Below are 55,331 nucleotides of genomic sequence, written 5' to 3' on the forward strand. Positions count from 1 at the left end.
GTGATGTACCACGTCACCGACAACTGGACCGCCTTCGCCAATGCGGGCGTTTCGTTTGGGCCCGTCCAGTACTTCCAGATCAACCGCACCACTAACGGTCTGACGCCCGAGAAGGCCAAGACTTACGAAATCGGCACGCACTTTAACGACGTGCACGGCTGGGGCGGTGAGCTGACGCTATTCAACATCAACTTCGATGACGAACTGCAGCTGCGTGCCGGCCGGAACGGCTCGCAGGATGCATGGACGAACCTTGGGGCGACGAAGCACCGCGGTATCGAATCGGGGCTGCGCTTCGACTTCGGTTCGCTGACGAAAACGCTGGCCGGCCTGACCGCCTACGCCACGTACACGTTCACGGACGCCACCTACCAGCAAGGCGCGTTCGCTGGCCGCGACCTGCCCTTCTATTCGCGCCACGTGGCGACGCTGGGAATGCGCTACGCGCGTGACCGGTGGTCCATCAACGTCGATGGCTACGCGCAGTCGAAGCAACACTCGCCAGGCGATCCGGCCGGCGACAACCCCGTGTACCAGACGCAGCAATCGGCGGATGGCTCGCTTGGCGACATTCCCGGCTATGCGCTACTGAACATGCGCATGGGCTACGACTTCGGCAAGGCCGCGCAGAACCTGAAGCTGGCAGTCGGCATCAAGAATCTGTTCGATCGCCGCTACTTCACGCGTTCCACCGACAACAACCGTGGCATGTACGTCGGCATGCCACGCACGTTCTATATCCAGGCATCGCTGGCGTACTGACAGGTCACGCCTCACGCACCAACGGAAACGGCCCGCAGATGCGGGCCGTTTCCGTTATCGAACTGCGCTGGGGATCAGGCGATCTCGCGCGTTTCCAGGAACCTGATGTTCGGGAAGCGCTCCTGCGTCAGGCGCAGGTTGACCATGCTCGGGGCCAGGTAGACATGGTCGCCCGCACCGTCGAGCGCGACGTTGTGCCCGGCCTTGTCGATCAGCTTCTCGATTTCGGCCGGATCGCCCTTCAGCCAGCGTGCCGTGGCGCATTCGTGCGATTCGAAGATCGCGTCCACACCGTACTCATGCTCCAGGCGGTGCGCCACCACATCGAACTGCAGCATGCCGACCGCACCCAACACCAGATCGTTCGAAGCCAGCGGACGGAACATCTGCGTCGCGCCTTCTTCGGCAAGCTGCTGCAAACCCTTCTGCAGCTGCTTGACCTTGAGCGGGTTGTTCAGTCGCGCGCGGCGGAAGAACTCGGGCGCGAACGACGGGATGCCCGTGAAGCGCAGCGGCTCGCCTTCCGTGAACACGTCGCCGAGACGGATCGTGCCGTGGTTCGGCACGCCGATGATGTCGCCTGCGAAGGCCTCCTCAGTCGTGTTACGGTCCTGCGCCATGAAGGTGATGGCGTTGTTGATCGCGACAGTCTTGCCCTGCGACACGTGCAGCAGCTTCATGCCGCGATCGAAGCGGCCCGAGCAGACGCGCACGAACGCAATGCGGTCGCGGTGACGCGGGTCCATGTTCGCCTGGATCTTGAACACGAAGCCAGTGAACTTGGCCTCCTCGGGCTCCACGGTGCGGCTTTCGGTCTGGCGCGCCAACGGCGGGGGCGACAGCTCGCACAGCGCGTCGAGCAGCGACTGCACACCGAAGTTGTTGATGGCCGAGCCGAAGTAGACCGGCGACTGCTTGCCGGCCAGGAACGCTTCCTTGTCGAACGTGTGCGACGCGCCGCGCACCAGTTCCACCTCGATGCGAAGCTCCTCGGCCTGCGAGCCGAGGAGACGGTCGAGTTCCGGGTTGTCGATGCCGTCGATGATTGCCGCCGTGCCCTTCTCGCCCTTCGGGTCGAACAGTTGCACCTTGTCGTCGATCAGGTGATACACGCCACGGAATGCCTTGCCCATGCCGATCGGCCAGGTCATCGGCGCGCACTGAATCTGGAGCACGTCCTCGATTTCATCGAGCAGTTCGATCGGCGAGCGGCCTTCTCGGTCCAGCTTGTTGATGAACGTGAGAATCGGCGTGGCGCGCAAACGGCAGACGTTGAGCAGCTTGATCGTCTGCGCTTCCACGCCGTTGACCGAGTCGATCACCATCACGGCCGAATCCACAGCGGTCAGCGTGCGGTACGTGTCTTCGGAGAAGTCCTCGTGGCCCGGGGTGTCGAGCAGGTTCACGATGTTCTCGGGCAACTCCGGACGCGCCTGATACGGGAACTGCATCACCGACGACGTCACCGAGATGCCGCGCTGCTTTTCCAGCTCCATCCAGTCCGAGGTGGCGTGGCGGTCGGCCTTGCGCGCGCGCACCTCGCCCGCCACCTGAATCGCGCCGCCGAACCAGAGCAGCTTCTCGGTCAGTGTGGTCTTACCCGCGTCCGGGTGGGAGATGATGGCAAATGTGCGCCGACGCGCAATTTCGGAAACGAGCGAACTCACGGCTGGGGGAACCTGGCAGGTGATATCTGGTGATGGCAAAGGCCCGAATGGCGCAGCGGCGCCGGGGCGCGGCTGGCCCGAGGGCGGACAGGGGCGCTATTTTACCGTTTCGCGCTCCTGCGCGGGATCATGACCGCGCAGACTACCGAATTGCAGTGCGTATTGGCGCGTCAGCTCGGCACCGAAGAAGAAGATTTGTGCCGAATAATAGATCCAGAGCATCAGCGCCACGACCGATCCGGCTGCCCCGTACGACGATGCCACCGCACTGTTGCCCAGGTACAGGCCGATCAGGCGCTTGCCCACGGCAAACAACAGGGCCGTGATGACGGAGCCCATCATCACGTCGCGCCACGCGATGCGCGCATTCGGCAGCATCTTGAAGATCACCGCGAACAGCGCGGTAACGACGGCGAACGAAAACAGCGTCGAGATGCCTTCAGCCACCGGCGCGAACCATGTGGCCGTCCAGAGCTGCCCCCAGAAACGGTCGATCACGGCCAGCGCGGCGTTCACGATCAGCGACACCAGCAGCATGAAAGCCAGTACCAGAACGATGCTGAACGACAGCAGCCGGGCCCGCAGCAGCTTCTGCCAGCCAGCGCCGGCCGGCGGCGGCGCATGCCAGATGTCGTCCAGGCTGCTCTTGAGCTCTGCAAACGCGCTGGTGGCGCCGACGAACAGGATGCCGGTGGCAATGACTGCCGCCACACCGCTGCCGCCCGCGCGATGCGTGGCGGCCAGAATGCCCTCGATCGCGGCGGCGCCCTTGGCACCGACCAGATCCTGAATCTGCGCGAAGATCTCACCGCGCGCCGCCTCGGCGCCGAAAAACAGTCCGGCGATGGAAATGACCAGCACCAGGATAGGCGCCAGCGAGAACAGCATGTAGAAGGACAACGCCGCGCCCTTGCTGGCGGCGCGATGGTCCAGCCACGAATTGATTGAGGCCGACACCACGCGCACGGTGCGCCCGCCGGTGTGCCGGTCTGGAAGCCAGCGCCTGGGCGCCCGTTGCGAGGAAGCCTGCTCCGGGTTGTTTGGGGCGTGTTCAGGGGGCATGGCGTTCATCCTTGGGTAACTTCGCCAAGCATAAGTGGAGAGATCGGCACCGTCAAAGTCGTGCGGCCGCGCCACGATGAATACGACCGCCGTCATCAGCATCCGGGCGTGAGTTCATCATAGTGCGCGCGGTCAAGCACCGCGCGGACACGCCTGCTAGAGTAGATCAAGGCACAATAACCGGCCGGGTCATCCACTCGCCGGGATATCAGGAGGCAATCGTGATTCGCACCATGCTTGGCCGGTCCCATGTTGTGCGCGGCATCGGGCTGACGCTCTGCCTGACGTTCTGCCTGGGCGCGCTGGCAGGATGCGATCGGAATCAGGCGCCGGGGCCGGGCCCCAAACCCATCTCCAGTAACGGATCGCAAGCCGCAGGCACCAGCGCGTCGTCCCCGGCCGGCACGCCTCGCTAGAACACGGCACCGAGCGCCGTGCGGTCTGGTTCGGCAAGCATCGAGCGTACCCATTTCTGCGGCAGCGGATCGCCTGACCGCCTGTTTCAGCGTTGCAACAAGGTGCACAGGCATCGTTGTCTGCCACGCCGGACATGCCATGTGGACGCCGAACCGCTCACCTCGTGGCCTGGACTCGCATGGCCGCCCTTCCAGTGGATGCGCAGGCCGTTAATCCACCGCTCATCTTCCGTTTCCCCCCGAATCCGGCCCGCGCTGCCGACCAGGCCGGCCCGCTGACGCGCCCACGGTTTGCCGGCTTGTTGCGCGCGTGCACGCGCTTGCAGCCGACATTCACGCCTTCGGTTACAGCCGCGAAACCGAATGGCATCGAAGCATGCCATCCCGCCGGGAACGCTTGGCACGTCAACGGCCTGCAGGCCTTGCGGCACAAGAGAAAGCATGACATTGGCACGCTTGTCGCTCTGGAGAGTCAGTGCCAGAAGAACACGAGCCAGTGACAACAATACGAAAGTAACCCCGGGAGAGGAAACAGCCATGCGTCATCCACCAGCGCGCATGACGGCGCGCAGACGCGCCTATCGACTTGCGGGCCCCGCGCCAAGCGTCCAGGATCTGCTGTCGCCGCCCCTGCTTCCGTCGCCGCGAGCGCCCAGACGACCCGCCACGTCCTATTGCGCGGCCGCCGGCTGTGGCGTGGCTGCCTGCGCCAGCCGATCCCGCAGCGGGCCGCCCAGTTACTGACGGGCCGCTTTCTCGCGCGGGCGGGTGATTGGTCGTTGCTTTTTGTCGCGCGCGGATCTACACCGGTTTACGTGCTCCGTCCCCCGGCGGGCACCTTTTTTAGTGAGGGAGGGAGCCACCCATGCACGCTAGAGTCCTTGCCGCCCTCGCGCTGGCCTTGCTCTCGAGCATTGCGACGCCGGCCCTGGCAGGCAACTACGCATACTTCGACCGGCCCGACGACGTGAACTTGAACAGCCATGCGGCCGTCAGCAACGACACCTATGTCCGTACCTTCGGCTGGGCATGGGGAGACGTGCGCTTCAAGCCGGACCAGCCGGCAAAATCCGATGAGCGGCAGGCTCGCGATAGCGCGATCGATCCGCACGAGGCGCTGCCCGATCACAACCACGATGGCACCACGCCGCCGCGCGGACGGCGCGGCAAGATCAGCATGAGCTGATCACTCCGGGAGGAGGAATCGTTCGGCATTGCGCGGGCCAAGCCGCGCTAGCCTGCCACCGCTGTCCGGGCGGCAGGACAAAGGAGACTTGGCGAGCGGACGTCGCCAGGTCTCCCTTGGCACTTACTGCACGTGCTGTTTCAGAATTTTCTGCATCGAAGTCGCTACTCCGCCGACGCGCCGGGCTGCGTGTCGATGCGGATGTTGTGCTTGTGCATCAACCGGTATAGCGTCACGCGCGACACGTTGAGCTCGCGCGCCGCCGGCACCACGTGAAAGCCATGGCTGGCCATGACGGAGCGAATCGCCTCACGTTCCGCCTCCTCGCGAATTGCGTCCAGCGTCTTGCGTGGCACCTCCACCCCACCGTGCAATTGCAGATCCTCCGCCGTGATTTTCCGGTTGTCGGTCATCACGATGGCGCGACGCACGCGGTTGATCAGTTCGCGCACATTGCCCGGCCACATGTACTGCATCATGGCCTGCGTCGCGCAGGTGGAGAAGCCACGAATACGCCGGTGCGCCTCGTGGCCGTGTTCGGCCAGCACCGTATTCGCGAGCAGCAGGATGTCCTCGCCACGCTCGCGCAGCGGCGGAATGGTCAGTGTCAGCACGCAGAGCCGGTGGAACAGATCGGAGCGGAACCGGCCGTCGCTCTGTGCCGCCACCAGGTCTACGTGCGTGGCGGAGATGATGCGCAGGTCGAGCGGAATCGACTGGTGCCCGCCCAGGCGCGTGATCATGCCTTGCTGCAGGAATCGCAGCAGGGCAACCTGGCTTTCCAGCGGCAGGTCACCAATCTCGTCGAGGAACAGCGTGCCGCCCTGGGCCTGTTCGATCCAGCCAATCTTGCGCTGGTTCGCGCCGGTGAACGCGCCCTTCTCGTAGCCGAACAGTTCCGATTGCACGAGGTGCGATGGAATCGCGCCGCAGTTGATCGCCACGAACGGCCCCTTGCGGCGGCTCGACGCTTCGTGGATGGCCTGGGCCGCGAGTTCCTTGCCCGTGCCCGATTCGCCGGAGATAAACACCGGCGCGTCGTTGTGCGCGACCTTCGCCAGCGAGCGGAACATGTTGCGCATGGGCGCGCATTCTCCGATCATCGGCCCGCGCGCCACCAGTTCGGGCGAACGAGCGCCATGCAGACATGCCATGCCATGCGCGTGCTTGAGCGTGTAAAGCAACTCGTCGAACGAGAATGGCGTGCGCACGTAGTCGACGCAATAGTCCCGGATCAGACGACGGATGCGCTCGTCCTCCAGCATTGCCGTGGATGTAATGGCGACCCACATCACATGCAGGTGCTGTAGCGCCTGTTCGAGCTGGCTCAGCTCGGCATCGGTGTAAGGCGTCTGCAGGTCGAGCACGCCAGCCATGGGCGAACTCGCACGCACCAGGCGCTCGAGGTCGCGAACCTGCTGCACCCGGCGGATTTCCCATCCGGAGCCAAACTGGTTCGCGTTAAATCCAAAATCTTCATAGCGCGACACGAGCACGATCTGTGCGGTCCGTGTCGGCGCCTTGCACAGTCGGTCCATGACGTTCTCCCGGACGTTGAACTTCTTGTTAGTGGCGGAACCCAAGCCCGCAGGTGTGGCGGCGAGCCGCATGGCCCGTTCGGGGTCCGCTGGCTGCGCGGTCGGTGCCGCGCGCAACGTGGGAATCACGGTCTGGACAAACTGTGTGGGGGTTCTTCCGCGACGCTGACCTGGTCGCGTCCTGCGCTCAGCTGGTCGCGGATTCGTCGGCGCACCATGTCCTTTTCGAGCATCAGTTCGATGTTCGGTGCGTCGGGCGACTGGCCGGAGTACTGGAAGTACAGCGTCTTGTAGGTCTGCTGGCTGAGAATCCATTCCTGGAGCAGCTTGCGCTGTCGCGAAAGCTCTTCGGCCAGCAGGCGGTGCCGGTGCAGTAGTCCTTCTACCGCGGCGCGGGTGCGCGGCGATACGTCTTGGTCATCGGCAAGCACGGCGGCGACTTCGGCAATGGCGTAATCCTCGTGCCAGTCTGACAGCGCGATGCCGTTCGACGATTCACCCAGGACAGTCCACGCACGGTGGGCGGACGGCTTGGCGGATTCGCTGATGGGCCCGATGGCGGGACGCCGGATTTCTCCTGCGGTCATGATCTGTTCCCCGTTGAACAACATCCCCCGGCACTACACGTTCGCTTGTTACCACTATCTCTGTTCTGGATTGGATCTGTCTTTATATGACGCGTATCTGGTTCACGCGCTCTTTATTTCGTGGTGGCGAAGCCGTTGGCGCGAAAGCGAACGGTCTCATTGTCGGCCGGTCCTTGTATCGGCTGAAGCTTGCCGGACCTGGCGCTTTGTTGGAAACGCTTGCCGGTTATCGCCGGCGTCCTCCGAATCCCGGAGTCAAGAAAGGGCGCTTCTTGCGCCCTCAAATTTTTGCCACGCCTATAGTTCAGTGCATTTGGCCTCTTTTGTCCAGCCCGGCGTAGTCCCCTTCCTCCTACTCTCATACTTTTGTATGAGGCGTGTACGCGGCTTTATGCGGAGGCTGCAAGGTAAATAAGCACTCACATTCCTCGCAGAAACGGGTACGGTGGGCGTCCCGATCCCGCGTTTCATACGCAGAAATAGGTACGCACTGCAGCATTTCCATCCGCCGAATGTCATCGTTTTCATTTTGACGATGGCATAACAACGCTCGCAGAAAGAAAAAGGACGGCCGAAGCCGCCCTGTTTTTACTGCATATGCTCTAGCCGCCGTGCTCAGTGCCCCGGCAGGTAGTAGAACTTGAACAGGAAGACGGCAGCGATGACCCACGCCATCACCGGCACCTCGCGTGCGCGGCCGGTCAGGAGCTTGAGGCCGGCATAGGCGATGAAACCGAACGCCACGCCGTTGGCCACCGAGTACGTGAACGGCATGCCAAGCGCCGTCAGCACCGCGGGCACGACCTCGGTTGCGTCGCTCCAGTCCACATCGACCAACTCGCGCAGCATCAGGCAGGAGACATAGAGCAGCGCGGGCGCCGTTGCGTAGGCGGGAACGGTACCAGCCAGCGGCGCGATGAACAGGCACGCCAGGAACAATACCGCCACGGTCACCGCCGTCAGGCCCGTGCGGCCGCCGGCCTGCACGCCCGAAGCGCTTTCGATATAGGCCGTGGTGGACGACGTGCCGAGCAACGAGCCGGCCATGATCGCGGTGCTGTCCGCCATCAACGCCTTGTTCAGACGGTCCATCCGGCCCGCCTTCAGTAGCCCGGCGCGATTGGCCACGCCCATCAGCGTGCCCGTGGCATCGAACAACTCCACCAGGAAGAACACCAGCACGACGTTGACGATGCCGATCGACAGCGCAGCGGAAATATCAAGCTTGAACAGCGTGGGGGCGATGGATGGCGGCGCGGAAAATACGCCGTGGAACGTGTTCCCACCGAAAACGAAACTCAGGATCGTGGTGCCGAGAATGCCGATCAGGATGGCGCCTTTCACCTTGAGATGATCCAGCGCGACGATGGCGAAGAAGCCAATCACCGCCAGGATCGCGGACGTCTGATGCAGGTCGCCGATGGTGACAAGCGTGGCCGGGCTGGCTGTGATGATGCCTGCATTCTTAAGCGCGACGATCGCGAGGAACAGGCCAATGCCCGCGGTGATTGCCACGCGCAGCGCGTGCGGAATCCCGTTGACGATCATCTCGCGCACACGGAACAGCGTCACCAGCAAGAAGAGACAGCCTGAAATGAAAACCGCGCCAAGCGCGGCTTCCCACGGCAAGCCCATGCCCTTGACGACCGTGTAGGCGAAATAAGCGTTCAGCCCCATGCCAGGCGCCATCGCGATCGGATAGTTCGCGTAGAACCCCATGATCAACGTGCCGATGGCGGCGGCCAGGCAGGTGGCCACGAACACTGCATCTTTCGGCACACCGGCATCGCCAAGGATGCTCGGGTTGACGAAAATGATGTACGCCATGGTAAGAAATGTGGTCACGCCCGCGAGAATTTCGGTGCGGGCGTCGGTCTTGTGTTCACCGAGCTTGAAGAGGCGCTCGAGCACACCGGTCGATGGCTGTGCGAGGGTGGATTCGCTGCCTGGCCGTGGCCTCTGGTCCGACGTGGACATCACTGGTCTCCTGACTGTTGACGAAGTGCTCATTGCGGCGCCAGCGCTGTCTGCCAGCGGGCACTTCATCGACAATATGCAAAAAGGCGAGATGATCCCATATGCTGGGTTTGTTGATCCAGCTTAGGTTCGGGTAATCCCCTGCCTTGACGGGAGCCTCAATCCCCCGTATAAATCTCCGCCAGATTCAAGCGACGAGGCAACAGTTCATTCGTTAGCCACCGTCTTGGTACTTCGGTTGTCCATGGTGTCCTTTCCTTGAGTTCGCTGTACGGTGGTGTGTGCACCATCGGTTTCTTTTATATTTTTTTTGGAAAGTAATACCATGCAAACCGGTATCGTAAAGTGGTTCAACGACGCCAAGGGCTTTGGCTTCATCAAGCCGGACGCTGGCGGTGACGATCTGTTCGCTCACTTCTCGGAAGTCCGTGCCGACGGCTTCAAGTCGCTGCAGGAAAACCAACGCGTGTCGTTCGAAGTCAAGAACGGCCCGAAGGGTCTGCAAGCTGCGAACATCACCCCGCTGTAAGCGTTGTGATTTCGAGTGCACCTTGACGGTGCGCTTGATCGCGAAAAACCCGCCTTTATGGCGGGTTTTTTACGCCCATTGCTTTCATAGCGCCCCAAGCCAAGCATCACCCCAGCATCCCCCTGGCAGCCCCTACCCACTCCTGGCCCTCTCGCAGAATCGGGTACGCTTTTGTCCTCCGTCTAAGCTGGCCTGCACCGTCCCCTCGTCCTGGCCCATTCATTTGGGCACGCAGAAATAGGTACGCTTTTCGCGTGGATCCGACGGACACCTCCAATTGCTCCGCAGAAATGGGTACGCCTGGTGGGTAAGCAGGTCTATCTTCATGTCGCGCCGATCCAACGAGCCTGAGCGCCCAGCGTCACGGACGCTGGGCGACTTTTCCTGCCTATCAAAGAGGCAATCGGGTTATCCACGCAGAAACGGGTACAGCGCACTCGCCACCACGGCGCAGAGGTCCCATCCCGAAGGGTTCTCGCAGAAACGGGTACGCTGTTTGCCAACGTTCGTACGCAGAAACGGGTACGGAGTCGTTGTTCCCCACCAGCCTTGTCGGTCTTTAACCTCACATGTATACGGAGGTGCGTCGCAGAAACAGGTACGCAAGGCAAGAAGTCACCCTGGACGTATACGTGCTAAGTGTGCACTAGCTTTTGGGGAAATCCGACGTATACGTACCGCATGTCCGCGGAGCTGATCGTATACGTCGCCTCGGCTCGCAGAAGTAGGTACGCCAGCGTCCTTACGTATGGCATTCGCGTACGCAGAAATGGGTACGTGACGGGCTTATACGGGTGATTTCGGCCCCACTCGCAGAATTGGGTACGCCGCAGAAATAGGTACGCTTTGGTGTTTTTGCGTGTCGATTGGGGTTCAGCGCAGAAACGGGTTCGTTATCGGCCGATACGGACGCAGAATCGGGTACGCCTGGGGCAGGTTCGCGATGCTGACAAGCCGTTTGCGTACCCGATTCTGCGTGGACAACACCCTTTCTGATGCAGGAGTGCGTGTCATATCGACGCCCCCCGAGGCTTCCGCGCAGAAACGGGTACGCTTTTGTGCTTTCCTGCTGTGGAAAACCCTGTGGGATCAGTGACTTATCCACGCAGAATCCGGTTCGGCGATTGCGCTGAAATGGGTTCGGTTTGTCGCAGATTCGGGTTCGACCGTTCGCAGAATCAGGTACGTTTACTCGCAGAAACGGGTACAAGTAGGGTCAAATTCTCTTTTGTAATCAGGGATCGAGTCACTCCGTATACGGTTTACGAGTAGTTAACCCGTATCGGTATCGTTTACTTGTAGTGGATGAGCAGGCAACCGTGGACAACCCTTCGGGATTGCCCACCGTCGACCTGCCATCTCGCCACTAGCCGGATACCCGGCACCTGAAACCCGTTAGCCAGCACGAAGGCATGGGAAATACGTATACGTACCCGTTTCTGCGTGACAACGTTTACGTGATCGCGTACAAAGGCGGGTAATTCGAAGCCCGTCAATATGCCGATCAAACGCTCAATGGCCATCGCCGAGGATCGCTCCGTCCTGGTAGGGGACAACGAGCCATCCCGTATCATCGTTCCCGGAAACGAGAACGGCCTTGTCCCATCCGAAAAATTCCAGCGCCTGTTCGACGAGGCTCAGGCCATGGAACGCGAGGACGCATGGCAAAGCGGTGAAGTAGGCTTTCTGAGCCGTGCCAGCGTCCAGGTAACGTTGCCCTATCGCGCCCCAAAGGGCGCGCCGCCGGTGTGGACGCGCACCAGTGGCAACATCTCGCTGATGATCCAGCCTGGCTATTTCACGCAGCAGCGCTCCGAGCGGGCTACGAACGGCCGGCAGAAGCTTGTCTCGGAAACGGTGTCGCTTGGCTACCCTTATGGCTCCTATCCGCGCCTGATGCTGGCATGGATCGGCAAGGAGATCATGGCCAAGAAGAAGCGGGGCGAGTTCACAGGAACCGTCGAGGATCGACGTATTTCCCTTGGCAACTCGCTGTCCGAGTTCATGTACAACCTCGGCATCCCGATGGCTACCGGGGGCAAGCGTGGAACGATGACGCTGGTGCGCCAGCAGATGATCCGGTTGTTCTCAGCGACGATTGCGATCGTGCAGAACAAGTCGATGCCTGTGCCGAATCAGGCGCCGAATCATGAACCACTATCGATCGATCGCGTTGGGTACTTGCTGGCGGATCAGCTGTCGACATGGTGGGATCCGATGCAGCCAGGGCAAGGCTCGATGTTCGAGAGCTTCGTGGTGTTGTCCGAACCGTTTTTCAACGAGCTGGTCAACCGCCCTGTACCCGTGGATATGCGTGCGCTCAAGGCACTCAAGCAGTCGCCTTTCGCGTTGGACGTGTATTCGTGGCTAACGTATCGCTTCTTCACGATTCAGCGGCGCACCGAGATTCCCTGGGAAGCCTTGCAGATGCAGTTCGGTACGGAAACGGAAAGCGAGCGCAAATTCCGGGCGCTATTCCGTAAGGCGCTCAAGGATGTGCTCGTGGTCTATCCCGGGGCGAAGGTGGATGCAGACTCTTCGAAGGCGCTGATCCTGCAGCCATCTCGAACGAGCGTCCGCAAGCTTTCCTGAGCCCCCTGGTCGGGCAAAACAAAAAAGGCAAGCGTTACGCTTGCCTTTTTTGCTGCCGGACGAGTCACTGACGCGATACGCCGGCGCTGGTGGTGGTCCAGCTTACGCAGGCTTGATTGCAGATGCCTGCAGACCCTTCGGGCCCTGCTTCACTTCGAACGTCACGCGTTGACCGTCCTTCAGCGTCTTGAAGCCGCTGCCCTGGATTTCCGAGAAGTGAGCAAACAGATCTGCACCACCGTCATCCGGAGTAATGAAGCCGAAACCCTTGGTCTCGTTGAACCACTTGACCGTACCGGTTGCCATAAGAATTTCCTTTCGAAGCAAGTTCGTTACACAGCGCAAACAACCGCTCAAGCATGTTGAATTCTCGTAGAAACCGAACGGAAGCCGACGAGGTTGACACGACTTGACTCGACTGTAGCAGGCATCATAACCACAATGTGTTGCGGTGTCATGTGCGCCGTAGAGCGCACTACCCCTACTTTAGGCGGATTCCGTACCGCTTTTCAAGAAGAAGCGATCTGCGCAGGCAATTCAAGCGGATTTCCGTTGCTTGGCAGGCTATCACTCGCATTCTTTTGCGCTGCAACGTCCTTACGCTCTCGATCGGATTTCAAAATTTCAATTTTTGAAAAACGGGTTGTAGCGGAATGTCTATTTGGCTAAAGTGACGCCTTAACTGAATACCATCATTCGCGCTTTCAGCGCTGAAAGTGAGGCCGTAGTGGCAGCAAAGATCATCACCGTTTTCAACCAAAAGGGCGGCTGCGGCAAGACCACAGTCAGTATGCATATCGCTGGCACGCTTGGACTCCGCGGTGCCCGCTCGCTGTTGGTGGATATGGATGAGCAAGGCACTGCTACGCGCTGGGCTGCGCAAGCCAGCGACGAACGCCCATTTCCGGCCTCAGTGATCGGATTGGCTCCTTCGGGAGGCGCCATGCACCGGGAAGTGCGCAAGTTCGTCAACGATTACGACTACATCCTTGTCGATTGCCCGCCTGCCGTCCATTCGGCAGCCCCATCGAGCGCCTTGCTGATCTCCGATCTCGCGATCATCCCCGTTGTGCCGTCGCCGCCAGACCTCTGGGCAGCCGTTGCCGCCAAAACGTTGGCGCAGCACGCCCAGGTACAGAACGAAACGCTTCAGATCCGTGTGATGGCGAACATGGTCCAGCGCCGCGTGTCTATTGCACGTCAGGCCATCGAGATCCTCGGTGATGACGGCGATGTGCCGCTGTTGAACGCAATGGTCGGTTCGCGTTCGGCCTTTCGAGAGTGCCAAGCCATTGGCTGCACGGTGCATGGCGTGCCGGGCGCACGAGAGGCCGTGCAGGAAGTCGACATGATGGTGGACGAAATCTTGTCCCTGATTGAGTAATACCTATGGCAACGAAATTGAAGAGTCTCAAGGCGGGGATGCTCGCCGGCATGGCCGCAGAAAAGACCCGCAGCGACGCGATCGACCGGTTCGCGCGTGCGGAGGCGGCCATTTCCCAGCACCCAAATGGGCTGTTGCAGTCGGCGCGCGCAATGCCGCCGCAATCGACTTTCAGCGCTGAAAGTGATGAGAGCGTGATCGAAGGGCGGACGCTGATAAAGATTCCCATCGCCCAGCTGCATGACAACCCCTTCAATGCCCGCCGCATCTACGATCCGGCGGTTGTGCAGGAGCGCGCGGCGTCGATCGCCACGCATGGTCAAAAGACGCCGGGTCTGGCTGCGTCCGACCCGACCCGTCCCGGCCACTACATCCTGATCGACGGTCACTACCGCAAGCGCGCGCTGGCGTCAGCGGGCAAGCTCGAGATGGAATGCTTCATCGAGACCGACCTGAGCGATCTCGATTTCTATCGCCTGTCCTTCCTGCTCAACGAGCAGCGGTCGGACCAGTCCGCACTCGACAACGCCATCGCCTGGCGCCAGTTGCTCGATGAAGGCAAGGTTCAGAAGGAGGACGAAATCTGCGAACTGACCGGAATGTCGGCCGGCACCGTCAACAAGACACTGGCCTTGCTCAAGCTGCCCGAGTCCGTTCTGGCGGTCATGCGCGAACGTCCGAGCGCGATCGGGATTGCTACCGGCTACGAACTGACGCTGTACTGCAAGGTTGCTGGCGAAGACCGCACGCGCGATCTGGCCACGCGAATCATGAACGACGGCATGTCCAGCCGCGAGGTCGAAGCGATTCGCAAGCAGGCCCAGGAAGGGAAGTCCCGCAAGGTCAAAGAGATCAGCCGCCAGTACAAGATTCGGACCGAATCGGGCCAGCTACTCGGGACGATCAAAGAGTGGGACTCCGGCCGTGTCATGCTTGATGTTCAACTCACCGACCGCAGTGCCCGGGAAGACCTGCTCGACGTCCTCAAGGCCCGCTTCGGCCTGGACAAGACGCTGATCTGAGCATCCTCCAACCATCACTATCCATTGCGATCCAATCGGGTGACGAAACTGCTCTATTGGATCGCAGTCACCCCAACCGCAACTGCCTCGGCGTGAAGGCTTCGACGTCGACGTCGTGCGTCTCAGCAAAACGTCTCCAGCTTGCCCGGAGCAATTGCTCCAAGCCACTGGCCGAGTAACCTGCAGTCGCTATCGATTGCTTGGCTCGCCCCCGTGCTGTCGACGGGTACTCGATCGGCGCCAGCAACGCGGCATCCGGATCCCATCCCTCACTCAACGTATCCCAAGCCAGTTGTCGGTCTGTCCAATGGGCCGACAGGGCGGACCACGCATCCTCCTCCAGGACGATCTCACCACGCCTCGCCGTACTCTTTGCTTCGAGCAGCAGTCGGCCCGTAGGGGGCGCCGCAGACGGTGAGCAGGAAAAATGAACCAGGCGAAACGAAGCCAATTCGACGATCCGGATTCCGTGACGAGCGAGCAGTAGCGCTGCCGCCAGCGCAGCACGCTGCCGTGGCGAAGACGGGCTGGCACCCAGCCAGGCCAGGAACGATTCGATCGTCTCGCGGGGTAACGCCGCCGGTTTGGAGGATGCCTGCACGGTGGCAATCCCATCCTCGACGACGCCGCTCCGCGCCAAGCTGGCTGAATCTCCCTTGCGCAATGCCCGCAACAGCGCGCTGATCACCCGCATCGCCGCCTCGCAGGAACTGGTACGCAATGGCCCTTCGAACGGCCGCCAGTGCGCCTTGTCACGCGGACCGGCCGGGCCACACCAGAATGATGATGGCTCTGGATTGCCAAGGAACGCCCGATACGCATCCAGGTCTTCGGCGGCCATGGCACGCAATGACTTACCTTGCCCGGCAGCCCAGAGCAGAAACCGTTCGGCCTCGCGACGGTAGCTCTTCCAGGTGTTTGGAGAGCTCGCCCGTGCCGCCACCCATCCTTGAACGTCTTTGAGTTCTTCCCCGAGCGCCATCGCCCAGGGAGCAAATGTTTCCGGTGCACGCATCAGTTCAAGCGGAACAGGGAATGCCATACCTCGTCCCAATGCCTGAGCATAAAGTGCCTTACGATCCACTAATTGTGCCGATACGAGCACATGCGGACTGACCTTGAGCGCCGTCTGGGCGGATTGCGTGCCAAGCCAGCGGACGATGATCTCCGCGGAATGTCGCCCGATACGCGGTACATGACGCCACCAGCCGCTGCCTTTTCGATTGGCCAGGTCGGTCATGTCGGCGATCGTCCGGATGCCCGCTGCCATCAGTCGTCGAGACAGACTGGGGCCGAACCAGAGGGAGACCTGATGCCCTGGCAGTGGGCGCCCCTGGCCCAACTGTTCGATCGAAGTCAGCGCATCTACCCGGCGAGTCATGCCGGCGTCGGAGCGCCCGCGCAGCGCCTCGAACATCTCCGCGATATCGGGGCGATCATGCTGCAAAGCGAACTGGACCAACCGGTCGCGCAGCGCCAGGATGCGCTGTATGGCCTGGTGCTCGGTCAGATCGTCGTCGTCGTCGGGGTCCTGCAGGTACCGGTTGGCGATCTCCAGGGGCTTCATGCCCTGGGCGTACGCCCGCACGACGGCAAATTCCGTTCGCGTCAGTTTCGTGGCGGCCAGCGTATCTCGATCGTCAGGCATGGGGGTCTATGGCCTCTGAATGCACTTTGTGCGCTTGGGATTTCGTCCCGCGTGCGCGAACGCCGACATTGGCCATCCGCACATAAGTGACTGAATTACAACAGGATTATCCAGTCTCCTGTTTCATCCGGCCTGTTCTGCATCACAAAGTGCAATGTAAATTATTTTTTGCGACGTGAGGTCGCATTGTTTGTTGTTTTCACCTCAACGAGGGAGGAAACCGGGCGTTCCGTCGCCCGTAGCCTACCAGTGCATGCGGGGCCGGTAACAGCTCGGTGTGAAGCCACTGGGACAATGTAGCCCGACGTCAGTCACACCAGAGCCGCGAGGCCGAGGTGCATCTGCGAGTGTCGATGCGGATGGGGCGCTAGGCTGGATGGCAAGGTTAAGGTATCTGAACGGTCGTAACCATCGTTATTGCAGAAGGGCCAAAGACACTGACAGGCCCTACCCAACAGGGAACGTAGCGGGCTTGCTCTCTAAAATATGGGGCAACACGGACAAGAAGCGCTACCGGTGGACAGACCGAACCTAAACCATCCCTGCAAACGATGGGGAACACGGTAAGCCCGTATCGCTGCCCTATGGGCAGATCAACCGCAAGGAAGATTGTTGGCGGTGCGGGTACAGGAGTGCGGAAAAAGCGAATGGCGTTCTGTAATCGAACGCATAGGGATTGCGTCGGCAGGCAACATCATCCCACGCGAAAGCGGGCAGACTTCCGCATGGTCTTTCATCACGAGAGAGTTTGATAAACCTTTGAAGGAGGGGAGGCAGATGACGGTGCGGCAAAGCGGCACTGGTGCGCCCTCCGATTGCGCGACGCACTGGCACAGCATCGACTGGACCAGATGCCATCGCGAGATCAGGAGGCTGCAAGCGCGTATCGTGAAGGCAACACAGGAAGGCAAACACGGCAGGGTGAAAGCCCTGCAATGGCTGCTGACCCACTCGTTCAGCGGCAAGGCACTCGCCGTGAAACGGGTAACTGAGAACCGCGGCAAACGAACTTCCGGCGTGGATGGCATCACCTGGTCCACGCCGGGGGCCAAGCTCAAAGCAGTGTCGTTGCTCAAACGGCGGGGCTATCGGCCTCGTCCGCTGAGACGGATCTACATCCCGAAGTCCAACGGGAAACAGCGGCCCTTGGGGATTCCCTGCATGATCGACCGGGCGCAGCAGGCGCTGTATTTGCTCGCTCTGGAGCCTGTGGCGGAAACCACGGCGGACCCGAATTCGTATGGATTCAGGCCCGCACGATCAACCGCCGACGCGATTGGCCAGTGCTTCACTATCTTGGCGACTCGCTTCAGCGCGCAGTGGGTTCTTGAGGCTGATATCCGTAGCTGCTTTGATGAAATATCGCATGACTGGCTGGTCGCCAATATCCCTACGGACAAGGCGACAATGTCGATGTGGCTGAAGGCTGGCTACCTGCACCACAATGTCCTGCATCCAACGACGGCTGGTACACCGCAAGGGGGTATCGTCTCGCCGACGTTGATGAACATGACATTGGATGGGTTAGAGGACTGTCTGCGCTCGAAGTACCGCAGAGGACCCCACAACCCGTCCAAGGTCAACATCGTTCGTTATGCGGATGACTTCATCGTAACCGGCGCGACACGTGAAGTGCTGGCCGAAGAAGTTGTCCCGATGGTCAAGCAATTTCTGGCGGAACGAGGACTGTCCCTGTCGCCGGAAAAGACCAGGATCACGCATATCGGCGATGGGTTCGACTTCCTGGGTATGAACGTGCGCAAATATGGCGGCAAGCTGTTGATCAAGCCCGCCAGCGCCAGCGTTCAGCGCTTTCTGCGCAAGCTCAGGGAGGTGATCAAGGGCAGCGCGATGATGCGGCAAGACGAACTGATAGGAAGGCTCAATCCACTGCTTCGCGGGTGGGCCAACTATTATCGGCATGTTGTGTCGAAGCACACGTTCGGCAAAGTCAGTTGTGCAATGTGGCAAAGTCTGTGGCGCTGGGCGAGGCGCCGACATCCCAACAAAGGCGCAGATTGGGTGCGACGGAAATACTTCCATACCGTCGGATTTCGGCACTGGGTCTTTGCCACGGAGACGGGCAAGACGCTCAGTACAGGGGCTCCCGAGCTTCTGACGCTATATGACATTGCTAGTACGTCGATCAAGCGGCACCGGAAAATCCGGGCCGATGCGAATCCTTACGATCCAAAAAGCGAATCCTACTTCGAGGACCGGTTGGGTCTTGCCATGCGGGACTCAATCAAGGGACGCACTCGACTGATTCGGATGTGGCTTGATCAGGGGCGGAAATGTCCTGTCTGCCAGCAGTTGATCACGAAATCTACATGGTGGCGTCTTTACCATGTGGAACGAACGGTCGACGGCGGACGGGACACCAACGCTAATCTGGTCATGCTGCATCCGGACTGTCATCAGATCGCGCGTGCACGCAGGTTCAAGGTTGTGAAACCGGCTTCCTCAACGAGGCTTTGAAAGGCTTGAGCCGTGTGCGGTGAAAGTCGCAAGCACGGTTCTTAGGGGAGGGCGCAGTGGCAACACTGCGTCCTTACCCGGCTTGCCTGAAGCATAGTAACCTCCTGATCTTGCTGAGTGGCGGATCGAATACCGATTTCTGGCCCGCCTGTCGGCAGATCGGGTACAGCACAGTGACGTCATCCCGGTCTAGGCTCCCCAGGTGAAGCGCTGGCATCAGCCTGGACGACTGCACGGTGGCCAGGGCAGGGCAACACACCCCCAGATGGCTACGCCCGCGCAGGGCCAACTGCTGCGGCCACAGCATCGACGCCTTGATGTCGCGTCCGCCGACTGCATGTCACCGAAGGTGCATCATTTTCAGAATTCATAGAAGGAATGATGGGTCTCTCCAGAAAGATCACCAAATCAAACCGCCCGATGCCGTTCTCCATGCCCCAAAGCCGCTTCTTGTCGTGTCACACGCACCTTGATGAAGGCCAATGGGCGGATTCCGCGTCGTCACCCCCATCGCAATCAGGCTTCTCAGGCACCCAAACGGGCGGAATTTCCAGAAATCATGTAATTCAATTTGGCATTGATTATTAAAGAAAAACATACGCAGCGTTGGGTACGCTTCGTGCGCGGACGCCCCATTGGTACGGTTTACGCGCCACCCGGCCACCATATATGGTGTATACGTGCCATGCGTATACCGCAGAGGCCGTTGCCCGCGCATTTGAGGAAAACAGCAAAAATCGGCGATATTCACTGGAAGAAATTCCAGAGCGCAATACGAGAAGATCGCAATCATTGCGGCGCATAGTCGCCCGCAGCCTCCCAAACACTATCAGCGTCTCGAATGATCTGGCCGGCAGCCACATGTCGGCGGTCCCGCTAGTTCGAAAGAACCACGACAGCCTCGTTCCGCGATGGGAGAATCTTGGTCGTGCCGTCGACATGGCAGAATCTGCACAGCTTTTCAATTGGCGACGAGCGGATCACAGCCGCGGGACACAGGCGTGCCGCAAGTGCCGCCCGAAAAGATCAAACGGAGATAACCCATGGCGAACGCCCCACGCCACGCATGGTGAGGGAAGGAGCAATGAGCGCAGCGACCAGCCGCAAGCCCGGTGACAGTGACACGCAGCGGCGGGGCCTGGTTGCCTCCAAGCTCGTGCCGCCCCGCGCCTTGCCGAATCATCTGGTCCGCTCGCGCCTTGTCGACGTGATGGTGGACGCCGCCTCGGCCCGTCTGATCCTGGTCCGCGCCGCAGCCGGCTTCGGCAAGACCACGCTGATGCAGCAGTACCTGGAACGATGCCAGGCCGGCCGGCGAGCCTGCGTGTGGTTGCGATGCGATGCCGCCGACAATGACCTGCAGCGTTTTCTTCTGCATCTCCACACGGGCTTGCTCAGGCTGCCGGGCTTGACCCGCCATCAGCGCGACGAACGCTCCGACATCATTGCTGGCGAAACCATCGCGCACGAGATCATCGAGATCGCGGCCTCCTATGCGCACCCATTCGCCATCCTGCTCGACGATCTCGAAGTCATCCAGAACGACGCGATCACCGAATATCTGCAGCAACTGGTCAGAGTGCTGTCGCCGCAGGGTGTGCTGGTCATCGGCACGCGTGCCACGCCAGACCTCGGCCTTGGTGGACTTCGTGCAAGGGGCCAGCTTCTGGATATCAACCCGGCCGCATTGCGCTTCAGCGCGGACGAGGCCGCCAGCTTCATCCGGGACAAGTGCGGGCTGCCGCTGCCGGACGGCGAGATCGCCACGCTATGGCGCTGCACCGAGGGCTGGGCGGCAGCCGTCTACCTGGCCACGCTCTCGCTACGCGGACATCCCAATCATGCGGCGTTCGTCCGGTCGTTCTCGGGTACTAATATCGAGCTGGCCGAGTATCTGGCGGAAGACATCCTGATGGGGCAAAGCGAATCGTGCCGCGACTTCCTGCTGCAGACCAGTCTGCTTGGCCAACTGTCAGCGCCACTGTGCGATGCCGTGACCGGACGGCACGACAGCCGCGAAATGCTGAGCTTCCTGGAGCGGAACAACCTGTTCATTACGCCGCTTGATGGCGAGCATCAGTGGTATCGCTATCACAGCCTCTTCGCGAGCTTCCTGCAGCATCGGCTGCAAGTGACTTACCCGGACAAGGCACGCGCGCTGCATGTGGCGGCATCGCGCTGGTACCTGTCGGAGGATCGTCCCGTCCCGGCGATCGAGCACCTGCTGCAAGCCGGGCTTGACGATGAGGCGCTGCCGCTGATCGCCAGCCATACGCCAGCCCTGTTCCAGGCGGGCCGCGTGCGATTGCTGGCGCGATGGCTCGACCGCATCGACCGCAAGCGCTTGCTCGCGGACCCCCATCGCATGGGTCTGGCCTATACGTGGGTCCTGTTGCTCAATCGCCGCTATTCGGAAGCGATGCAGACGATGGCGGCGTTGCTTGCGGCGGATGTTCCCGCCGACCAGCAGGCGAAGATTGCCTTCGAGGTCGAGACGCTGCGATGTGTGCTGCTGGCCATGACCGACCAGATCGAAGCGTGTCTGGCCGCCGGCCTGGCGCATCTGGAGCGGATCCCCCCGGACGCGCCATTCCGGTACGCCAGCGTGGTCAACTCGCAGGCGTTTTCGCTGGTGGCCAGTCATCGGTACGAGGACGCGCGCCGTGTGCTGTCGCGCCTGATGCCGGGTGCGAACGATGTGCGGACAGGATTTCAGCGCAGCATCGCGGATTCTCTCGAAGGCGTCATCGATCTGGTGCAGGGCCGACTCAGCAATGCACTGGCGCGGTTCCGCGCCGTCGCCGAGCGCGGCTGGAGCCCCAGCGAGGTGAGCAGTCTCAGACACGCCTTCCTTCCGGCATGGGCCACTGCCCTCTATGAGGCGAACGCCCTCGAGGATTGCGCACGCGTGCTGGCTGAAGCGATGCCCTACTGCAAGGGCTACGCGCCGCCGGACGCCATGATTGCCGGGTTCATTCTTTCGGCGCGGATGGCGCTGCTGAGCGGCGACCGCGACCGCTGGCTGCGTATGCTGGCGGAGGTCGAGGAGATCGGCCGCAGCATTCAGTTGCCGCGCGCCATCTGTTCGGCCTGGCTGGAGCGCGCGCGCGTTGCCACGATCGAAGGCCGGCTCGATGCCGCCGATCAGGCGTTGCGCAGTGCCGAACTGCACACCGACTGGGCCGCCAGTGACCGCTATGGCCATGCGAACGACATCGACTTCCCGGACTCGATCCGCTGGAGACTCGCGATCGCGCATGGCGAGCATGAACAGACCGCGTCAGAACTGGCCGATGCCATCGCGGTTGCCACCCAACGCCAGCGGCACTGGCGTGCACTGAAGCTCCGGCTTCTGCTGGCCATGGCGCTCGATGGCGCGGGCAGGCAGTCCGAAGCGTTCGAGCAGTTGACCGAGGCCATGCGGCTCGCCAGTCATGAAGGGCTCGTACGGACGTTCGTGGACGAAGGGGATCGTCTGGCGGATCTGCTAAGGCGATGGGCCGACGCGCGTGAAGCGGAGATCGTCCGCGCCGGCATCGACCTTCAGTTCGTCCGCACAGTGCTTGCGCAGATTCCGGCGCCATTGGCCGTGGCCGGCGAGGAAGTGAACAAGGCGCGCGGCGCTGCCATCGCGGAGCCGTTGACGACCCGCGAGCAGGAAGTCCTGCAGATGCTTGCCGCAGGCCATCGCAATCGCGTGATCGCCGAGAAAATGTTCGTGTCGGAACTGACGATCAAGTCTCACCTGCGCAAGATCAGCGCCAAGCTCGGCGCGCAGAGCCGCACGGAAGCCGTCGCCATCGGGCGCAGTCTTGGACTGATTCGATAGCCACTGGCGACACCGCGCTACCACGTGCGCCACGGGCACGCCGTGCCCGTGGGCGGGAGCGCGGGCTCAGACCGGACGCTCGCCGATGATCGTCGCACGCATCATGCGACGCACAGCCGGGAAGTAGTCCTGCACCGCGTAGTGCTGGGTGGAGCGGTTGTCCCAGAACGCGATGGTGTTGGGTCGCCACTTCAGCCGGACCTGATATTCGGGCACCGTGGCCTGCCGATAGAGGTACTGCAGCAGATCGAGCTCGCCCAGGCGGAAATCCGCCCCCACGCGATACTGGATGTGCGCGCCATAGTTGGCCAGGTGCGTCACGAAGCCTTCGTTGACGTAGAGGATCTTCTCGCCGCTTTCAGGATGCGTGCGCACCACCGGATGCGTGGCGGGCGGGAACTTCTCGCGGTTGACAAGGCGCTCCTCCGGCGACATGCGCGCGCCGAACCCCGGCATCAGGTCATGCACCGCCTCGAGGCCATCGATTCGCGCCTTCACATCGTCCGGCAGTCCGGCATACGCCTGGGCCATGTTGACCCAGATCGTGTCGCCGCCCATCGGCGGACATTCCACGCAGCGCAACATTGATCCCATCGACGGCACGGCACGCCATGAGACGTCCGAGTGATAGATGTTCTCGCGCCCCTTCGCATCCTTGTTCCCGCCCAGCAACACCAACTCGGGATGGTCGGGGTGATGCGGAAAGACCGGATGGACCTCGAGTTCGCCAAAGCGCCGGGCAAGCGCCACGTGCTGCGCGGGCGTAATGTCCTGATCGCGGAAGAACAGGACCTTGTGGCGCACCAGTGCCTGGCGCAGTGCCTGATAAGTAGGATCGTCCAGCGTTTCGCGCAGATCGATATCGCCGATCTCCGCGCCGATGACGGGCGTCATGGGGGTGATCGAAAACGGGGCTGCAATCTGTTCGGCAGCCGTTTGCTCGCGAGCGTTCATGTTGTCTCCGGTGGTTGAGTGAGTGGAGCGTGTGGCGATACCGGCTTACTCGAGCCGGATGTTGGCCGCGCGGATCGCGTCCGCCCAGTATTCCTGCTCGGACTTGACGACGTCCGCGAATGCCGATGGCGTGCTGCCCTTGACGATGATGCCCATGTCCACCAGCCGCGCGCGCAGCGCATCGGACACGATCACGCGGTTCACATCGCGACTGATCTTGTCGACCACATCGCGGGGCGTATTTGCCGGCGCGAAAAGGCCGATCCAGCCCTGCCGCTCCAGCCCGGCGTAGCCGGACTCCCGGAACGTCGGCACATCGGGCAGCAGTGGCGAACGGCTCCCGCCGGCCACGGCAAGCGGGCGCAACTTGCCAGCCTGCGCGTACTGGCGCGCCGTGACCGCGCCAACCACGCCAGCGGGGATCTGCCGGCCGAGCAGATCGTTGACCAATGGACCTTCGCCCTTGTACGGCACATGCACCAGCGAGATGCCGGCGGCGCGAGCGAAGATCTCCATCTGCAGATGGCCGCTCGAACCGAGGCCATAGGTGCCATAGGGCAGTGGCTGTCCCTGGCGCGCCACATGTTCCGCGAACTCCTTCGCGGTGCGTGCCGGCGAATCCTGCTGCACGACCAGCGCAAGATGGGACGTAGCCAGTTCCGAGATTGGCGCAAAGTCGCGCACCGGGTTGTAGGCGGCCTTGCCATACAGCGATGGCGCCTGCACCAGCCCCGTCAGCGCCATCAGCAGCGTGTAGCCGTCTGGCTCGGACTTGGCGACCAGATCGGCGCCGATCATGCCGCCCGCGCCAGGCTTGTTGTCCACCACCACGGGGCGCTGCCAGGTCTTGGCGAGCCCCTCGGCAATCAGACGCGCCACCACATCGCCGGTACCCCCGGCTGCGTACGGCATGATCAGCCGCACCGCGCGGGAGGGATATGTCGGCGTTGCACGGCCGGGCAGCGCGATCTGCATGCCGGCCACGCCCGCCATGCCCCAGCCAAGCCGGCGCAGCGCGCGGCGTCTTGCGTTATCCATCTCGGTCTCCTTCCGTTCAGGGACGGCCGCCACCCACCACAAGCACCTGACCCGTGATGTAGTTGGATTCCGGAATGCAAAGCAGGTAGACCGAGCCGGCGGCTTCGGCGGGCGTGCCGCCACGGCCCAGCGGAATCGTGGCCTCGATGTTCTTCATGAGCTGCGGATTCACGCCCACCTTGATTTCATTGCCAGCGATGTCGATGGTGGCATGGCCTTCGCCCGCCACGGCCTCGGTCAGGCGCGTCTTGATCAGGCCGAACGCGACGCTGTTGACGTTGACCTTGTAGCGTCCCCACTCCTTGGCCAGCGCCTTGGTCAGGCCGTTGATGGCAGCCTTGCCCGCCGAATAGTTGGCCTGGCCGGCATTGCCTATCACGCCCGAGACCGAGGAGATGTTCACCACCTTGCGGAACACTTCGCGGCCTTGCTCGGCTTCCTGCTTCGAGGTCTCGCGGAAGTAGTCCGCTGCAGCGCGCAGGATGCGGAACGGCGCGGTGACGTGGACGTCCATGATGGCCGACCACTGGTCGTCGGTCATTTTCTGGATCACGTTGTCCCACGTATAGCCGGCGTTGTTGACGATGATGTCGAGCCCGCCAAAAGTCTGCAATGCGGTGCCCACGAAGCGCTTGCCGAAGTCGGCTTCGGTCACGCTGCCCACGCAGGCTACGGCCCGGCCGCCCATCGCGGTGATCTCGCGGACCACGGCCTCGGCCGGCTCCGCGTCAAGATCGTTGACGACAACCGCCGCCCCTTCGCTTGCCAGCTTCAGCGCGATCTCGCGGCCGATGCCCCGGCCGGAGCCCGATACGATTGCCACCTTGTTGGTCAGTTTGCTCATGCCTCGTGTCTCCTTCGTTTTAGTCGTCTTTTTCAGTGCTGTCCGTCGATGCTCGGCGGGCAGTCACTGGCGCTGGTACAGCGTGACCACGCACGCGCCGCCCAGGCCCAGGTTGTGTTGCAGTGCCAGGCGTGCGCCGGCTACCTGCCGGTCGCCTGCTTCGCCGCGCAGTTGCCAGACCAGTTCCGCGCACTGCGCGAGTCCCGTGGCGCCGAGCGGGTGGCCCTTGGACAGCAGGCCGCCCGAGGGGTTGGTCACCACACGGCCACCGTACGTGTTGTCGCCGTCGAGGATGAACTTCTCGGCGGTACCTTCGGGCGTCAGGCCCAGCCCTTCGTAGGTGATCAGTTCGTTCGCGGTGAAGCAGTCGTGCAGTTCCACCACGTCGACGTCGCCGGGCCCGATGCCTGCGCGTTCGTAGACCTGGGTGGCCGCCGCGTGCGTCATGTCGTAGCCGACCACCTTGCGCATGTCGCCTTCATCGAAGGTGCTGTTGCGGTCGGTGGTCATGGCCTGCGCCGCGATGGCCACGCGCGTGTCGAGCCCATGCTTGCGCGCGAACGCCTCGGTGCACAGGATCGCGGCGGCCGCGCCGCAGGTAGGCGGACAGCACTGCAGACGCGTCAGCGGATCGAACACCTTCGGGGAGGCCATTACTTCTTCCAGCGTGACGGTGTTGCGGAATACGGCGAACGGATTGCGCGCCGCGTGCTGGCGGGCTTTCACGGAGATACGCGCGAAGGTCTCGGGCCGAATGCCGAATTCCTTCATATAGGCACGGCCGGCACCGCCGAAGAACTGCGCCGCGCGCGGCGCCTGATCGTCGAAGCCCTGCACGTCGTTCATCACACGGGCGAAGCGCTCCATCGGGCCGGGGCGGTCCGTGTACGCGCCCTTCAGCGCGCCGGGCACCATCTGCTCGAAGCCGAGCGCGATCGCGCACTCCACCGCGCCACTCTCCACGGCCTGCCGCGCCAGATACAACGCCGTCGATCCCGTGGCGCAGTTGTTGTTGACGTTGATGACCGGAATGCCGGTCAGGCCGACACCGTAGATCGCCGTCTGTCCCGACGTCGAATCGCCGAACACGTAGCCTACGTAGGCCTGCTGCACCAGCGCGTAGTCGATGCCCGCGTCGGCGAGCGCGGCTTTCGCGGCACGCGCGCCCATCACGCCGTAGTCGTCGCTCGCGCCCGGCTTGGTAAAGGGAATCATGCCGACACCGGCTACCACCACTTTGTTGGTCATTGCGCTTTCCTTCTTTTCTTGTGACGAGGAGATAGATGTGGGGTCGTTCGCTGTCGACCCGATTGGTTCAGCTGACCTGCCGCGGCTGGTCCTGCCAGTAGTGCGTGCGCAGTTCGCGCTTGAGGATCTTGCCCGCTGCGGAGAGCGGCAGGTCGGTGCGGAACTCCACGCTCTTGGGGCACTTGTAGCTGGCGATGAGCGCGCGGCAATGCGTGCGCAACTCGTCCTCGCCGGCCTGCAAGCCGGGTCTGAGCACCACCACTGCGTGAACCGCTTCGCCCCAGCGCTCGTGCGGCACGCCGATGACCGCGCAGGAATGGACTGCCGGATGTTGGGCCAGCGCGTTCTCGACCTCGGCCGAATAGACGTTCTCGCCGCCGGTGACGATCATGTCCTTGATGCGATCGACGATGAACAGGTAGCCGGCATCGTCCATGTATGCGCCGTCGCCGGTATGCAGCCAGCCATTGCGCAGTGCCTGCCGCGTTTCCTCTGGCTTGTTCCAGTATCCCAGCATGATGTTGGGGCCGCGCACGATGATCTCGCCGACCGTGTTGCGTGGGACTTCATCGCCGTTCGGGTCGACGACCTTGACGAACACACCGAAGCCGGGGCGGCCCGCCGACCGGTACAGCCCGCTGGCGCGGCCCACCGGGCCGTGGTTGGCAGGCGGATTGACCGATACCACCGGCGACGCTTCGGTCAGCCCATAGGCGTGCGAGAACTCGACATTCGGCATGGCGGCCAGCGCCGCATCGAGCACCGCGCCGTTGATCGGTGATGCGCCATAGTTGATGCGCTTCAGGCTGCTGACATTGCGTCTGGCGAAGTCCGGGCACGCCAGGATCGCCTGCAGCATCGTGGGCACGAGCATGATGTCGTTGACGCGCTCGCGTTCGAGCGTTTCCAGCACCTCGGCCGGATCGAACGTCGGCACCATCGTGTGCGTGCCGCCGATGACGAACACACCCACTGCCTTGGCCATCGCCGCCGTATGGAACAGCGGTGCTGCGTGGAGCGTGATCGTCGCTTCGTCCAGCGGGAACTGGGCGAGGCGCGAGATCGACGACGACCACAGGTTCAGGTGCGACTGCATGACACCCTTCGGCTTGCCGGTGGTGCCGCCCGTGTACATGATCGAGGCCAGATCTTCGCCGCCGCGCATGGCGTCCGGTACGGGGGTCGCGTCTGCGAGCAGGGCCTCGAATCCCAGCATTCCTGGCGGCGGCGGGCCGTCGCCCGCATGAATCAGAATCGGCGCCCGCTTCGCCGTGGCGCGGATTGGCTCGGCCATGGCCAGAAAATGGTCGTCAACGATCAGGATGCCGGTATCGCAGTCATCGAGCGAATAGACGATTTCCGGCACGCTCCAGCGCGTGTTGACTGGATTGAGGACGCCACCGCCCCACCACACGCTCATTGCGTATTCGAGATAGCGGTCCGAGTTCAGGGCCAGCATGCTGACGCGGTCGCCCGGGTTCATGCCGAGTTGCTGCAAGGCGCCGGCGAGGCGCGAGACACGCTCGGAGAATTCGCGATAGGTACGCCGGCGGCCTCTGAATATCGTGGCGACGTGGTCGGGCGTCTGCTGCATACGACGGTGTAGGCCCTGGGTCAGGTACATGCTGTCTCCGGCTTGCAATCGGTCTCGATATCGGGCGGCGAAGGCCGCGCCTGTTGATGAGACCGACTGTAGACAGCATGTCGCCCACGGGCGACCGTCGAAGGGAGGAATCTCGTCCCCCCGTGCGTGTAGTTCGTTCGAACTACACGCGATCCGGCGCGATGCCGGGTCTACGCCTCCTGCATTGCGCCGAAGCGCTGGGCCAGATATTCGATCCCGGCATCAGGCGGACCAGGCGAAGCAGGCGGACCAGTGTCCTGGGCACCATTGTTCATGAGATAGGACTCTGATGTGCAACTTAGCAATCTACCGCCAGCAGTGTTCCAAAACTAAGCTGTCGTCATCGACCCGCCATCGTCCCGGCGGCGGGCCCTCTCCCCTTACGGTGGCGTGCCACCACCTTATGAAGAAGGAGCTTCACCATGACCCAACCCGCCAACTTCAACGGCGCCCGTCCCGTGATCGATCCGGCTGATACGGCCATGCTGCTGATCGACCACCAGAGTGGCCTGTTCCAGACCGTCGGCGACATGCCGATGCCCGAGCTGCGCCAACGTGCCGCCGCGCTGGCGAAAATGGCCACGCTGAGCAAGCTGCCCGTGATTACCACGGCTTCGGTGCCGCAAGGCCCCAACGGCCCGCTGATCCCCGAGATCCACGAGAACGCGCCGCACGCGAAGTACGTTGCGCGCAAGGGCGAGATCAATGCGTGGGACAACCCCGAGTTCGTCGCCGCCGTGAAGGCCACCGGCAAGAAGACGCTGATCATCGCCGGCACCATCACCAGCGTGTGCATGGCGTTCCCGTCCATCAGCGCGGTTGCCGACGGCTACAAGGTCTTTGCCGTGGTCGATGCCTCGGGCACGTACTCGAAGATGGCGCAGGAAATCACGCTGGCCCGCGTCGTGCAGGCAGGCGTGGTGCCGATGGATACCGCCGCGGTGGCGTCCGAGCTGCAGCGCACCTGGAACCGTGACGATGCCCAGCAGTGGGCCGAGATCTACACGAAGATCTTCCCCGCGTATCAGCTGCTGATCGAGAGCTACCTGAAGGCGCAGGACGTGCAGAAGAACGGCGAGGCGCTGGATTCCTCGCGTTGATCGGCACGGCATGGCATGGCCGTCGCGGCCGCGAGACCAACGTCGTAAATCTGTGCGCCGCGTACGCGTTCTGATCGACGCTACTTGAAGGTCTCCGCCCAGTACGCGATCACCTGCTTCACCAGTTCCGGCGGCAGTGCCACGTAGTGCTCGGCCGACGCATCGGATTGCCCTTCGGCAAGCGCCCACTGAAAGAACGCCAGCGCATCCTTCGTATTCGACGGGTGCGCGGCGGAACGCTGCATCAGCACGAAGACCGTGCCCGTGATCGGCCACGCATTCGGACCCGGCGCATTGGTCAGCACCTGATAGAAGTCGAGCCGCGGGTTCCATTCCACGGCCGTCACCGCGGCGCTGAACGATTCGCGCGAAGGCTTCACGTAGAGACCATCGCGGTTCTGGACCAAGGCATAGGGCAGGCTCTTCTGCAGCGCGTAGGTCAGTTCCACATAGCCGATCGCGCCGCGAATATTGTGGATATAGAGCGATACGCCCTCATTGCCGCTTGCGTTCATCCCGACGGGCCAACGCACCGTGGTGCCTGCCCCGACTGCCGCCTTCCATTCGGGGCTCACCTTGGAAAGGTAGTCAGTCCAGTTGAACGTGGTGCCCGAGCCGTCGCTGCGATGGACCACCGTGATCTTCAGGTCGGGAAACTGCACGCCGGGATTGGCCGACGCAATGGCCGCATCGTTCCAGTTGGCAACCTTGCCGCGATAGATATCGGCCAGCAGCGCGCCCGTCATGTGGATCTGCCCCGCGCCAATGCCCTGCAGGTTGATCACCGGCACGACGCCGCCTACCGCGATGGGAAACTGGACCAGTCCTGCGCGCTCGAGCTCTTCGGGTTTGAGAGGCATGTCCGTGGTGCCGAACGTGATGCTGGCCGCCTTGATCTGCCGGATGCCGTTGCCTGAGCCGATGGGTTGGTAATCGATCTGCCGGCCTGTCCTGGCGTAATACGTGGCCGCCCATTTCGCCATCAGCGGGTAGACGAATGTGGAACCAGCCCCAGTGACATCTCCGGCAAATGCACTGACCGCGGCGAATAGCAGCGCCAGCGCCGCGATGTGTCTGCCCATGATTATTGGTCCTTCTTCAGGCTGCACGAAACCGGCTTCTGGAGATTCAGGTTAGCAGATGGCCGGACGTTTGCATGACATCTGTCATTTGGGGCGACTTTGGTGCGATTTAGATGACAGTCATATTTCCGACACATCTCCGGGGCAGGTCCGGAGATGGTCTTCGCAACCCTGAATCAGTTGGCTTTCGCTTGCCCGACGTTTGCAAGAACTCTTGCGATATTGCGACGAGCCGGACCTTCGAATTCGGCGAATGCCGTCGTCAAAAACAGTTTCGGCCGTTGCGCCAGTGACCCGAGGAATGCCGCGCGGCGAACCATGAATGCGTGATACAACGCCTCGCCGGAAAGTTGGACCCTGCTCGCCAGCAAGCCGCGGTTTTCATCGAATACGGCTAGCCCATGCGCGTCGAAGACATCATCGTCGGCGGCCAGACGAAGGAGGTCGAGATCCAGGACCGTTGCGGCGTCGGGCACGCTTGCTTCATGCGTGCGGGTATCGAGAATGATCTGCCTTGCAAGGTGAATCACGTCGGCATTCACGTCCTCGACCATGGTGTCGAGCAAGGCCGCCGAGGCCGCTTCGTTGTGCTCGAAGCCCGGGACGTACACGGCGTCATGAAACAGGACGGCGAGCGCTTGCGCAGGATTGAGTGCGATGCCGAGTGCGTGGGCTTGCTCGAACATCTCCAGCACGTGTCGCCGGTCATGGTATTTGCGGTACGGCGCATCGTACAAGGCCAGTACCTGAAGGACCGTCTTGCGTGGCAGGAAGTCCAGACACGACAAGGCCGGTGCCCAGTGCGGCGCGAATCTGGCGACGTCGCCCGTCGCGGTCGAGACGGGCTCGGTGAACACGTCGGCGTGTCGTACCCAGAGCAGCGAGCGGTCACGCATGGATTCGTACACCACGACCGGTGTCATGTCGGCTTCGAAACGGCCAACCCCGGTCACGAGATAGGCGCCACCCTTGTAGTGGCGATATGGCATGCCCGGTACCAGGTCCGGGTTGTCGGGCAGGGCCGTGAGGTCGGCAGGCGATTGCGATTGTGGCTGTGATTGCGAGCCAGTATTTTCGGTAGCGGCCAAGGGGCCCCCTGTAGTTATTGAGTCGGAGCAGCGCAACGCGTGGTGTGCGAACCGTGTCCGTTAATCGAGGCCGCCATTATGGGCCTCCGGTTTGAATCCGGGCGTTACCGCAGCGTCACTTGCCGTCGTCGCAGGCGGGCTCTTGTGCGCCGCACAGCGGAGATTCACACGCCCATTGCTATGTGCGCAGATCGTCGCAACAGATCCTGCAATGGCTCCCTGCGTCCTCCTACGGAGAAACCCGCTGCGCCGCACCATCACCTTGCATTCACTCAGTGCCCTTCCTATGCTGAACATCAGAATTAGATTTAGTTTGAATCAGTATTCAGAAGGATCTAATGCGCTACATGCGCAAACGGGGCGGTCAGGCATCCTCCAAGGGAGGGCCGGTTTGACGGCGGCGGGCCAGGACGGGAAGCTGCTGTAGGCTCAGGAGGCTATACCCGATCGTATGGAAGTGCAGCCACGCTACAAGTGGAGCGCCTCCAATCAGCGCGTTGCAGAAGCGAACGCTTCCCGCGGCGCGCCAAGAAGAAGTGAGCAGTCATGGCCACCATCCTCTTGTTCGAGCCACACCCCTTGTTGCGTCTCGGACTGCACCACCTTTTGTCTCAGGCGCACGTCCCCGGCGATCTCGTCGACCTCGACCCCACCACGCTGCACGCCCCCGAGCCGTGGGTGCATCATGCCGATCTGCTGATTATCGGGATGCCCGCCGACAGTGGCGCGGGCTGGCCGATACTGGCTGAGTTGTGTCTGCGTCTGCAACCGCTGCGCGTGCTGGTGCTGGCCGATCACCTGCTGGCGCCGATGCCGGAAGGCGGCTTGCCCGAAAAGGTGCGCGGTCTGCTGGCCAAGACCTGTTCTTCCGAGGCGCTGGAAGCCGCGATCCGGCTCGTGCTGGCCGGCGGCGAGTGTTTCCCGTCGCATGCACCTGCCCATCGTATCCACGAATCGCTCGCGGACGCCTTGCCCGTGGAGTTGTCGAGGCTCGTCGCCACGCCAGTTGTGGTGCCGCTGCACGGCGCCGACGCCGCAGCACCCGCGCACGCGGACACCCACGCGGTGCCGACTGAAACGCCGACAGCGGGCGCGCACCTGCTCAACATCACCGAGCGCCAGTACGAAGTGCTGGCCCTGCTGGCGCGTGGCTATCCGATCAAGACGGTCAGCCGCCTGCTCAATATCTCGGTGGCCACGGCGAAGACCCACGCCTGCACGCTCTATCAGCGCCTGCATGTGCGCAACAAGGGCGAGGCCGTGTACGTCGCGCTCCAGCGCGGCGCATCGTTGAACTGGCCCGGCCCGACGCCGGCCCGGCCGACCCATATCCCGATGTCATCCCTGAGCGCGCAGCACGCCTGCGAGGCAGCCTGAGCATCGGTTGCCCGCACCGGGCGCGCGCGCCCTCGGATCGTCCAGTTTCCGCCTTTCGCCGGCCTGCCCTCATCCAAAAGCATGAGGCGGCCGCAGGTGGTCGTTGCTACCTTGAAATGAGCCGACCACCGCATACCAGGCATCCCGCCAGCGCAACATGCTGCGCGACGATGTCGACGAGATGCTCATTAGTACTTCGATGACGACCTACCTGATCGCCAGAAACGAAATGATGTGCCGCATCCTCGCGCGGCGCATGGAATCGCAGGACGTACCGCAGCCGGTGCGATGGCATTGCCCGGAATGGTTGCCCAACGGCGCCACAGCGCGCGTGTCGCTGCACACGATCGACAATCCCGATGAAGCCGAGCCCCTGCCACCTGGCGGCGTGGATCTGGTCGTGGTCGACTGTAGCGCCGAGGATGACCCCTACGAACTGCTCGATCGCGTGCACGCGCAGCTGGCACCGCGCCGCTGGCTTGTCCTGTCCGATGCGCTCGATGCCGCGCTGATCGGCCACGCCGCGAAGCTCGGCGCCGGCGGTTGCCAGGCGGTGCCCGCGCCGGTGGACCTTGTGTGCGCTGCCGCCGCGCTGGTATGGGCGGGCGGGCATTGCTTTCCGCGCGAAGCGTTGACGATGCCGCGCGCGAGGCCCGTGCCGCCGCCAGCAACCCTGGCGGATATCTCGTCCACGCCGGTACTACCACCCCACGCAAGGGTATATCCAGAGGGATCTCCTGCGATCGGATGAGGGCAGGCGCGGGTCGATGCGACTATGCTGGATGTGCTCGTGATCAGAAGCCGGTGAGATGACAGGCCGGCCGCACGGGGGAAGAAGGGGGTCGTATGGATCGCAGTCTGGATATCCTGGCCGTGCATGGCTTCGCCGTGCGCGAGGGCCGGGGCAAGTGGGCATGTTGCTATGAGATACGGCTCGCCATCGTAGGCGGGCCGTTGTTGTATCGGGGAGAGCTGCACGGACGGAGCTTTGCCACCGAGGAGGCTGCCATCATCGCCGCAGTCGAAATCGGCGAGCGCGAGGCCGACCGGCACATCGATGCCGCGCGCGCCATGATCGTCGCGCTGGCGCGCGTCACCGACGGCGCTCACCACGAAATGACCTGAACCCGGTCGCGGGGCGCTACGCCCACGGTCACGCCGGTCGGCGCGCCAAAAAAGAAGCCCGCCGACCGGGGGACCATGCGGGCTTTGAAATGGACGCTCGCGTGCGCGAACGCCCATTACTCACGAACATATCGAATCGCGCGGCGACACTCCATCAACCAGAAGACTCAGGGTGACGTGCGCGCCTGCGCGGCATCTCATCCTCGGGGGCGGAGAGCGTCGCCCATCTCATGCTTCGGGATGGAGACCCTGGCGTGCCCTTGCGCACAGAGAGGATGGATATGGACTGCTACGCTGCGGCATCCCAAGCAATTGGCAATCCGTACGTTGAACCGTACGAGGTCCACGTGTCATGAGTCGTTGGCAACTCGTTTCCTTCTTCGGCGAATCGGCATTCCTGCTGCCGTGCGCCGTGTTCCTGTATGCGTGGCTGCGCTGGCATGGCGCCAACGCCGTCGCGCGTCACTGGCTGATCGCGTTCTCGCTGACGGCCTGCCTCGTGCTGGTGTCGAAGCTGGCCTTCATGGGCTGGGGCATCGGCAGCGCCGCGCTCAACTTCACGGGCTTCTCCGGCCACGCGATGATGGCTGCGTCGATCCTGCCCGTGTTCGCATGTCTTGCCGTGCCGTCACGCTATCGAACCCTGAGCCTGCTGGCTGCCGTGGCCGGCGTGTTGCTGGCACTCGCCGTCGGCATGTCCCGGCTGGCGCTGCACGCGCATTCGATGTCCGAGGTGGTGAGCGGACTGGCGCTCGGATTCTGCGTCAGCCTGCCATTCATCATGCGTCACGAGGTGCCGCACGGCCCGGTTGCGATGCTGCTGGCATCCGGTGTGCTGGCCACAGTGCTCGTGCTGCCGGTGAGTGGCGTGGCGGGCGTGACGCACATCTGGGTGCAGGGCATCGCCACCTTTCTTTCTGGCCGTGACCGACCCTACGAGCGTGGCGAGTGGGCCTGGCAAGCGGACTGCCGCGTCTGCCAGATCAACGTCGCCGCACGGCCGGATTGCGCGACCCGGCGTTGCGCCTGCTGACGCGATCCAGGTCGCAGGCGCTTGAGGGGTTTGTGCGCCTGCCAACAGACGACGCGCCATGCGTGCGCAACCATGACTGCACTTGGTTTCCCGCGAGGGCTTTGGGGCGGTCATGGCGTCGGAATGGAATGTTGCCGCCGAGCGGCACTCTGCACTTCACTATCTCTATCGGCTCGGCGATGCGGTACTGATCGCGGTATGCGGCATCGCCATGGGCGCGCTGTATTTCCATGACGGCATCAGGAGCGCGGCACCTGTCAACGGGTTCCTGACGATGCTGTGCGCGCTCGGCGCGCTGCTGATCTTTCCAGCCTTCGGCATCTACGAATCATGGCGCGGCCGCAGTCGTGCCGTGCTGGGGTTGCGCATTGCCGCCGCATGGACCGTGGTGTTCATCTCTGGCCTGCTCGGCGCGTTCCTGATCCACCAGATCGGGGCGGTCTCACGCGTCTGGTCGATGGGCTGGTTCATTGGCACGGGCGTGATGCTGGCGCTGTCGCGGGTCGTGATGTTCCGGATGCTGGCCAACGTGCGCCAGCATGGCATCAACGCCAAGCGCGTGCTGATCTTCGGCTACGGCCCGCTGGGCCGCGAAATGTACGATCGCGTGCAGCACTTCCGCGATGCCGGCTATCGCGTCGTGGGCGTGTATGACGAGGAGTCCGACGCGATTCCGTACGAAGTGACCTCGCTGCGCCGGATCGAGGAAGTCAGCAGCTTCGTGCGCGACCAGGGCGTGCGCGAGATCTGGCTGACGCTGCCGATGGCTGCTTGCCGTGATCTGTCCGGCGTGGTGCGCCAGTTCCGCAATGAAATGATCGACATCCGCTGGGTGCCCGACGTGTCGTCCGTCGAGCTGCTGGGCCACCGCTTCAGCGAGTTCATGGGTCTGCCCGTCATCGACCTGAACAGTCCGCCCGTCTCGGGCATCACGGGGGTGGTCAAGGCCAGCTTCGATCGCGTGTTTTCGCTCGGCGTGCTGGTCTGCCTGAGCCCATTGCTGTTGCTGATAGCCGCGATGGTCAAGCTGTCGTCGCCCGGTCCCGTGCTGTTCCGGCAGCAGCGGCTGGGCATCGACGGCCAGCCTTTCAATGTGTACAAGTTCCGCACCATGCGCCAGCACCAGGACGGCGGTGGCGTGACCCAGGCCGTGCGCGGTGATCCGCGCGTGACCCGCGTCGGCGCGTTCCTGCGCCGCACCAGCCTCGACGAGTTGCCGCAGTTCATCAACGTGCTGCGCGGCGAGATGTCAGTGGTCGGCCCGCGTCCGCACGCGATGGAGCATAACGAGCTCTACAAGGAACTGATCGACCGCTACATGCTGCGCCACCGCGTGAAGCCCGGCATCACCGGATGGGCCCAGATCAACGGTCTGCGTGGCCAGACGGACACGGTCGAGAAGATGCGCAAGCGCATCGAGTTCGACATCTATTACATCCAGCACTGGTCGTTCCAGCTCGACCTCCGGATCATCCTGCGCACCGCGCTGCATGGCTGGACCGGCACCACGGCCTACTGAACCAACAATAAAGAGACCCACTGAGGGGTAGACGCCGCCGCGCGCTCGGTTTGGTGCGAAATCGCACCGAAACGACCACGCAAAACCCATGGAATGGAGCCCGTCAACGCAATCGGAGACTACGAATGAAAGCAACCATCCGCAATATTCTGGGCGAAGTGGCCCGGCTAGATGTACCGCTGGCCACCCTGGCTGACAACGACGATCTCTACGCGGCGGGACTCTCGTCCCTGGCCACCGTGCATGTGATGTTGGCGCTGGAAAACGCGTTCGATATCGAGATCCCGGATCAGATGCTGACGCGCCAGCTATTCCGCAGCGTTGACTCGCTGGCGGCCGCGGTGGAAGCCATTCGCCAGCAGCAGGAGGCAGCATGAACACCGGAGCGAAGGTTACGCTGGCGCACGCCAACCCCGATGCTGGCGGCGTGATGGCCAGCGATGCATTGCTGGCCGCCGCGCGCGAGGCAGCAATGGTCGCGCAGCGCTTTGCCGACGCCGTGGACCAGGAAGCGCGGTTTCCGCATGAAGCGTTCGAAGTCCTGCGCGACCAGGGCCTGCTCGGCGCGATGGTGCCGGCCGTGCTCGGCGGCAGCGGCGCATCGCTGGCCACGGTGGCCGCGATCTGCAAGGTGCTGGGCGAGACCTGTGCGTCCACCGGCATGATCTATGCGATGCACCAGATCCAGGTGGCGTGCCTGCTCGATCACGGCACCGGCAGCCCGTGGCATCAGCACCTGCTGGCGCGCATCGCCAGCGAGCAATTGCTGCTGGCGTCCGCCACGTCCGAAGAGGCGATCGGTGGCGCGCTGCGTAGCAGCGGCTGTGCCGTCAACGTGGATGGCGACCGCTTCCACCTGCTGAAGATGGCGCCGACGATTTCCTATGGCGCCCACGCCGACGGCATCCTGATTACCGCGCGCCGCAATGCGGATGCCTCCCCGTCCGATCAGGTGCTGGTCTGCGCGCTGAAGTCCGACTACACGCTGCAAGGCCTGAATGCGTGGGACACGCTCGGCATGCGAGGCACCTGCAGCAATGGCTTCCGGCTGGAAGCCACCGGACAGGTGGACCAGGTGCTGCCGGTGCCGTTCGGCGAGATCGCCGACGCCACCATGACGCCGGTCTCCCACATCCTCTGGAGCTCGCTGTGGCTCGGCATCGCCAGCGATGCCGTATCGCGCGCCAAGACCTTCTTCCAGGGACAGGCGCGCGCGCGTCCGGGCCAGTTGCCGCCGTCCGCATCGCGTGTGTCCGAAGCCGTCAGCCTGCTGCAGATGATGGAAGGCCGCGTGGATCTGGCGCTGGCGCATCAGCGCAGCCGCCATGCAGGCGCTTCGGTATCCGCCGCATTCGCGCTGGCGGCCGAGATGAACGGTCTGAAGACGGCGATGTCGACGATGGCACTGGAAGTCGTGCAGCAGGCGCTGCTGGTGTGCGGGATGGCGGGCTACAAGCATGGCACGCCGTTCAGCCTGGGACGCCACCTGCGCGATCTGTGGTCGGCACCGCTGATGATCAACAACGATCGCATTCAGACCAACACAGCGAACCTGCTGCTGGCCGATCGTTCCTGAAGGAGGCATCCATGGATGCACACACTCTTACCGAGGCACGTCCGGCCGGTGGCGCGGACCCAATGGCCGCGCAACCGCCAACGTTCCTCGAATCGCTGCTGGCAGCGGGGCTGCTGATCCAGACCGGCGTGCGTGGCCTCTACGGCCGCAGTGCGGTGTTCGAAGGCATCGCCGACGGCCTGAATGCCGCGTTCACGCGGATCGGCGCGGACCAGAACGCCGAAGTGCTGCGCTTCCCGCCAGCGATCGGCAAGGAGGATTTCGAAACCAGCGAGTACCTCAAGAGCTTTCCGCAGCTTGCCGGCACGATCCACAGCTTCTGCGGCGACGATCGTGGGCATCGACAACTGCTGGCGCGGCTCGAGGACAAGCAGGACTGGACCGATCAGCAGCAGTTCACGGGCGTTGTGATGACGCCCGCCGCCTGCTACCCGATCTATCCCGTCATCGGCAAGCGTGGCCCGCTGCCCGCCGAGGGCAAGATCGTCGACGTGATGTCGTACTGCTATCGACACGAACCATCGCTGGAGCCGACCCGGATGCAGTTGTTCCGGCAGCGCGAGTACGTCTGCCTGGGGTCCCCCGAGCGGATCGTGGCGTTCCGCGAGCTGTGGATGGAGCGTGGGCTGGCGTTCGGTCGGGCCTTGCAGCTGCCGGTGGAAGTCGACGTGGCCAATGACCCGTTCTTCGGGCGCGGCGGCAAGATCGTGGCCGACAGCCAGCGCGAGCTGAAGCTCAAGTTCGAACTGCTGATCCCGGTGAACGACGGCGCGCCGCCGACGGCCTGCATGAGCTTCAACTACCACATGGATCACTTCGGCGCGCTCTGGCATATCGGACTGCACGACGGTGGCGTCGCCCACACGGGCTGCGTCGGTTTCGGTATCGAACGGCTGGTGCTGGCGCTCCTGAAGCACCATGGACTGGACCCAGCCAAATGGCCTCAGGCAGTAAGGGAAACGCTGGGAGGCGTCTAAATGTACGGTGATGGCAAGGTGCGCACGCGCGGCGGAGCCTATGCGCTGCACGGGGGTAACCCCGTGTGGTCGCATGCCAACCGCCATATCGATCTCTGGATCGAGTTGTTGCATGGATGGGAGCTGGAGCCCATCGCCGCATTGCCATTTACGGTCACCCTCGATTTCGAGGGTGACCAGTTCACATCGCTGAACATTCCGTCAGCGGACCTCGAGCTGCTCTACGGCATCGTCAAGGACGAATTGTCGACCTACGGCAGACTCGAAACGCATGTGGCCGCGCAGACCAATCGCGGCAACGTGGTGCTGCTCGAGGTCGATAACTATCAGTTGCCGCAGTCGCCCGGCGCGTATCGGCGGCAGCACGCGCGGTCCTGCATTGCGATCGACGTGCTGGTGCCCGAGGCCACGGCCGTGGGCTATTACCATCACGACGGCTATCACACCGCGAGCGGCGACGACTACGTGTCGATCTTTCGCAGCCTTGATGGTGAGTCTTCCTGGGGCGCCGCGTCGTTTCCGCAGGCGGAGGTTGTGCGCCGCCGCTTTGCCGCGCAGGCGGAGGATGCCTTGCTGCGGGCGTCGATGGACCTGCTGCGCAGCCATCTGGCCCGCCGTCCGCGCCAGAATCCGATCAAGGCTTTCCGCGAGGCATTTCCGGCACACCTCGAGCAACTGATGTCGCGCGGCGAGCCCAACTTCCAGATCTACGCCGCGAGCGTGCTGCGCCAGCTCGGCGCCAATTTCGAGCTGATGGGCCGCTACGTGCGCTGGCTCGTGATGAACGGAAAGGTGGTGCCAGATACGGTGGCCGAAGCCTGCTACACGATGGCGTCGGAAGCCATGGTGATGCAGTTCCGCCTGATGCGCGCCGTGATCAGCCACAAGCCCGACGGATGCCAGGATTGCCTGGCGCAGCTCGAGGCAGCATACCAGGGCACCGTGCCGGCATTGGCCGCGTGCTTCGGGGAGACCGTCTCATGACTGCGCGCGATCCGGAGCCGGCTCTGCTGCCGGTATTGCGCCCGGGTGTAGCCGTGGGCGATGCGCGGCTTGAAGGCGACTGGACCCTGCTGGAAACCTTCGCGAACGCGGTCGCGCACCCGGGCGAACTCGATGATGGCGGTCACTGGCTGCCGGCACCGGTGCCGGGTACCGTCGCGAGCGCCTTGCGTGCCGCAGGCCGCTGGGATGAGGCTGCGCCGCCGCCACTGCATCAGCATGACTACTGGTACAAGCTTCGATTCCAGGGCGACGGACGCCGGCTGCTGCGCTTCAATGGTCTGGCGACATTGGCCGAGGTCTGGTTCAACGGCACGAAGGTGCTGACCGTGCGGCACATGTTCACCGCCCACCAGGTGGAAGTGGAACTGGCCGGCGACAACGTGCTGCACCTTTGCTTCCGCGCGATGCACCCGTGGCTGCGCACGCAGCGCGGGCCGGTACGCTGGAAGCCGCGCATGATCGTGCCGCCGACGCTGCGCGCGGTACGTACCACGCTGCTTGGTCATATGCCTGGCTGGTGCCCGCCCGTTCATGCGGTGGGGCCATGGCGCGACATCGAACTGCTCGACCCGATGGGCGCCGATGTCACACACGGCGTGCGCGCCGAGTTGTCGAGTCATCTGGATGGTGATGACGGCGTCGTGGTGCTTCAGTTGCACTTTCCGGGTCCGGCGCCAGAGCAGGGAACGTTCGCGGCCATCGGCCCCGACCACGCAGTGTGGCAAGGCGAACTGCGCCGCGTCGGCGGGCATACGCTTGCGGGCACGCTGCGTGTGGCGCAGGCGCAGCGCTGGTGGCCGCATACGCATGGTGAACCCGCCCTGTACCGCGTTGAGGCGAGTATCGGCGCGCATGGGATCGCGTGTGGCCATACTGGCTTCCGCACGATTACCGAGGACCGCTCCGGCGACGCCGGCGCGTTCGCGCTGCGCGTCAATGGCGAGCGCGTGTTCTGCCGTGGCGCCTGTGTGTCGAGTCACGATCTCCCGGGGCTGGCGGATACGGACGCGTCCGTGGCACGCTGGCTGCAACTCGCGCGCGATGCCGGGGCCAATATGGTTCGCGTCAGTGGCGTCACCTGCTATCCGGGAGAGGCGTTCTATCGCCAGTGCGATGCGCTCGGCCTGATGGTCTGGCAGGACTTCATGTTCGCCAACTTCGACTATGGCAGCGAGTCCAGCGCCAGCCCGGCGCTGATGGCCGATGCCGCGGGCGAAGTGGCGCAGTGGCTGACGTCCACGCGGGCGCACGCCAGTCTGGCGGTGCTGTGCGGCGGCAGCGAGGCGGAACAGCAGGCCGCGATGATGGGAACGCCGCGCAACGTGTGGCGCCAGCCATTGTTCGACGAACTGATTCCGTCGCTCGTACGCGAGCATCGACCCGACGTGATCTACGTGCGCAATTCGCCCAGCGAGGGCGCGTGGCCGTTCCAGCCCGATACGGGTGTCAGTCACTACTACGGCGTGGGCGCCTATCAGCGCCCGTTGTCCGATGCGCGGATGGCAAACGTCCGTTTCACCTCGGAATGCCTGGCCTTTGCGAACGTGCCGTGCGGGCGCACGCTTTCCGAAGCGGGACTGTTCCAACCGCTGCATGATCCGCGCTGGAAGGCACGTGTACCGCGCGACGCGGGCGCGGCGTGGGACTTCGAGGACATCCGCGATTTCTATCTGCGCGATCTGTTCGATGTCGATCCACCCCGGCTGCGCTACGAGCAACCGGAACGATACCTGGCGCTGTCGCGCGCGGTCGTGGCCGAGATCATGACGGAGGTCTTCGGCGAATGGCGCCGTGCGGGGTCCACGTGCCAGGGCGGACTGGTCTGGCAGTTGCAGGATCTGGTGCCAGGTGCCGGATGGGGCATCGTTGATGCGCGCGCGAGGCCGAAGTCCGCATGGCATGCGTTGCGCCAGGTATGGCAGCCGCTGCAGGTCATCCTGACGGATGAAGGGTTGAATGGCCTGCACGCGCACGTGATCAACGAATCCGCCACGCCGCGCACCGTATGTCTGACGCTGCGCTGCCTGCGCGATGGCGAGGCGGTGGCGGCACGGGCCGAGCAAACGCTCACATTGGCACCACGCGAGACACGCAGGCTGGCCGCGGCGGAGATGTTCGATCATTTCTTCGATTTCACCTACGCCTACCGGTTTGGCCCGCCTGCGCACGACGTGGTCATTGCCACGCTACACACAATGGATGAGGACAACGGGTTGCTCAATCAGCCACCCGGTTCGCCGCTCAGTCAGTCCGTGTACCTCCCGGATCGCCGCGCTGCTGCGCTGCGCGAGCCGGAACTGCAGGCCAGCGTGGCGCGCGAAGGCGACCAATGGTGGCTCACGGTGGGCACGCGGCGCTTCGCGCGATGGGTTCATATCGTGGACCATGCCTTGCAGCCGGAGGCCGACTGGTTCCACCTTGGCCCGGGTGAAACGCGGCGCATCCGCCTGATGCATGACGCTGGCGTCACCAGCGGCGCCAGCGCCATCCCTTCGGGCGAAGTTTCGGCACTCAATGCTTCTCGCCCGGTCAGCTACGACGGCTGATCTCAACCTCCTTCATCCCACTTCAACCTTTCCCGCCAGCCCAACGCTGGCGCGGCGGGCGCATCTGGCACCGGTTGCGCCCCGCGCGGGTGATGCCTATGCGTACACCCTGCGCCTCCACCGTTTTCCTCCATCCAACCTACCAAAGCATGACTGGCCGACCCAACCGTTCGCCTACTGTCGGTTCTGTGCGGCATAGCACTTAATAGAGCCAGCAACAACACAGCCAGTCGGGGTCGAACCCCGGCGGAGAAAACGGGTGGCGGCCCCAGGGCTGCCGGCTTGCGCCATCAATCGAATACGGGTGGAGCGGCGAAACCGGGTCACGTATCTTGGGCGCTTGGATTGGCGCGGGATGCGTTCCGAAGCCGCTTCGGGATCAGAAGGAGGAATTAGAAATGATCACGCATCGGTCGGACTTGCATGTCAATCACTTGCTCAACGCATTGCCGCGCCATGAATGGGAGGCGTTGTCGAGGCACTTCGAGCTGGTTCGCCTGCGTGCCGGCGAACTGCTGACCGACTCGGGTCAGCGTATCGTCCACGTCTATTTTCCGACCACGTCGGTGGTCTCGCTGCTGTCACTGCTGGAAGACGGGGCTACCGTCGAATTCGCGGCCGTCGGCAACGAGGGGCTGGTGGGCATTCCAGTGGTGACCGGTGGCGACACGATGCCGAGTCGCGTGGAAGTGCGCAGCCCGGGTTTCGCGTACCGGATTCCGGCCCGTGTGCTGCGTTCGGAACTGGGCCAGCTGCCCGCGCTGCAGCGCGTGACGCTGCTCTATGTGCAGGCTGTGTTGACGCAGATTGCGCAGACCGCAGCGTGCAACCGCCACCACTCGCTCAACAAGCAGCTTTGCCGCTGGTTGCTGCTGGCCATCGACCGCATGAGCACCAATGAACTGGTGATCACGCAGCAGGTCATCGCCAACATGCTCGGCGTGCGCCGCGAAGGTGTGACCGAAGCCGCCGGCAAGCTCGAGGACCTTGGACTGATCCACCATAGCCGCGGCCATATCACCGTGCTGGACCGCTGCGGCCTGGAGAAGCACTCATGCGAGTGCTACAAGCTGGTCAAGCGCGAGTACGACCGCCTGCTGCCCGCGCTGGCCGATGTGCACGCCTGATACATCGCCTCGGGATGGGGATGGAGCGGGGGAGAGGGCCGGCGCGCCAGGCGTGTCGGCCCTCTTTCACGACAAGGGGTTCAGGAATGCGCCGGATCGATGCTGCCGAACGATTGCAGCAGCCCGTCGATGACCTCCGAGTAGGCGGCCTCCAGCGTGTCCAGTGTCTCCGCGCACAGGTCTGGGCGGCCACGCGCCACGGCGCGCGCGAGCCGGAACTGCAATACCTTGCACTCCGACGCGATCGTCGCCGCGCCACGGATCGCCGATGCCGGCACGCGATAGCCGTGCTCGCCGAGCCAGGTCAGGCAGTGGCCCAGCATCTCGAAGTTCGCGCCGAGCTGGCGCGGCAGGTTGAATCCATAGTGATGAAAATACGCATCGCCACGGGCCAGCACGTTGCCGACCTGATCGCCGAACGCCTCGCGCCAGCGCGATACGGGGTTGTGCGCCGGACGCCGGCCCAGATGCCGGCGCATCTGCACGGCCACGGCATTCGCCAGCGCCGCGCCCTGCAGCGGCGTCCGCACGCGCTTGGCGCATTCGGCGTACGGAAACAGCACGTCCCCGTTGTCGCGCAGGGCAGGATCGAGCCGCAGCAACCCGCGATAGTCCTCGCCCTCGGCGGTGTAGTAGCCCACGCTGTGGTAGTACGAGAGCCGCTGGGCCGCCGTGTCGATGCGGTCGACGGCGATCGTGGTCTTCACGTGCCCGCGACGGTACGCCGTGGCGCGGGTATCGGGCAGGTAGTAGCTGTCGACTTCGACCAGCACGGTATGGCCGCGTCCGACCTGCTCGGCGACGTGTGCCTCCAGCGTGTCGTAGACGGCCATCTCCTGCACGACCGTGCCGTAAAGCTGCTCGATATCGGCCTGCGGATACTTGAAGAACGTGAAGTGGTCGCCTTCGAAGTCCTGGGTGACCGTGAACGCCAGCGCGGCGCGGGGGTCCAGTCCCCAGCCGTAGAGCAGTTCGATCCACAGGTCCATGTAGCAGTTGGTTTCCTGCCAGATCGCGTCTTCGCCGTGCAGGCCGCCCGGCCGCGTGTTCGCGGGGGCGATAGCTGCCGCAGAGTCCGCTCCGCCGCCGCAACCCGCGGGCGTCCCCAGGACAGTTTCAGTACCGCGCTCCATGTCGATTCTCCGCAAGGTTCGAATGCCTGTTGTGCTTTGCCCGCCGTGGCCGGCAAGGGCGCAATCAGCGCTATTGCAGCGACAACGCGCGCGCGCATCGGTACGCTGGGCCACAGAACGGCAAGGTGCGTGGTCTTGCCGCACGGCCCCGCCGGCGAGCGTGTGCGGAATCGAACAGAGATGACGCGGGCTGAATTTCTACACTGGCGGCATCCGTCCGGACAGCGGTCCGGAACTATCTTGCGAACCTATTTCTGCGTAGAGGCGGGGGCATGATGAGAGTGCGAAGCCGGGAGAGGAAGATCCTGCCACCTGTCATGGTGCAGGCGCAGGTAGAGGCGCCAGCGGTGTTGGCGCCGGGACGGGCAACCTCCATGCCTGTGATCCAGCCTGTGAAGCGGCCAGTGATTCAGCCGGTCATCCTTGCGGGCGGCGCCGGCACGCGGCTCTGGCCGCTGTCGCGCGAGCAGTACCCCAAACAGCTGCTCAACCTGGTGGCCAACGATACGTTGCTGGAAGCCACGGCGGCCCGCCTGGAAGGCGTTGCCGCGCGCACTGGCCGTCCGGCCGGTGTCGAGGCGCCGCAGATCGTCGTATGCGGCGAGGAGCATCGCTTCATGGTCGCCGACATGCTCAAGCGCAAGGGCAAGCGCGCGCGTATCGTTTCGGAGCCGTGCGGCCGCAATACCGCGCCCGCGCTGACCATGGCTGCGCTGCACGCGATGGCTTCGGCTGGCGAAGGTGGCGATGCCGTGCTGGTGGCCACGCCGGCTGATCACAGCGTGACCGATAGCGAAGCCTTCCGTGATGCCATTGCCGCCGCTGTACTGCACGCGGAGCGTGGCGCGATCGTCACGCTGGGCGTGCGTCCCACCGCGCCGGAAACAGGCTTCGGCTACATCCGCGCCGCCGTGCCGGTGCCGCCGGGCGGGTTCCTGATCGAGCGGTTCGTCGAGAAGCCACATCTGGAGCTGGCGCAGCACTACGTCGACTCGGGCGAGTACTGGTGGAACTGCGGCATCTTTGTCGTGCTGGCATCGGTATGGCTCAAGGCCGTGATGCAGCTCCAGCCAGAGATGCACGCCCGTTGCTGCGCGGCCTACGAGACGGGCCAGCCCAGTGATAGCGGCAAGGACGATGTGTTCCGGATCGGACAAGAGGCGTTCGACACCTGTCCGTCGGATTCGATCGACTACGCGGTGATGGAAAAGCTCGACGGGCTGCGCGGTATCCCCGGCATGCTTGTGCCGATGGATGCCGGATGGTCGGACGTGGGCTCGTGGGCGGCCATCTGGGATATCGCCACGAAGGACAACGCCGGCAATGCCGGCCGTGGCCGCGTGTTGTTCGACGGCGCGAGTTCGTGCCTGGCCCATTCGGAGGGCCGGCTGATCGCGTGCGTGGGCGTGCAGGACGTGGTGGTGGTGGAAACCGCCGATGCGGTGCTTGTGGTCGACAAGCACCACGTGCAGGACGTCAAGAACGTGGTGCAGCGGCTGCGGCAGGAGCATGGCGCGGAGATCGTCAATCACCGCAAGGTACACCGGCCGTGGGGATGCTACGACTCCATCGACCATGGCGACCGCTTCCAGGTCAAGCGGATCGTCGTCGAGCCCGGCGCGAGCCTTTCCCTGCAGATGCACTACCACCGCGCGGAGCATTGGGTCGTCGTGCGCGGCACCGCGCGGGTGACCTGCGGCGAGACCACCAGCATTCTTACCGAAAACCAGTCGACCTATATCCCGATCGGCACGCTGCATCGACTCGAGAATCCCGGCAAGACGCCGCTGGAAATCATCGAGGTGCAGTCGGGCGCGTATCTGGGGGAGGACGACATCGTCAGAGTCGAGGACAACTACGGACGCAAGTAGTCCCGCAGCCTCCGGTGCGCCATGGCCACCGGGAGCCAGCCAGGCGTCAGGGGAGTGTTACGTGAGCACCATGTCATCTGCCGGCGCGATGCCGGCGCCAGGGAGCAGCACCACGCGCAAGGGGGGGCGCCATTTGCGCGCATGGATGGACCATGCCGGCTGGATTGTCGCGGCTGGCGTCATCGGCGCCACGATTGCCGCGATGATCGGTATTTCCCGTCCCAATCTCTACGATGCCCACACGCTCGTGCAGATCTATCAGAAGGGTGACGGCTCGGGAACCACGCAACACACCGAACCGTTCGACGTGGGAATGCTGCGCAGCCGTGCCGTGGTCGGCCCGGTGGTGGAGCGCCTGCGCCTGTACATCTCCGTCGAGCCGCTGCGCGCGCCATTGCTGGGCGGCGTCGCCGCGCACTTCGCGCAGGCGGGCAAGCTCCGGGGACCGTGGCCGGAGCGGCTCGGTTACGCGTGGGGTGGCGAGCGGGTCGACATCCGCACCCTGGATGTGCCGGAGCGCCTGCTCAACGTGCCAATGACGCTCGAAGTGTTGCCTGGGGATGCCTATCGCCTGACGCTCGACGGCGAACTCGTGACCGATGGCAAGATCGGCAGCCGAGTCGAAGAGAATGGCGTGTCCATCCTGGTGTCGCGCATCGACGCGCGCGCGGGCACGCGTTTCACTGTCACACGGCACGACACGGCGCAGACGATCGATACCGTGGCGCGTGAACTGCGCATCGGCAGCGATGGCAGCGATACCAGCACGGTACGCATCGCGTGGCAGAGCAGTGACCGCACCGCGGTAGCCGCGCTGATCAACGGCATCGCCGATTCCTACATTACCGGGCAGGCCGAGACGCGCCGCGACGAAGCCGCCTCCACGCTGGCCTTCCTGAGCGGCGAACTGCCGCGCGTCAAGGACGAGCTCGAACGCGCCGAGGCGGCACTGACGCGCTACCGCTCGCGGACCGGATCGATGCAGCCGAGCCAGGACGCCCAGTCGTACCTGAACAGCAGCATCGACTACCAGAAGCAGATCGCCCAGCTCAAGCTCGACCGCACCAAGCTGCTGCAGCGCTTTACGGAAGAGTCGAACGAAGTACGGACGATGGACAGCCAGATCCAGCAGCTCACGCGGGACCGCAAGGAGCTGGATACCCGGATGCAGACGCTGTCGGTCTCCGAGCGCGAGTCCGTGGCCCTGACGCGTGACGTCAAGGTGGCCGAGGACATGTACATGTCCTTGCGCAACCGGCTCGAACAGCTCTCGCTGGCCAAGCTCGACAGCACCCGGCAGACCCGCGTGGTCGACATCGCGCTGACACCGGTCTCGCCAATCGGCGTGGGCACCGCGCCGCTCACGATGGGCGGCGGGTTGCTGGGCATCTGCCTGGCGATGTGCGTGGTCTCGGTGCGCCAGCGCATGAAGCCGGCCGTGGCCACCGCCAATGATGCCGAGGAGACGCTTGGCCTGGCCATGCTTGGCGATGTCGCGTATAGCCGCGAACAGGTGGAACTGGAGCGGCTGCTGACGGCGAAGGACCAGGATATCGGGACGATGCTGGCGCTGCAGGCGCCGGAGCCCGGGCGCCAGGTCGCGCAAGCATTGCCGCATGGGGCCGGCGATGTCGAGCCGGGCCATTGGGGTTTGCATGATCAATACCTGCTGGCCCGCAACGCGCCGCATTCGATGGCCGTGGAGGGCCTGCGCAGCGTGCGCGCGGCACTGCATTTCCTGCGTCGCGAGGGCAGCAACAAGGTGGTGGCCGTGACCAGCCCCACCGCAGGGGCGGGCAAGACGTTCGTCTCGGTCAACTTGGCTGTGCTGTTCGCCGAAGCGGGCCAGCGCGTGTTGCTCGTCGATGCCGACCTGCGCCGAGGACGGGTGTCGAGCTGGTTCGGCCAGCCGGCGGGTCCGGGTATGGCCGAAGTGCTGGCCGGCCGCGCCACGCTGGTCGACGCGGCACGGCCAACCGTCGTCAACGGGCTGTCGATCCTGCCTGCCGGCGCGCCGCCTACGAACCCGTCGGAACTGCTTATGCGTCCGGCCTTTGCCGATTGCCTGCGTGCCGGTGCGGAGCGCTTCGACCTCGTCCTGATCGATACCCCGCCCGTTCTGGCGGTGGCGGATGCCATGCTCGTCGCCAATGTCGTGGGCGCGACGCTGCTCGTGCTGCGGGCCGATTCGACACTGCCGTCGCAGGTCGAGGAAACCATCAAGCGCCTGACCCGCGCCGGGGCCAGTCTCTCGGGCGGCATCCTCAACGGCGTGATGCCGAAGCGCAGCAACCGTGTCGGCTTCGGCACCATGAATCCCTATCTCGGCATGCCCACGGTCATGCCGGCGGTTCGGCAGATTGCCCACGTCCCTGTCGTGGAAGACAAGACAACAACGAGTTGACGGGCCTGGCCCGGCGGGGTGCGTACCCGTTTCTGCGGGCGTCGGTCTGGGCGACATCGCGGAGCCGGGCTGGCGTGGGCTCCCCGTCCATTGCAACGGGAGGACCCATGAGAAGGGTCGTGTTCGAAGGCTGCGCGGGGTGGTTGCATGAGGCTGGGGGCGACACGGGTGTGGTGATGTGCGCGCCGCAAGGCCACGAGATGCTGTGGTCCCATCGCGCGTGGCGGCATCTGGCCGATGCGCTGGCGATGTCTGGTGTGCCGGTGCTGCGCTTTGACTACCGTGGCACAGGAGATTCCGCCGATCTGGAGCCCGGCGCGGACATGTTCGGCGGCGCGCTGGCGGATATCGCGGCGGCCGTCGCGGCCCTACGTAGCGAGACGCACGTCACCCGGGTGGTGCTATGCGGGCTTCGCCTGGGGGCGTCGCTCGCCGCGCTTGCCGCCGCGCGCGGGCCGGAAGTCAGCGGCGTGGTCATGCTGGCCCCCGTCGTCAACGGCCGCTTGTATCTGCGGGAGCTTCGCGCGTTGCATGCGGGCTGGCGCAACAGCACGATTCCCGAACTCGAGGTACCTCCCACGCCTGCCGGCGAGCAGGACGTGCTCAGCTTCCGCCTGTCTGCCGCGACCATCGCCGCCATCCAGGCGATGCGGCTCGATGACGTCGTGCCCGCCCGTCGCGTGCTGCTGCTCGATGCGTGGCCAGACGCAGCATCGCCAGTCGCGGCAATGGCTCGGCAACTCGGCGAGGCTGGCGTTGACGTCGACATGGCGCCGTTCGCCGAGTATCCGGAGATGATGCGTTCGACCGAGTTCGCGGATGTGCCCGTGGAGGCCTGGAAGCACGTAGCCGACTGGGTGAAATCAGGCACGGCACGCCAGCCTGAAGTGTCGGCCAGCGCGGAGGCCGCACCCGACAGCGCAAACAGCGCCAACAGCGCTGGCGACGCGCTGGCGGGCGAGGGCATGGACGGTGTCGTAGAACACCCGGTATGGCTGGACGAAGCACGGATGTTCGGCATCCTCTGCGTGCCCGCAGAGGCCAACGCCAGACAGGCAAACACGGTCGTGATCTTTCCGAACACCGGCGGCAATCATCACATCGGCGACGGCCGCATGTTCGTGGACGTCTCGCGGCAGTTGGCACGCGCAGGCACGGCGGCACTGCGGCTGGACGTCTCGGCGCTGGGCGACAGCCCTGCCCCGGCGCGCAAGATGAGCGTGTCGGCGATCTATTCGATGAAGCCCCGCGCGGACCTTGCGGCTGCTGTGGATTGGGCACGCGCGCGCGGCTATGGCGACGTCGTGGTTGCAGGCGTCTGCTCCGGCGCGTTCATGGGCCTGTATGCCGCGCTGAGCAACCCGGGCGTCAGCGGGCTGCTGCTGGTGAACCTGGTGAAGTTCCGCTGGGACGAGGTTGATGACGCGGCGGTGGGCGACCACCTGCGCTCGATGCGTGTCTATCTGGCCGCGGCACGCCAGTGGGAAACCTGGCAGCGGCTGTTCCGTGGCGAGATCAACGCGCGCCGCCTCTTGTCGGCAACGATACGCAGAGTACGGCAGCGCGTGCGCGATCATGTTTCCGCAGCCGGCGGGCGGATGCGGCGCGACGACGTGCAGCAGACCATGCCCGAGTTCGCCGCCGCCGCCGTGCGGGAACTGGACCGGCGTGGCGTGCCGACGATGTTCCTGTACGGCGCCACGGACGTGGGTTTGCATGAACTGCGACTGGGCCTGGGCAAGCACCTGGAGGCTATCCAGGGGTTGCGCAATGTCCAGTTCCGCACCTTGCCGCTGCTCGATCATTCACTGTTCCTCGACGCGAGCCGACAGGCCTTCGCCGAGCAACTGATCGAGCATCTCCGGTGGATGTCGATGGACAGCTCCGAAACGTCGGATACGCCCGAGGCAGCCATATCGTTCACGCCAGTGACCCAGCGCGCGGCGTAGACCGCGCGGGGCAGGCACCAACGCTTCCCAAACAGGAACGGGAACTCATCGATGCCCAATCTTCGACGCAGTTTTCTGACCACGCTTGGCGCCCTGACCGGCGCGGGCGTGGCCACCGCCGCCGGTGCGCGCGATCTGGGCTCTCCAGCCAACCCGAAGTCAGATGCCGCGGAGAAGGTGGTGTCCGTTGCCGACTTTCCGGGGCTGGATGGCACCGGGAGGTCGCCTTCGGATGAGGCTTTCCGCGCAGCGCTGCAAGCCGTGGCCGGCCAGGTGCATGCGCCGGCATTCGGCGAGAACCCGAACAATATCGGCGGCGCGCGAATCGTCGTGCCTCGCGGTACCTATCTGCTGACCAGGCCCGGCGTGCTGTTCAATGCCAGGCAGTTTCCCAGCCGCACATGCGGCTTCACGATCGAGGGCGATGGCCCGCCGGGCACCGTTGTCATCCTCTACAAGCCGGGCCGCGACGGCTCGGGCGCGTTGTTCAACAACCAGGACAAGGCGCTGGGCGTGCGGCTGCGCAACCTGCAATTCCACGGCATGGACGCCAGGAGCGACCTGATCACGAGCGTGAGTTCCGGCGGTGCCCAGGACTATGCCTTCGACGATTGCATGTTCACCGGAACGTGGCGCTACGGCGTTGACCTGACCGGCGACAACTGCAACAGCGAGTGGAAGTTCTGGCGCTGCACCTGGGCCGGCACGTGGGATTCGTTCCTGCACGTGGGCGAGAAAAACACGTCCGACCAGTTCCTGAACTACTGGTTCGAGCATTGCCGGTACTGGTGCTCCAGCCCGTGGATCGACATGCGCCGCGGCGGCCATATCAAGCTGACCGACTGCGATGTGAGCGGCTACGAGCCGTCGGCGCAGACGTACCTGTTCAATCTGCGCGGCAACAACCATGCAATGGGTGTCTGCTCGTTCAAGGCCCACGGTTTGCGGGTGGAGCAGAAGTCGCGCAACGCCGGCCTGATGCTGTGCGAATGGGAGCAGGGCAATGTCGGCTTTAGGGAGTGCGATTTCGGCTCGCAGGGGTTTCGCCCGTTTGCGGCCGATACCGTTTCCGCGGTGTTTTCACCGGGCAACACGGCGGGCGCGCAAGTCGTGTTCGACAATTGCCAGATCATGGGGCGCCACCAGTATGTCTCGGGCAACACGCCGGCCGCGCAGGGGCGGGCGGTCTATCGCAACTGCGATTTCGTGAACTACACCTATCCCGACGAAGCGTTGATGTTCTCGGAGGCCAACAACCTCGCTGCCAATCGCCGCGTGGTGACGCTGGAAGGCTGCCGTGGCAAGGGGGCGGCGAACGTGTATGCAGATGCTGAGATTGGCTGGCACGTGGCCGCATCGGCGGCCGTCAGGACCAAGGTCATGGCACTCAGGGTGGCGCGTGGCCAGCGTGGGTCCATGCCGACGGCGATCCTGCCGCTCAATGCGGTCGTCACGCGCGTTGTCTTCGATACCGCGGGCGACAGGGGGAGCTACGCCGTCGTGAGTGGCGATGCCACCAAACTGTCCGTATTCAAGGCAAGCGGGCCGGCCGAGGAACGGCTGCCTTTCCGCTGCAACACGCGGCAGCGCTGCACGCTGACCCTCACGCCCGGGTCGGACCCGGGCACAGAGGTTGTGGCACTGATCGAGTACGTAGGCTAGGCGGCGGTCAGCCGCCGCGTTCAAAGTTTGGCGCGACGGGCGAGCAGGTTCCAGTAGCGTACCGGGAACAGTCTTTCGAGCCATGACATCACGACTGCGTCCGAGCCGACCAGCACGCGGGCGCTACGCTTCTCGATACCGCGCACGATGATGTCGGCCGCCTTCGGCGGCGGCATCCGCAGCATTTTCTGCGAGTTCGCGAGGCGCTCCTGCATTTGCCCTTGCGGAATGTCCGCGGACACGCGCGCATTCCGGGCGATTGATGTGGCAATGCCGCCCGGGTGGACGACGGTGACGCCGACGCGGCTGTCGGCCAGTTCATGGCGCAGTGCATTGGAGAACCCGCGCACGGCGAACTTGCTGGCCGAGTAGGCACTCTGTCCCGGCGGCGAGATCAGGCCGAACAGGCTGGAGATGTTGACGATGCGGGCGTCGTCGCTGCGATGCAGCAATGGGAGGAAGGCCCGCGTCATGCGCACCACGCCATGGAAGTTGATCGCCATGACCCAGTCGAAGTCAGTCTCGCTGACCTGTTCAAAGCTGCCGGCCAGCGCCACGCCGGCATTGTTGACGAGGAGGTCGATGCGATCGTGGTGGGCCAGCACCGTTTGCGGAAAGGCCGCCACCGCGTCGCGGTCGGCCACGTCGAGGGTGTGGAGACTGACTTTCACGCTGTTCAGTTCCGGCAGCGCGGCGGTCTCGGCCAGCCCTTCCTGATTGCGGTCCGCCAGCGCCAGATGACAGCCGCGCTGCGCCAGCGCCTGCGCCACGGCGCGGCCGATCCCGCTGCCGGCGCCGGTGACGACGGCGACCTTGCCCTGGAGTTGCATCTTCGCGCCGCGGTTGTCCCGATTGGATTGCGTCATCGACTTGTCTCCCTTATATGATTTGTGCCCAGATTATGGAGTAGGGCGCGCTGGGTACCGACCCATTTCGACCGGCATCAGGGAAAACACGCCCCCGCATCGGGGCCTGCCTGCGCGATATTGGAAGAGGTAGACTCCGCGAAAGGTCATTCAGGAGGGAGCCCATGTCGTCGATGCATGAGAAGCGCCCGGGCGTACGCCGCCTGACGGTCTACGCCGGGGTGGCACTCACGATCCAGATTCTGGTCCTGGGGATATGGATCATCCGGTTCTACATTCTCGGGGACCAATCGGCCCCCATGTTCGGCATCGACTTCGCGATCTTCTGGTCCGCCGCAAAGGTTGCCGTGGAACATGGGGCGGCCTCGGTATTCTCGCCGGAGTGGATGCTGCCCATGGAACGCGCCTTGGGGCTCAGTGACTATTCGGCATGGCCGTATCCGCCCACGTTCCTGCTGGCGGTCTTGCCGTTGGGGCAACTGCCCTTTGGCGCGGCGCTGATCCTGTACTCAGTGCTCGGCCTGCTGGTCTATGGCGCCGTGCTGATGCGCATCTGTCGCGGTATCGACCGTGGGTATCTGTCGCTGCTGCTGGCGTTCCCGGGGGCTGCCATTGCCATCGGGCTTGGTCAAAACTCCCTGTTCACGCTGGCTGCTGCCGGCGCGGCGCTGGCACTGCTCGAAGTCGACGCGGCGCTTGCGGGGGTATGTATCGCCGTGCTGGCGATCAACCCGCAATTCGGCATCCTGTTTCCGCTGGCGCTCATCTGCGGCAGGCATTGGAAGGTGTTTGGCGTCTCGGCGCTTTGCACGGTCGCTTTCGTTGGCGTCAGCGTCGTGGTGCTCGGGCAGGACGCATGGCGCGCGTTTGCAGCGTTCCTGCCGCAATTCGGCACGCTGGCGGTGGAGCAAGGCGGCAACATGATGTGGCCGGGGATGCCAACCGCTTTCGCCCTAGGCCGTAGCATCGGCCTCTCTGTCAACGGCGCCTACCTGTTGCACGGCCTCGTCGCAGCACCGGCGGTTCTTGCGATGGCGTTCCTCTGGGCGCAGCGCGCCAGATTCGAGCTACGGGCGGCCTCGTTCATCCTTGCCACGTTGCTGCTGCAACCCTACGTCATGTTCTACGACCTGGCCTGGCTTATCTTGCCGATGGCCTTTCTTCTGCGCGATGGCAACAGGTTGCCGCTGTCGCCCCTGGAATGGATCGTCTTCGCCTTGGCCTGGGTGGCGCCGGCTCAGGCGCTGCTATCCGCGTATCTGCACCAGTATCTCAACGTGCTTCCCATCGTCATGATCGCCTTGCTCGTCATGCTGGTCCGGCGGCATCTGGCGATGACAGCAGCCGCGCCCGCTTATCAGCCATGACGACGCGCCAGCGGGCGCGTAGCGATGCGCGAAAAGAAAAGGGGGTATTCGGAATAGCCGGTTGATGAAGGGAACTTCTAACCGGCTTCCGAAGGCGGTGTAGTGATGTTGATGGGAGGCTCCAAGAAGCGCTCCAAGA

42 protein-coding genes (1 of these 42 only partly in view) are annotated in these 55,331 nt (G+C 63.7%); 26 read left to right on the forward strand and 16 right to left on the reverse strand.

Annotated elements, in window-relative coordinates; all coding sequences use genetic code 11:
- Positions 1 to 762: the end of a TonB-dependent siderophore receptor gene (locus RN01_RS32050; RefSeq protein WP_029700355.1), read on the forward strand. 1,392 nt of this gene lie to the left of the window's left edge; only the last 762 of its 2,154 coding nucleotides appear in the window; its start codon lies off the left edge, out of view; its stop codon occupies positions 760 to 762.
- Between the two features lie 74 nt (positions 763 to 836).
- On the opposite strand, the gene RN01_RS32055 is transcribed toward RN01_RS32050, so the two are convergent.
- Both RN01_RS32055 and RN01_RS32060 read right to left on the reverse strand, forming a co-directional pair.
- A complete protein-coding gene (locus tag RN01_RS32055; protein WP_024570295.1) occupies positions 837 to 2,429 on the reverse strand; it encodes a peptide chain release factor 3 in 1,593 nt (530 codons plus the stop codon).
- A gap of 96 nt (positions 2,430 to 2,525) precedes the next feature.
- Positions 2,526 to 3,491 carry a YihY/virulence factor BrkB family protein gene (locus RN01_RS32060; protein WP_011520204.1) on the reverse strand — a complete coding sequence of 322 codons (966 nt, stop codon included), beginning with the start codon at positions 3,489 to 3,491 and terminating at the stop codon, positions 2,526 to 2,528.
- Positions 3,492 to 3,712: 221 nt separating this feature from the next.
- Between RN01_RS32060 and RN01_RS33640 the strand changes: the two genes are divergently transcribed.
- Together RN01_RS33640 and RN01_RS32070 are read left to right on the forward strand one after the other, a co-directional pair.
- Positions 3,713 to 3,907 (forward strand): hypothetical protein, encoded by a 195-nt coding sequence (locus RN01_RS33640; RefSeq protein WP_017514651.1) that lies wholly within the window; start codon positions 3,713 to 3,715, stop codon positions 3,905 to 3,907.
- A gap of 865 nt (positions 3,908 to 4,772) precedes the next feature.
- Complete coding sequence (locus tag RN01_RS32070) at positions 4,773 to 5,093, forward strand: hypothetical protein (RefSeq protein WP_011520208.1); 321 nt, start codon at positions 4,773 to 4,775, stop codon at positions 5,091 to 5,093.
- A gap of 164 nt (positions 5,094 to 5,257) precedes the next feature.
- Here the strand turns inward: RN01_RS32070 and RN01_RS32075 are convergent, their stop codons facing one another.
- The 3 genes from RN01_RS32075 to RN01_RS32085 form a co-directional block, all read right to left on the reverse strand.
- Positions 5,258 to 6,631, reverse strand: a complete 1,374-nt coding sequence (locus tag RN01_RS32075; protein ID WP_017514649.1) for a sigma-54 dependent transcriptional regulator — start codon at positions 6,629 to 6,631, stop codon at positions 5,258 to 5,260.
- A gap of 125 nt (positions 6,632 to 6,756) precedes the next feature.
- The gene (locus RN01_RS32080) at positions 6,757 to 7,218 is read right to left on the reverse strand and encodes a hypothetical protein (RefSeq protein WP_024570294.1); all 462 of its coding nucleotides are present in this window, start codon (positions 7,216 to 7,218) and stop codon (positions 6,757 to 6,759) included.
- A 615-nt stretch (positions 7,219 to 7,833) separates the two neighbouring features.
- Complete coding sequence (locus RN01_RS32085; RefSeq protein WP_011520211.1) at positions 7,834 to 9,195, reverse strand: NCS2 family permease; 1,362 nt, start codon at positions 9,193 to 9,195, stop codon at positions 7,834 to 7,836.
- A 325-nt stretch (positions 9,196 to 9,520) separates the two neighbouring features.
- On the opposite strand from RN01_RS32085, the gene RN01_RS32090 reads away from it, so the two are divergent.
- A complete protein-coding gene (locus RN01_RS32090) occupies positions 9,521 to 9,724 on the forward strand; it encodes a cold-shock protein (protein WP_008646365.1) in 204 nt (67 codons plus the stop codon).
- A 1,497-nt stretch (positions 9,725 to 11,221) separates the two neighbouring features.
- Positions 11,222 to 12,316 carry a replication protein RepA gene (locus RN01_RS32095; RefSeq protein WP_024570616.1) on the forward strand — a complete coding sequence of 365 codons (1,095 nt, stop codon included), beginning with the start codon at positions 11,222 to 11,224 and terminating at the stop codon, positions 12,314 to 12,316.
- A gap of 102 nt (positions 12,317 to 12,418) precedes the next feature.
- Here the strand turns inward: RN01_RS32095 and RN01_RS32100 are convergent, their stop codons facing one another.
- Positions 12,419 to 12,622, reverse strand: a complete 204-nt coding sequence (locus tag RN01_RS32100) for a cold-shock protein (RefSeq protein ID WP_006159056.1) — start codon at positions 12,620 to 12,622, stop codon at positions 12,419 to 12,421.
- 421 nt (positions 12,623 to 13,043) lie between these two features.
- Between RN01_RS32100 and RN01_RS32105 the strand changes: the two genes are divergently transcribed.
- Positions 13,044 to 13,700, forward strand: coding sequence for an AAA family ATPase (locus RN01_RS32105; protein ID WP_008646379.1), 657 nt, complete (start codon positions 13,044 to 13,046; stop codon positions 13,698 to 13,700).
- Between the two features lie 5 nt (positions 13,701 to 13,705).
- Positions 13,706 to 14,722, forward strand: coding sequence for a ParB/RepB/Spo0J family partition protein (locus RN01_RS32110; protein WP_017511228.1), 1,017 nt, complete (start codon positions 13,706 to 13,708; stop codon positions 14,720 to 14,722).
- A gap of 67 nt (positions 14,723 to 14,789) precedes the next feature.
- Here the strand turns inward: RN01_RS32110 and RN01_RS32115 are convergent, their stop codons facing one another.
- Positions 14,790 to 16,370, reverse strand: a complete 1,581-nt coding sequence (locus RN01_RS32115) for a phage integrase family protein (protein WP_017511227.1) — start codon at positions 16,368 to 16,370, stop codon at positions 14,790 to 14,792.
- 777 nt (positions 16,371 to 17,147) lie between these two features.
- Here RN01_RS32115 and ltrA point away from each other — a divergent pair.
- Both ltrA and RN01_RS32130 read left to right on the forward strand, forming a co-directional pair.
- Positions 17,148 to 18,848, forward strand: a complete 1,701-nt coding sequence (gene ltrA / locus RN01_RS32120; protein ID WP_029700476.1) for a group II intron reverse transcriptase/maturase — start codon at positions 17,148 to 17,150, stop codon at positions 18,846 to 18,848.
- A gap of 1,084 nt (positions 18,849 to 19,932) precedes the next feature.
- A complete protein-coding gene (locus tag RN01_RS32130; protein ID WP_024570615.1) occupies positions 19,933 to 22,677 on the forward strand; it encodes a LuxR C-terminal-related transcriptional regulator in 2,745 nt (914 codons plus the stop codon).
- A 66-nt stretch (positions 22,678 to 22,743) separates the two neighbouring features.
- On the opposite strand, the gene RN01_RS32135 is transcribed toward RN01_RS32130, so the two are convergent.
- The 5 genes from RN01_RS32135 to RN01_RS32155 all read right to left on the reverse strand — a co-directional run bounded on the left by RN01_RS32135 (position 22,744) and on the right by RN01_RS32155 (position 28,385).
- Positions 22,744 to 23,631, reverse strand: coding sequence for a TauD/TfdA family dioxygenase (locus RN01_RS32135; RefSeq protein ID WP_024570614.1), 888 nt, complete (start codon positions 23,629 to 23,631; stop codon positions 22,744 to 22,746).
- A gap of 45 nt (positions 23,632 to 23,676) precedes the next feature.
- Entirely contained in the window at positions 23,677 to 24,669 is a 993-nt protein-coding gene (locus RN01_RS32140) for a tripartite tricarboxylate transporter substrate binding protein (protein WP_017511224.1), read from the reverse strand.
- Between the two features lie 16 nt (positions 24,670 to 24,685).
- Positions 24,686 to 25,513 carry an SDR family NAD(P)-dependent oxidoreductase gene (locus tag RN01_RS32145; RefSeq protein WP_017511223.1) on the reverse strand — a complete coding sequence of 276 codons (828 nt, stop codon included), beginning with the start codon at positions 25,511 to 25,513 and terminating at the stop codon, positions 24,686 to 24,688.
- A 63-nt stretch (positions 25,514 to 25,576) separates the two neighbouring features.
- The gene (locus tag RN01_RS32150; protein ID WP_017511222.1) at positions 25,577 to 26,761 is read right to left on the reverse strand and encodes a lipid-transfer protein; all 1,185 of its coding nucleotides are present in this window, start codon (positions 26,759 to 26,761) and stop codon (positions 25,577 to 25,579) included.
- 67 nt (positions 26,762 to 26,828) lie between these two features.
- Positions 26,829 to 28,385 carry a long-chain fatty acid--CoA ligase gene (locus tag RN01_RS32155; protein WP_024570613.1) on the reverse strand — a complete coding sequence of 519 codons (1,557 nt, stop codon included), beginning with the start codon at positions 28,383 to 28,385 and terminating at the stop codon, positions 26,829 to 26,831.
- 422 nt (positions 28,386 to 28,807) lie between these two features.
- Between RN01_RS32155 and RN01_RS32160 the strand changes: the two genes are divergently transcribed.
- Positions 28,808 to 29,485 (forward strand): hydrolase, encoded by a 678-nt coding sequence (locus RN01_RS32160; protein WP_008646397.1) that lies wholly within the window; start codon positions 28,808 to 28,810, stop codon positions 29,483 to 29,485.
- An 80-nt stretch (positions 29,486 to 29,565) separates the two neighbouring features.
- On the opposite strand, the gene pstS is transcribed toward RN01_RS32160, so the two are convergent.
- Together pstS and RN01_RS32170 are read right to left on the reverse strand one after the other, a co-directional pair.
- Positions 29,566 to 30,567 carry a phosphate ABC transporter substrate-binding protein PstS gene (gene pstS / locus RN01_RS32165; protein ID WP_017511678.1) on the reverse strand — a complete coding sequence of 334 codons (1,002 nt, stop codon included), beginning with the start codon at positions 30,565 to 30,567 and terminating at the stop codon, positions 29,566 to 29,568.
- A gap of 176 nt (positions 30,568 to 30,743) precedes the next feature.
- Complete coding sequence (locus RN01_RS32170) at positions 30,744 to 31,556, reverse strand: DUF1653 domain-containing protein (RefSeq protein ID WP_035836237.1); 813 nt, start codon at positions 31,554 to 31,556, stop codon at positions 30,744 to 30,746.
- Between the two features lie 645 nt (positions 31,557 to 32,201).
- Between RN01_RS32170 and RN01_RS32175 the strand changes: the two genes are divergently transcribed.
- The 11 genes from RN01_RS32175 (at position 32,202) to RN01_RS32225 (ending at position 43,940) form a co-directional block, all read left to right on the forward strand.
- Positions 32,202 to 33,032, forward strand: a complete 831-nt coding sequence (locus tag RN01_RS32175) for a response regulator transcription factor (protein ID WP_017511676.1) — start codon at positions 32,202 to 32,204, stop codon at positions 33,030 to 33,032.
- A 157-nt stretch (positions 33,033 to 33,189) separates the two neighbouring features.
- The gene (locus tag RN01_RS32180; RefSeq protein ID WP_017511675.1) at positions 33,190 to 33,783 is read left to right on the forward strand and encodes a response regulator transcription factor; all 594 of its coding nucleotides are present in this window, start codon (positions 33,190 to 33,192) and stop codon (positions 33,781 to 33,783) included.
- 95 nt (positions 33,784 to 33,878) lie between these two features.
- Positions 33,879 to 34,157 carry a hypothetical protein gene (locus tag RN01_RS32185; protein ID WP_017511674.1) on the forward strand — a complete coding sequence of 93 codons (279 nt, stop codon included), beginning with the start codon at positions 33,879 to 33,881 and terminating at the stop codon, positions 34,155 to 34,157.
- A gap of 352 nt (positions 34,158 to 34,509) precedes the next feature.
- Complete coding sequence (locus RN01_RS32190; RefSeq protein ID WP_011518043.1) at positions 34,510 to 35,190, forward strand: phosphatase PAP2 family protein; 681 nt, start codon at positions 34,510 to 34,512, stop codon at positions 35,188 to 35,190.
- 112 nt (positions 35,191 to 35,302) lie between these two features.
- Positions 35,303 to 36,709, forward strand: a complete 1,407-nt coding sequence (locus RN01_RS32195) for an undecaprenyl-phosphate glucose phosphotransferase (RefSeq protein ID WP_017511673.1) — start codon at positions 35,303 to 35,305, stop codon at positions 36,707 to 36,709.
- A gap of 125 nt (positions 36,710 to 36,834) precedes the next feature.
- The gene (locus RN01_RS32200) at positions 36,835 to 37,086 is read left to right on the forward strand and encodes an acyl carrier protein (protein WP_008650026.1); all 252 of its coding nucleotides are present in this window, start codon (positions 36,835 to 36,837) and stop codon (positions 37,084 to 37,086) included.
- Positions 37,083 to 38,285 (forward strand): acyl-CoA dehydrogenase family protein, encoded by a 1,203-nt coding sequence (locus RN01_RS32205; protein WP_024570611.1) that lies wholly within the window; start codon positions 37,083 to 37,085, stop codon positions 38,283 to 38,285. Before RN01_RS32200 ends, RN01_RS32205 begins: the two co-directional genes overlap by 4 nt.
- 11 nt (positions 38,286 to 38,296) lie before the next feature.
- Positions 38,297 to 39,262, forward strand: a complete 966-nt coding sequence (locus RN01_RS32210) for an amino acid--[acyl-carrier-protein] ligase (RefSeq protein ID WP_017511671.1) — start codon at positions 38,297 to 38,299, stop codon at positions 39,260 to 39,262.
- Entirely contained in the window at positions 39,263 to 40,246 is a 984-nt protein-coding gene (locus RN01_RS32215; protein WP_011518048.1) for a DUF1839 family protein, read from the forward strand.
- Positions 40,243 to 42,813 carry a glycoside hydrolase family 2 protein gene (locus RN01_RS32220; protein ID WP_017511670.1) on the forward strand — a complete coding sequence of 857 codons (2,571 nt, stop codon included), beginning with the start codon at positions 40,243 to 40,245 and terminating at the stop codon, positions 42,811 to 42,813. The genes RN01_RS32215 and RN01_RS32220 overlap by 4 nt, the downstream gene beginning before the upstream one ends.
- A gap of 398 nt (positions 42,814 to 43,211) precedes the next feature.
- Positions 43,212 to 43,940, forward strand: a complete 729-nt coding sequence (locus RN01_RS32225; protein WP_008650019.1) for a Crp/Fnr family transcriptional regulator — start codon at positions 43,212 to 43,214, stop codon at positions 43,938 to 43,940.
- Positions 43,941 to 44,020: 80 nt separating this feature from the next.
- On the opposite strand, the gene RN01_RS32230 is transcribed toward RN01_RS32225, so the two are convergent.
- Positions 44,021 to 45,073 (reverse strand): DUF1839 family protein, encoded by a 1,053-nt coding sequence (locus RN01_RS32230; protein ID WP_017511669.1) that lies wholly within the window; start codon positions 45,071 to 45,073, stop codon positions 44,021 to 44,023.
- Positions 45,074 to 45,447: 374 nt separating this feature from the next.
- Between RN01_RS32230 and RN01_RS32235 the strand changes: the two genes are divergently transcribed.
- The 4 genes from RN01_RS32235 to RN01_RS32250 all read left to right on the forward strand — a co-directional run bounded on the left by RN01_RS32235 (position 45,448) and on the right by RN01_RS32250 (position 52,959).
- Positions 45,448 to 46,944, forward strand: a complete 1,497-nt coding sequence (locus tag RN01_RS32235) for a mannose-1-phosphate guanylyltransferase/mannose-6-phosphate isomerase (protein WP_029700474.1) — start codon at positions 45,448 to 45,450, stop codon at positions 46,942 to 46,944.
- 70 nt (positions 46,945 to 47,014) lie between these two features.
- Positions 47,015 to 49,348 (forward strand): polysaccharide biosynthesis tyrosine autokinase, encoded by a 2,334-nt coding sequence (locus RN01_RS32240; RefSeq protein WP_035836201.1) that lies wholly within the window; start codon positions 47,015 to 47,017, stop codon positions 49,346 to 49,348.
- Positions 49,349 to 49,455: 107 nt separating this feature from the next.
- Positions 49,456 to 51,297 (forward strand): alpha/beta fold hydrolase, encoded by a 1,842-nt coding sequence (locus RN01_RS32245; protein WP_024570609.1) that lies wholly within the window; start codon positions 49,456 to 49,458, stop codon positions 51,295 to 51,297.
- Between the two features lie 51 nt (positions 51,298 to 51,348).
- Complete coding sequence (locus RN01_RS32250) at positions 51,349 to 52,959, forward strand: hypothetical protein (RefSeq protein ID WP_017510953.1); 1,611 nt, start codon at positions 51,349 to 51,351, stop codon at positions 52,957 to 52,959.
- A 20-nt stretch (positions 52,960 to 52,979) separates the two neighbouring features.
- Here the strand turns inward: RN01_RS32250 and RN01_RS32255 are convergent, their stop codons facing one another.
- Positions 52,980 to 53,825, reverse strand: coding sequence for an SDR family oxidoreductase (locus tag RN01_RS32255; RefSeq protein ID WP_017510952.1), 846 nt, complete (start codon positions 53,823 to 53,825; stop codon positions 52,980 to 52,982).
- A 164-nt stretch (positions 53,826 to 53,989) separates the two neighbouring features.
- Here RN01_RS32255 and RN01_RS32260 point away from each other — a divergent pair, with 164 nt between their 5' ends.
- On the forward strand, positions 53,990 to 55,192 hold the full coding sequence (locus tag RN01_RS32260; protein WP_017510951.1) for a glycosyltransferase family 87 protein: 1,203 nt from the start codon (positions 53,990 to 53,992) through the stop codon (positions 55,190 to 55,192).
- Positions 55,193 to 55,331: the final 139 nt, after the last annotated feature.

Origin of the sequence: Cupriavidus sp. SHE, from assembly GCF_000812445.1 — a bacterium.
In the GTDB taxonomy this organism is placed as follows: Bacteria; Pseudomonadota; Gammaproteobacteria; order Burkholderiales; family Burkholderiaceae; genus Cupriavidus; species Cupriavidus metallidurans.

What these genes read in the sequence shown, in the direction of transcription:
- RN01_RS32060 (WP_011520204.1), bottom strand. Translation starts at nt 3,491, where the DNA reads ATGCCCCCTGAACACGCCCCAAACAACCCGGAGCAGGCTTCCTCGCAA.
- RN01_RS32070 (WP_011520208.1), top strand. Translation starts at nt 4,773, where the DNA reads ATGCACGCTAGAGTCCTTGCCGCCCTCGCGCTGGCCTTGCTCTCGAGC.
- RN01_RS32075 (WP_017514649.1), bottom strand. Translation starts at nt 6,631, where the DNA reads ATGGACCGACTGTGCAAGGCGCCGACACGGACCGCACAGATCGTGCTC.
- RN01_RS32080 (WP_024570294.1), bottom strand. Translation starts at nt 7,218, where the DNA reads ATGACCGCAGGAGAAATCCGGCGTCCCGCCATCGGGCCCATCAGCGAA.
- RN01_RS32085 (WP_011520211.1), bottom strand. Translation starts at nt 9,195, where the DNA reads ATGTCCACGTCGGACCAGAGGCCACGGCCAGGCAGCGAATCCACCCTC.
- RN01_RS32090 (WP_008646365.1), top strand. Translation starts at nt 9,521, where the DNA reads ATGCAAACCGGTATCGTAAAGTGGTTCAACGACGCCAAGGGCTTTGGC.
- RN01_RS32095 (WP_024570616.1), top strand. Translation starts at nt 11,222, where the DNA reads ATGCCGATCAAACGCTCAATGGCCATCGCCGAGGATCGCTCCGTCCTG.
- RN01_RS32100 (WP_006159056.1), bottom strand. Translation starts at nt 12,622, where the DNA reads ATGGCAACCGGTACGGTCAAGTGGTTCAACGAGACCAAGGGTTTCGGC.
- RN01_RS32110 (WP_017511228.1), top strand. Translation starts at nt 13,706, where the DNA reads ATGGCAACGAAATTGAAGAGTCTCAAGGCGGGGATGCTCGCCGGCATG.
- RN01_RS32115 (WP_017511227.1), bottom strand. Translation starts at nt 16,370, where the DNA reads ATGCCTGACGATCGAGATACGCTGGCCGCCACGAAACTGACGCGAACG.
- ltrA (WP_029700476.1), top strand. Translation starts at nt 17,148, where the DNA reads ATGACGGTGCGGCAAAGCGGCACTGGTGCGCCCTCCGATTGCGCGACG.
- RN01_RS32130 (WP_024570615.1), top strand. Translation starts at nt 19,933, where the DNA reads ATGAGCGCAGCGACCAGCCGCAAGCCCGGTGACAGTGACACGCAGCGG.
- RN01_RS32135 (WP_024570614.1), bottom strand. Translation starts at nt 23,631, where the DNA reads ATGAACGCTCGCGAGCAAACGGCTGCCGAACAGATTGCAGCCCCGTTT.
- RN01_RS32140 (WP_017511224.1), bottom strand. Translation starts at nt 24,669, where the DNA reads ATGGATAACGCAAGACGCCGCGCGCTGCGCCGGCTTGGCTGGGGCATG.
- RN01_RS32145 (WP_017511223.1), bottom strand. Translation starts at nt 25,513, where the DNA reads ATGAGCAAACTGACCAACAAGGTGGCAATCGTATCGGGCTCCGGCCGG.
- RN01_RS32150 (WP_017511222.1), bottom strand. Translation starts at nt 26,761, where the DNA reads ATGACCAACAAAGTGGTGGTAGCCGGTGTCGGCATGATTCCCTTTACC.
- RN01_RS32155 (WP_024570613.1), bottom strand. Translation starts at nt 28,385, where the DNA reads ATGTACCTGACCCAGGGCCTACACCGTCGTATGCAGCAGACGCCCGAC.
- RN01_RS32160 (WP_008646397.1), top strand. Translation starts at nt 28,808, where the DNA reads ATGACCCAACCCGCCAACTTCAACGGCGCCCGTCCCGTGATCGATCCG.
- pstS (WP_017511678.1), bottom strand. Translation starts at nt 30,567, where the DNA reads ATGGGCAGACACATCGCGGCGCTGGCGCTGCTATTCGCCGCGGTCAGT.
- RN01_RS32170 (WP_035836237.1), bottom strand. Translation starts at nt 31,556, where the DNA reads ATGCCATATCGCCACTACAAGGGTGGCGCCTATCTCGTGACCGGGGTT.
- RN01_RS32175 (WP_017511676.1), top strand. Translation starts at nt 32,202, where the DNA reads ATGGCCACCATCCTCTTGTTCGAGCCACACCCCTTGTTGCGTCTCGGA.
- RN01_RS32180 (WP_017511675.1), top strand. Translation starts at nt 33,190, where the DNA reads ATGCTGCGCGACGATGTCGACGAGATGCTCATTAGTACTTCGATGACG.
- RN01_RS32185 (WP_017511674.1), top strand. Translation starts at nt 33,879, where the DNA reads ATGGATCGCAGTCTGGATATCCTGGCCGTGCATGGCTTCGCCGTGCGC.
- RN01_RS32190 (WP_011518043.1), top strand. Translation starts at nt 34,510, where the DNA reads ATGAGTCGTTGGCAACTCGTTTCCTTCTTCGGCGAATCGGCATTCCTG.
- RN01_RS32195 (WP_017511673.1), top strand. Translation starts at nt 35,303, where the DNA reads ATGGCGTCGGAATGGAATGTTGCCGCCGAGCGGCACTCTGCACTTCAC.
- RN01_RS32200 (WP_008650026.1), top strand. Translation starts at nt 36,835, where the DNA reads ATGAAAGCAACCATCCGCAATATTCTGGGCGAAGTGGCCCGGCTAGAT.
- RN01_RS32205 (WP_024570611.1), top strand. Translation starts at nt 37,083, where the DNA reads ATGAACACCGGAGCGAAGGTTACGCTGGCGCACGCCAACCCCGATGCT.
- RN01_RS32210 (WP_017511671.1), top strand. Translation starts at nt 38,297, where the DNA reads ATGGATGCACACACTCTTACCGAGGCACGTCCGGCCGGTGGCGCGGAC.
- RN01_RS32215 (WP_011518048.1), top strand. Translation starts at nt 39,263, where the DNA reads ATGTACGGTGATGGCAAGGTGCGCACGCGCGGCGGAGCCTATGCGCTG.
- RN01_RS32220 (WP_017511670.1), top strand. Translation starts at nt 40,243, where the DNA reads ATGACTGCGCGCGATCCGGAGCCGGCTCTGCTGCCGGTATTGCGCCCG.
- RN01_RS32225 (WP_008650019.1), top strand. Translation starts at nt 43,212, where the DNA reads ATGATCACGCATCGGTCGGACTTGCATGTCAATCACTTGCTCAACGCA.
- RN01_RS32230 (WP_017511669.1), bottom strand. Translation starts at nt 45,073, where the DNA reads ATGGAGCGCGGTACTGAAACTGTCCTGGGGACGCCCGCGGGTTGCGGC.
- RN01_RS32235 (WP_029700474.1), top strand. Translation starts at nt 45,448, where the DNA reads ATGCCTGTGATCCAGCCTGTGAAGCGGCCAGTGATTCAGCCGGTCATC.
- RN01_RS32240 (WP_035836201.1), top strand. Translation starts at nt 47,015, where the DNA reads ATGTCATCTGCCGGCGCGATGCCGGCGCCAGGGAGCAGCACCACGCGC.
- RN01_RS32245 (WP_024570609.1), top strand. Translation starts at nt 49,456, where the DNA reads ATGAGAAGGGTCGTGTTCGAAGGCTGCGCGGGGTGGTTGCATGAGGCT.
- RN01_RS32250 (WP_017510953.1), top strand. Translation starts at nt 51,349, where the DNA reads ATGCCCAATCTTCGACGCAGTTTTCTGACCACGCTTGGCGCCCTGACC.
- RN01_RS32255 (WP_017510952.1), bottom strand. Translation starts at nt 53,825, where the DNA reads ATGACGCAATCCAATCGGGACAACCGCGGCGCGAAGATGCAACTCCAG.
- RN01_RS32260 (WP_017510951.1), top strand. Translation starts at nt 53,990, where the DNA reads ATGTCGTCGATGCATGAGAAGCGCCCGGGCGTACGCCGCCTGACGGTC.